This is a genomic window from Acinetobacter boissieri (genome assembly GCF_900096955.1).
GTDB lineage: Bacteria > Pseudomonadota > Gammaproteobacteria > Pseudomonadales > Moraxellaceae > Acinetobacter > Acinetobacter boissieri.
Window position 1 is genome coordinate 346,029 of record NZ_FMYL01000001.1, and the last position, 57,671, is coordinate 403,699.

Annotated in this window: 57 protein-coding genes (2 of these 57 cut by a window edge); 26 read left to right on the forward strand and 31 right to left on the reverse strand. The window is 38.6% G+C overall.

The annotated features are described in order from the left end of the window. A protein-coding gene (locus BLS38_RS01575) for a hypothetical protein (RefSeq protein WP_092746573.1) crosses the window boundary here: on the forward strand, window positions 1-905 show its 3' portion. The gene continues 319 nt to the left of window position 1, outside the view; only the last 905 of its 1,224 coding nucleotides appear in the window; the start codon falls outside the window, past its left edge; the stop codon is at window positions 903-905. 159 nt (window positions 906-1,064) lie between these two features. On the opposite strand, the gene BLS38_RS01580 is transcribed toward BLS38_RS01575, so the two are convergent. Next, entirely contained in the window at window positions 1,065-1,655 is a 591-nt protein-coding gene (locus tag BLS38_RS01580) for a glutathione S-transferase family protein (protein WP_092746574.1), read from the reverse strand. A gap of 402 nt (window positions 1,656-2,057) precedes the next feature. On the opposite strand from BLS38_RS01580, the gene ribBA reads away from it, so the two are divergent. The 8 genes from ribBA (at window position 2,058) to BLS38_RS01620 (ending at window position 9,520) form a co-directional block, all read left to right on the forward strand. Further along, window positions 2,058-3,179 (forward strand): bifunctional 3,4-dihydroxy-2-butanone-4-phosphate synthase/GTP cyclohydrolase II, encoded by a 1,122-nt coding sequence (gene ribBA, locus BLS38_RS01585; RefSeq protein WP_092746575.1) that lies wholly within the window; start codon window positions 2,058-2,060, stop codon window positions 3,177-3,179. Between the two features lie 9 nt (window positions 3,180-3,188). Further along, complete coding sequence (gene ribH, locus BLS38_RS01590; protein WP_092746576.1) at window positions 3,189-3,659, forward strand: 6,7-dimethyl-8-ribityllumazine synthase; 471 nt, start codon at window positions 3,189-3,191, stop codon at window positions 3,657-3,659. 3 nt (window positions 3,660-3,662) lie between these two features. After that, the gene (gene nusB, locus BLS38_RS01595) at window positions 3,663-4,106 is read left to right on the forward strand and encodes a transcription antitermination factor NusB (protein ID WP_092746577.1); all 444 of its coding nucleotides are present in this window, start codon (window positions 3,663-3,665) and stop codon (window positions 4,104-4,106) included. 18 nt (window positions 4,107-4,124) lie between these two features. Next, window positions 4,125-5,048, forward strand: a complete 924-nt coding sequence (thiL, locus tag BLS38_RS01600; RefSeq protein ID WP_092746578.1) for a thiamine-phosphate kinase — start codon at window positions 4,125-4,127, stop codon at window positions 5,046-5,048. Then, the gene (locus BLS38_RS01605; protein ID WP_092746579.1) at window positions 5,026-5,538 is read left to right on the forward strand and encodes a phosphatidylglycerophosphatase A family protein; all 513 of its coding nucleotides are present in this window, start codon (window positions 5,026-5,028) and stop codon (window positions 5,536-5,538) included. The genes thiL and BLS38_RS01605 overlap by 23 nt, the downstream gene beginning before the upstream one ends. A gap of 21 nt (window positions 5,539-5,559) precedes the next feature. Further along, window positions 5,560-6,921 carry a bifunctional UDP-N-acetylglucosamine diphosphorylase/glucosamine-1-phosphate N-acetyltransferase GlmU gene (gene glmU / locus BLS38_RS01610; RefSeq protein WP_092746580.1) on the forward strand — a complete coding sequence of 454 codons (1,362 nt, stop codon included), beginning with the start codon at window positions 5,560-5,562 and terminating at the stop codon, window positions 6,919-6,921. Window positions 6,922-6,948: 27 nt separating this feature from the next. After that, the gene (glmS, locus tag BLS38_RS01615) at window positions 6,949-8,790 is read left to right on the forward strand and encodes a glutamine--fructose-6-phosphate transaminase (isomerizing) (RefSeq protein ID WP_092746581.1); all 1,842 of its coding nucleotides are present in this window, start codon (window positions 6,949-6,951) and stop codon (window positions 8,788-8,790) included. 151 nt (window positions 8,791-8,941) lie between these two features. Then, entirely contained in the window at window positions 8,942-9,520 is a 579-nt protein-coding gene (locus tag BLS38_RS01620) for a hypothetical protein (protein ID WP_092746582.1), read from the forward strand. Between the two features lie 186 nt (window positions 9,521-9,706). Here BLS38_RS01620 and BLS38_RS01625 read toward each other — a convergent pair whose 3' ends face one another. The 8 genes from BLS38_RS01625 to BLS38_RS01655 all read right to left on the reverse strand — a co-directional run bounded on the left by BLS38_RS01625 (window position 9,707) and on the right by BLS38_RS01655 (window position 16,474). Further along, window positions 9,707-10,915 carry a glycoside hydrolase family 28 protein gene (locus tag BLS38_RS01625; protein WP_092746583.1) on the reverse strand — a complete coding sequence of 403 codons (1,209 nt, stop codon included), beginning with the start codon at window positions 10,913-10,915 and terminating at the stop codon, window positions 9,707-9,709. Between the two features lie 445 nt (window positions 10,916-11,360). Continuing rightward, on the reverse strand, window positions 11,361-12,296 hold the full coding sequence (locus tag BLS38_RS01630; protein ID WP_342027982.1) for an AIR synthase-related protein: 936 nt from the start codon (window positions 12,294-12,296) through the stop codon (window positions 11,361-11,363). A gap of 30 nt (window positions 12,297-12,326) precedes the next feature. Continuing rightward, the gene (locus tag BLS38_RS13050) at window positions 12,327-12,524 is read right to left on the reverse strand and encodes a hypothetical protein (RefSeq protein ID WP_213030491.1); all 198 of its coding nucleotides are present in this window, start codon (window positions 12,522-12,524) and stop codon (window positions 12,327-12,329) included. Window positions 12,525-12,830: 306 nt separating this feature from the next. Next, entirely contained in the window at window positions 12,831-13,151 is a 321-nt protein-coding gene (locus tag BLS38_RS01635; RefSeq protein ID WP_092746584.1) for a DUF6176 family protein, read from the reverse strand. Between the two features lie 89 nt (window positions 13,152-13,240). After that, a complete protein-coding gene (argE, locus tag BLS38_RS01640; protein WP_092746585.1) occupies window positions 13,241-14,377 on the reverse strand; it encodes an acetylornithine deacetylase in 1,137 nt (378 codons plus the stop codon). A gap of 2 nt (window positions 14,378-14,379) precedes the next feature. Then, window positions 14,380-15,348 carry a LysR family transcriptional regulator gene (locus tag BLS38_RS01645; RefSeq protein WP_092746698.1) on the reverse strand — a complete coding sequence of 323 codons (969 nt, stop codon included), beginning with the start codon at window positions 15,346-15,348 and terminating at the stop codon, window positions 14,380-14,382. A gap of 22 nt (window positions 15,349-15,370) precedes the next feature. Then, the gene (locus tag BLS38_RS01650) at window positions 15,371-16,045 is read right to left on the reverse strand and encodes a DUF1028 domain-containing protein (protein ID WP_092746586.1); all 675 of its coding nucleotides are present in this window, start codon (window positions 16,043-16,045) and stop codon (window positions 15,371-15,373) included. Window positions 16,046-16,060: 15 nt separating this feature from the next. Next, window positions 16,061-16,474, reverse strand: coding sequence for a RidA family protein (locus tag BLS38_RS01655; RefSeq protein WP_092746587.1), 414 nt, complete (start codon window positions 16,472-16,474; stop codon window positions 16,061-16,063). 239 nt (window positions 16,475-16,713) lie between these two features. On the opposite strand from BLS38_RS01655, the gene BLS38_RS01660 reads away from it, so the two are divergent. After that, complete coding sequence (locus BLS38_RS01660; protein WP_092746588.1) at window positions 16,714-17,970, forward strand: flavin-containing monooxygenase; 1,257 nt, start codon at window positions 16,714-16,716, stop codon at window positions 17,968-17,970. 52 nt (window positions 17,971-18,022) lie between these two features. Here BLS38_RS01660 and BLS38_RS01665 read toward each other — a convergent pair whose 3' ends face one another. Continuing rightward, a complete protein-coding gene (locus BLS38_RS01665; RefSeq protein WP_092746589.1) occupies window positions 18,023-18,226 on the reverse strand; it encodes a hypothetical protein in 204 nt (67 codons plus the stop codon). An 84-nt stretch (window positions 18,227-18,310) separates the two neighbouring features. After that, the gene (locus tag BLS38_RS01670) at window positions 18,311-19,261 is read right to left on the reverse strand and encodes a D-2-hydroxyacid dehydrogenase (protein ID WP_092746590.1); all 951 of its coding nucleotides are present in this window, start codon (window positions 19,259-19,261) and stop codon (window positions 18,311-18,313) included. 869 nt (window positions 19,262-20,130) lie between these two features. Here BLS38_RS01670 and BLS38_RS01675 point away from each other — a divergent pair. From BLS38_RS01675 to BLS38_RS13325, 4 genes are all read left to right on the forward strand, one after another. Then, on the forward strand, window positions 20,131-20,922 hold the full coding sequence (locus BLS38_RS01675) for an SDR family oxidoreductase (protein WP_092746591.1): 792 nt from the start codon (window positions 20,131-20,133) through the stop codon (window positions 20,920-20,922). Between the two features lie 67 nt (window positions 20,923-20,989). After that, window positions 20,990-21,379 (forward strand): GlcG/HbpS family heme-binding protein, encoded by a 390-nt coding sequence (locus BLS38_RS01680; RefSeq protein ID WP_171258506.1) that lies wholly within the window; start codon window positions 20,990-20,992, stop codon window positions 21,377-21,379. A gap of 22 nt (window positions 21,380-21,401) precedes the next feature. Then, the gene (locus BLS38_RS01685; RefSeq protein ID WP_092746700.1) at window positions 21,402-22,220 is read left to right on the forward strand and encodes a helix-turn-helix domain-containing protein; all 819 of its coding nucleotides are present in this window, start codon (window positions 21,402-21,404) and stop codon (window positions 22,218-22,220) included. 329 nt (window positions 22,221-22,549) lie between these two features. After that, window positions 22,550-22,651, forward strand: coding sequence for a transposase (locus BLS38_RS13325; protein ID WP_092746701.1), 102 nt, complete (start codon window positions 22,550-22,552; stop codon window positions 22,649-22,651). 406 nt (window positions 22,652-23,057) lie between these two features. Here BLS38_RS13325 and BLS38_RS01695 read toward each other — a convergent pair whose 3' ends face one another. Further along, window positions 23,058-23,921: an ABC transporter substrate-binding protein gene (locus BLS38_RS01695; protein ID WP_092746592.1), complete on the reverse strand. Its 864-nt coding sequence runs from the start codon at window positions 23,919-23,921 to the stop codon at window positions 23,058-23,060. A 146-nt stretch (window positions 23,922-24,067) separates the two neighbouring features. Here BLS38_RS01695 and BLS38_RS01700 point away from each other — a divergent pair, with 146 nt between their 5' ends. Together BLS38_RS01700 and BLS38_RS01705 are read left to right on the forward strand one after the other, a co-directional pair. Continuing rightward, window positions 24,068-24,817 carry a class II aldolase and adducin N-terminal domain-containing protein gene (locus BLS38_RS01700; RefSeq protein ID WP_280137743.1) on the forward strand — a complete coding sequence of 250 codons (750 nt, stop codon included), beginning with the start codon at window positions 24,068-24,070 and terminating at the stop codon, window positions 24,815-24,817. Window positions 24,818-25,114: 297 nt separating this feature from the next. Continuing rightward, complete coding sequence (locus BLS38_RS01705; RefSeq protein ID WP_092746594.1) at window positions 25,115-26,107, forward strand: tetratricopeptide repeat protein; 993 nt, start codon at window positions 25,115-25,117, stop codon at window positions 26,105-26,107. A gap of 19 nt (window positions 26,108-26,126) precedes the next feature. On the opposite strand, the gene urtE is transcribed toward BLS38_RS01705, so the two are convergent. The 7 genes from urtE to BLS38_RS01740 all read right to left on the reverse strand — a co-directional run bounded on the left by urtE (window position 26,127) and on the right by BLS38_RS01740 (window position 34,583). Next, on the reverse strand, window positions 26,127-26,825 hold the full coding sequence (gene urtE / locus BLS38_RS01710) for an urea ABC transporter ATP-binding subunit UrtE (RefSeq protein WP_092746595.1): 699 nt from the start codon (window positions 26,823-26,825) through the stop codon (window positions 26,127-26,129). 8 nt (window positions 26,826-26,833) lie between these two features. Then, window positions 26,834-27,658, reverse strand: coding sequence for an urea ABC transporter ATP-binding protein UrtD (gene urtD, locus BLS38_RS01715; protein ID WP_092746596.1), 825 nt, complete (start codon window positions 27,656-27,658; stop codon window positions 26,834-26,836). Continuing rightward, on the reverse strand, window positions 27,658-28,728 hold the full coding sequence (urtC, locus tag BLS38_RS01720; RefSeq protein ID WP_092746597.1) for an urea ABC transporter permease subunit UrtC: 1,071 nt from the start codon (window positions 28,726-28,728) through the stop codon (window positions 27,658-27,660). Before urtC ends, urtD begins: the two co-directional genes overlap by 1 nt. Window positions 28,729-28,731: 3 nt before the next feature. After that, window positions 28,732-30,366, reverse strand: a complete 1,635-nt coding sequence (gene urtB, locus BLS38_RS01725; RefSeq protein ID WP_092746598.1) for an urea ABC transporter permease subunit UrtB — start codon at window positions 30,364-30,366, stop codon at window positions 28,732-28,734. 91 nt (window positions 30,367-30,457) lie between these two features. After that, window positions 30,458-31,696 (reverse strand): urea ABC transporter substrate-binding protein, encoded by a 1,239-nt coding sequence (gene urtA, locus BLS38_RS01730; RefSeq protein ID WP_425283443.1) that lies wholly within the window; start codon window positions 31,694-31,696, stop codon window positions 30,458-30,460. A gap of 282 nt (window positions 31,697-31,978) precedes the next feature. Beyond that, entirely contained in the window at window positions 31,979-33,556 is a 1,578-nt protein-coding gene (locus BLS38_RS01735) for an aldehyde dehydrogenase (NADP(+)) (RefSeq protein WP_092746600.1), read from the reverse strand. 94 nt (window positions 33,557-33,650) lie between these two features. After that, window positions 33,651-34,583: a dihydrodipicolinate synthase family protein gene (locus tag BLS38_RS01740; protein ID WP_092746601.1), complete on the reverse strand. Its 933-nt coding sequence runs from the start codon at window positions 34,581-34,583 to the stop codon at window positions 33,651-33,653. Between the two features lie 566 nt (window positions 34,584-35,149). On the opposite strand from BLS38_RS01740, the gene BLS38_RS01745 reads away from it, so the two are divergent. Further along, entirely contained in the window at window positions 35,150-36,157 is a 1,008-nt protein-coding gene (locus BLS38_RS01745) for a YrzE family protein (RefSeq protein WP_092746602.1), read from the forward strand. 233 nt (window positions 36,158-36,390) lie between these two features. Here the strand turns inward: BLS38_RS01745 and BLS38_RS01750 are convergent, their stop codons facing one another. The 6 genes from BLS38_RS01750 to BLS38_RS01775 form a co-directional block, all read right to left on the reverse strand. Further along, entirely contained in the window at window positions 36,391-37,611 is a 1,221-nt protein-coding gene (locus BLS38_RS01750) for an MFS transporter (RefSeq protein ID WP_092746603.1), read from the reverse strand. Between the two features lie 148 nt (window positions 37,612-37,759). After that, window positions 37,760-38,491 (reverse strand): amino acid ABC transporter ATP-binding protein, encoded by a 732-nt coding sequence (locus BLS38_RS01755; protein WP_092746604.1) that lies wholly within the window; start codon window positions 38,489-38,491, stop codon window positions 37,760-37,762. After that, window positions 38,469-39,134: an amino acid ABC transporter permease gene (locus BLS38_RS01760; RefSeq protein ID WP_092746605.1), complete on the reverse strand. Its 666-nt coding sequence runs from the start codon at window positions 39,132-39,134 to the stop codon at window positions 38,469-38,471. The genes BLS38_RS01755 and BLS38_RS01760 overlap by 23 nt, the downstream gene beginning before the upstream one ends. Next, a complete protein-coding gene (locus BLS38_RS01765) occupies window positions 39,131-39,802 on the reverse strand; it encodes an amino acid ABC transporter permease (RefSeq protein WP_092746606.1) in 672 nt (223 codons plus the stop codon). The genes BLS38_RS01760 and BLS38_RS01765 overlap by 4 nt, the downstream gene beginning before the upstream one ends. Window positions 39,803-39,835: 33 nt before the next feature. Then, window positions 39,836-40,624: a transporter substrate-binding domain-containing protein gene (locus BLS38_RS01770; protein ID WP_092746607.1), complete on the reverse strand. Its 789-nt coding sequence runs from the start codon at window positions 40,622-40,624 to the stop codon at window positions 39,836-39,838. 343 nt (window positions 40,625-40,967) lie between these two features. After that, the gene (locus tag BLS38_RS01775) at window positions 40,968-41,333 is read right to left on the reverse strand and encodes a winged helix-turn-helix transcriptional regulator (protein ID WP_092746608.1); all 366 of its coding nucleotides are present in this window, start codon (window positions 41,331-41,333) and stop codon (window positions 40,968-40,970) included. Window positions 41,334-41,450: 117 nt separating this feature from the next. Between BLS38_RS01775 and BLS38_RS01780 the strand changes: the two genes are divergently transcribed. Then, window positions 41,451-42,308: an SDR family oxidoreductase gene (locus tag BLS38_RS01780; RefSeq protein WP_092746609.1), complete on the forward strand. Its 858-nt coding sequence runs from the start codon at window positions 41,451-41,453 to the stop codon at window positions 42,306-42,308. Between the two features lie 202 nt (window positions 42,309-42,510). On the opposite strand, the gene pgaB is transcribed toward BLS38_RS01780, so the two are convergent. Together pgaB and BLS38_RS01790 are read right to left on the reverse strand one after the other, a co-directional pair. After that, window positions 42,511-44,514 (reverse strand): poly-beta-1,6-N-acetyl-D-glucosamine N-deacetylase PgaB, encoded by a 2,004-nt coding sequence (gene pgaB, locus BLS38_RS01785; protein ID WP_425283437.1) that lies wholly within the window; start codon window positions 44,512-44,514, stop codon window positions 42,511-42,513. A 68-nt stretch (window positions 44,515-44,582) separates the two neighbouring features. Further along, window positions 44,583-46,046: a SulP family inorganic anion transporter gene (locus BLS38_RS01790; RefSeq protein ID WP_092746702.1), complete on the reverse strand. Its 1,464-nt coding sequence runs from the start codon at window positions 46,044-46,046 to the stop codon at window positions 44,583-44,585. 206 nt (window positions 46,047-46,252) lie between these two features. On the opposite strand from BLS38_RS01790, the gene rutD reads away from it, so the two are divergent. Together rutD and aroQ are read left to right on the forward strand one after the other, a co-directional pair. Then, window positions 46,253-47,032 (forward strand): pyrimidine utilization protein D, encoded by a 780-nt coding sequence (gene rutD, locus BLS38_RS01795; RefSeq protein WP_092746611.1) that lies wholly within the window; start codon window positions 46,253-46,255, stop codon window positions 47,030-47,032. A gap of 196 nt (window positions 47,033-47,228) precedes the next feature. Continuing rightward, a complete protein-coding gene (gene aroQ / locus BLS38_RS01800) occupies window positions 47,229-47,777 on the forward strand; it encodes a gamma subclass chorismate mutase AroQ (RefSeq protein WP_092746612.1) in 549 nt (182 codons plus the stop codon). A gap of 56 nt (window positions 47,778-47,833) precedes the next feature. Here aroQ and BLS38_RS01805 read toward each other — a convergent pair whose 3' ends face one another. After that, on the reverse strand, window positions 47,834-48,460 hold the full coding sequence (locus BLS38_RS01805; RefSeq protein ID WP_092746613.1) for a TetR family transcriptional regulator C-terminal domain-containing protein: 627 nt from the start codon (window positions 48,458-48,460) through the stop codon (window positions 47,834-47,836). 264 nt (window positions 48,461-48,724) lie between these two features. On the opposite strand from BLS38_RS01805, the gene rutA reads away from it, so the two are divergent. From rutA to aptA, 6 genes are all read left to right on the forward strand, one after another. After that, window positions 48,725-49,843, forward strand: a complete 1,119-nt coding sequence (rutA, locus tag BLS38_RS01810) for a pyrimidine utilization protein A (protein WP_092746614.1) — start codon at window positions 48,725-48,727, stop codon at window positions 49,841-49,843. Then, window positions 49,840-50,562, forward strand: a complete 723-nt coding sequence (gene rutB, locus BLS38_RS01815; protein ID WP_092746615.1) for a pyrimidine utilization protein B — start codon at window positions 49,840-49,842, stop codon at window positions 50,560-50,562. The genes rutA and rutB overlap by 4 nt, the downstream gene beginning before the upstream one ends. 38 nt (window positions 50,563-50,600) lie before the next feature. Continuing rightward, window positions 50,601-50,981 carry a pyrimidine utilization protein C gene (gene rutC / locus BLS38_RS01820; RefSeq protein ID WP_092746616.1) on the forward strand — a complete coding sequence of 127 codons (381 nt, stop codon included), beginning with the start codon at window positions 50,601-50,603 and terminating at the stop codon, window positions 50,979-50,981. A 160-nt stretch (window positions 50,982-51,141) separates the two neighbouring features. After that, window positions 51,142-51,642, forward strand: a complete 501-nt coding sequence (locus BLS38_RS01825; RefSeq protein ID WP_244518116.1) for a flavin reductase — start codon at window positions 51,142-51,144, stop codon at window positions 51,640-51,642. A 41-nt stretch (window positions 51,643-51,683) separates the two neighbouring features. Continuing rightward, window positions 51,684-52,979: a solute carrier family 23 protein gene (locus BLS38_RS01830; RefSeq protein WP_092746618.1), complete on the forward strand. Its 1,296-nt coding sequence runs from the start codon at window positions 51,684-51,686 to the stop codon at window positions 52,977-52,979. A 98-nt stretch (window positions 52,980-53,077) separates the two neighbouring features. Further along, window positions 53,078-54,394, forward strand: a complete 1,317-nt coding sequence (aptA, locus tag BLS38_RS01835; RefSeq protein WP_092746619.1) for an omega-aminotransferase AptA — start codon at window positions 53,078-53,080, stop codon at window positions 54,392-54,394. Window positions 54,395-54,495: 101 nt separating this feature from the next. On the opposite strand, the gene BLS38_RS01840 is transcribed toward aptA, so the two are convergent. The 3 genes in view from BLS38_RS01840 to BLS38_RS01850 are tightly spaced (at most 14 nt apart) and all read right to left on the reverse strand, a layout consistent with a single transcriptional unit that may run on beyond the window. Further along, the gene (locus BLS38_RS01840; protein ID WP_092746620.1) at window positions 54,496-55,710 is read right to left on the reverse strand and encodes an SGNH/GDSL hydrolase family protein; all 1,215 of its coding nucleotides are present in this window, start codon (window positions 55,708-55,710) and stop codon (window positions 54,496-54,498) included. A gap of 14 nt (window positions 55,711-55,724) precedes the next feature. After that, window positions 55,725-56,807 (reverse strand): SGNH/GDSL hydrolase family protein, encoded by a 1,083-nt coding sequence (locus BLS38_RS01845; RefSeq protein WP_092746621.1) that lies wholly within the window; start codon window positions 56,805-56,807, stop codon window positions 55,725-55,727. Then, window positions 56,794-57,671, reverse strand: partial view of an MBOAT family O-acyltransferase gene (locus BLS38_RS01850; RefSeq protein ID WP_280137741.1) — the 3' portion only. 538 nt of this gene lie beyond the right edge of the window; only the last 878 of its 1,416 coding nucleotides appear in the window; its start codon lies off the right edge, out of view — the gene reads right to left on this strand; its stop codon occupies window positions 56,794-56,796. Before BLS38_RS01850 ends, BLS38_RS01845 begins: the two co-directional genes overlap by 14 nt.

A 57,671-nucleotide genomic window follows, 5' to 3' on the forward strand; every position in this document is an offset into this window, starting at 1 on the left:
TTATGCAAGGCGAGCGTAAAATTGGGCAAGTGGAGCTCACGCTCATTGAGCCAAGTATAGGTGAAATTTTACGTAGCGAATGGTTAGCGATGACGTTATCTTTACTACTATATATTTTATTGTGGCTTGCTTACCGCCTCATTGCTCGCCCAACACGTAGTGAATACCTAAACCGTTTACAATATGAAAATGAGCTAAAACAACAAATTGATACGTTAAAAAATGCTTTAGAAAATACCAGCAACCCAATACCAGTCAACCAACCAACGGTTGAGCCCGAGCAAGTACAAGTACAAGACGTCAATGAGAGTGTGAATGAAAAAACCATCTGTTTAAATATTCAGTTTTATGACCCCAAACAATTGCTAGACAGTGTAAGCCAATCGGTTGCACAGTCTTATTTTCATTTGTGTCAACTCTTTTTAAATAAAGCCATTACCCAATGTGCACAACATTACAATATTGCTGTAGATGACTTCGTAATTCATGAAAGTTTTGATGCCAACGGCGCAACTGTACATATAGATGCTGAAAAGTACAAAGATGCAGAATGTTTAATGATGATTTGCGCAGTATTTCAAATGTTAGCAGATGTATTGTATAGACGTTATAGAGAAGAAAAGCGTTTTGTATTACATACACGCTGTGCGATTTCAAGCGCTGTAAAAGAGATGCAACTTGATGCCATACCGGCAGCTAAACGTTTGACGCAATCTTTAACCAGTAAAGAAAGTGCAGTATATGTAAACCATAAATTTTTACAAAGTATGACGCAGTGCTATCAATTGGTCACACTGCCCCACCCAACCAATGCATTAACTCGACATGCCTATTTAATTAATGGCATGAATCATGAGTGTGCAGACTTAGCTCAGCGTATGCGAACACAAATTTTAAAGGGCTAGACTATATCTTCATTTCATTTAATGAATAAGATCGTATATATATTGTTAATCAAACATTAATAAAGCGAGCAGTTTTTAAAATGATCAATTAGAGGTGATTTAATCTTGTTATATTCATAGGTTAAATCACTTTGTTCACTAAAGCGTCTTTTAGACAACTTACTTTTCGAAATAAATCATTTCTTTTTGAGCTTCTTTGAACAAAGACCAGTTTAGCAAATGGTTTTGGTAAATAGCTGCTTCATCAGAAAGTTTGATTCCATAACTAAATAATCGAAAGGCCAAAACGCTATAAAATGCATCTACAGCAGAAGGCTTATCAAACATGAAAGGATTTTTTGCTAACTCAAATATTTGATTGACTCTGTGTATTTCTAAATTTAACTCATCAAAAATATCAACCGTATTTTGCTTATCCAAGGTATATGGACATGAACTTCTTAAGTGAAAAAAACCTGCATGCATTTCTGAACAAAGACTACGAGCAATTGCTCGATCTTGTATAGAGATGGGCCATAAGCTTCCTGTTATTTCTTGAAGATATTCCAAAATAGATAAAGAATCATAAACAAAAACGTCATTATCTTTTAAAAATGGTACTCGCCCTGTATGGTGATTTTCATTTAAATACAATGATTTATTAGGACCATTTAAATCTATTAAATGTGATGTATATTTTATATTCGCCAATTTGAGACAAATTAAAGCTCTTATCGACCAACTAGATAATGTACCAACATAAATTTCCATATTTAACAAATGACCTATCATTAATATAATATTTATTATCTTTAAATAGATAACATTCAAACTAAAGTCAATGATTAATATTTTATAAGTTAATAGTGATAAATAACACACCTTGTACACGATACCAATAATATAAACACAGCGAATACTTTTGGGCCAATTCGCTAATGATTTTAAATAATTAGATGTACACCATTGAAGTTTGACTCTCAATAAAAGACAGCATGATTTCTTTTAGATCACATCAAAATACGGCTTATCTCTTTTCATCGCTTACAATTTACTTTATTGTAGCTTCATAAACCCATATGCTTGCCAACATACTGTAAGCACAAAAAACCACGACAGATTAACAATAAGCCAAGTGCATTTCCCCAAAATGTATGAGGTGCAGGTAAAACAATGCCACTCAATACCGTAGAAGAACTCATCGAAGATATCCGCATTGGAAAAATGGTTATTTTAATGGATGATGAAGACCGAGAAAACGAAGGTGACTTGGTCATGGCCGCAACACATGTGCGCCCAGAAGACATTAACTTTATGATTACCCATGCGCGTGGTTTAGTCTGCCTTACGTTAAGTAAAGAGCGTTGCCAACAATTAAAACTACCACTTATGGTTGACCAAAACGGCGCGCAACATGGGACTAACTTCACCATGTCGATTGAAGCACGTGAAGGCATCACAACAGGTATTTCTCCTGCTGAACGTGCGCACACCATTCGCACAGCGGTTTCACCACAAGCTAAACCTGCAGATATTGTACAACCCGGACATATCTTTCCACTTATGGCACAACCCGGTGGCGTATTACACCGTGCAGGACACACTGAAGCAGGCTCAGATTTGTCACGTCTTGCCGGTTTAGAACCTGCATCTGTGATCTGCGAAATCATTAATGAAGACGGTACAATGGCACGCCGTGCAGATTTAGAAAAATTTGCTGAGAAACATGGCTTAAAAATTGGTACAATTGCCGACCTGATTCATCACCGCATGACGAGTGAACAAACTGTTGAGCGTTTAAGTCAAGAAACCATTGATACAGAATACGGTTCTTTTGAGCTCTTTCGCTATAAAGAACATGGAAGTGCAGAAACGCATTTAGCCATTGTTAAAGGTGAGCCGAAAGAAGGCGTAACGACTGTACGTGTGCATGGGTTTAATCCTCTACGTGATTTACTTAAACTTAAAAAACCTTCTGGTGAAACGAGTTGGAGTCTAGACCGATCATTAAAATATATTGCCGACAGCGAGCGCGCAGTTTTAGTTTGGATTGGTCAAAATCATTTATTAGATTTAGGCACTGCACTCAATGCACTTGATTTACCTAAAGTGGCAAAGTCAAGCTCAGAGTTATCTAGGCAGTACCAAACCACGGGTGTAGGTGCACAAATTTTACGTGACTTGGGTGTTGAAAAAATGCGACTGCTCAGTTCACCGCTACATTTCAATGCACTATCTGGCTTTAATTTAGAAGTGGTAGAATATATTTCTTCCAATCAATTGACTGAAAAATAAGAGGTTATTATGGCTATTCGCCGTATTGAAGGTTTAATGCATCTCGCAGGTGAAGGTCATTATGCGATTGTTGTTGGCCGTTTTAACAGTTTTGTGGTTGAACACCTTTTAGAAGGTGCAATCGACACACTTAAACGTCATGGTGTTGCAGAAGAAAATATTACAGTTGTTCATGCACCTGGTGCATGGGAACTTCCTGTTGTCGCTAAGAAACTAGCAACAACATCAACTTACGATGCCATTATTGCGCTTGGTGCCGTGATTCGTGGAAGCACACCTCACTTTGATTTTGTTGCAGGTGAATGTGCTAAAGGTTTAGGTGTGGTTGGTTTAGATACAGGTTTACCTGTAATTAATGGTGTTCTCACCACTGACAGCATTGAACAAGCCATCGAACGCTCTGGTACTAAAGCGGGCAACAAAGGCAGCGAAGCTGCTTTGACAGCCATTGAAATGGTTAACTTGTTAAAGGCAATTTAATCGATGTCACAAACATTACAAGCAGTGTATGCTGCAAAACGAAAAGCTCGTCGCTTTGCTGTTCAAGGTATTTATGAATGGCAAATGAGTCAAAATCCATCGCATCAAATTGAAGCACGTACACGTGCCGACAATGCCATGCACAAAGTTGATTTAAACTATTACCATGAACTACTCACGCAAGTGATTGCAGAGCATGAAATTTTAGATCAACTTTTACTCAGTGTTTTAGACCGCGAGCTTTCGGCTTTAGATAGTGTGGAACTGTCAATTTTACGCTTGGGTGCGTATGAATTGCGTGATCATGCAGAGATTCCTTACCGTGTGGTTTTAGATGAATCTATTGAGCTTGCGAAGCACTTTGGCGGTGCAGACAGCCACAAGTACATTAACGGCGTACTTGACCGTTTGGCACAAACATTGCGCCAAGCAGAAAAACAAGCTTAATACAGAAAAAGATCACCTATGGCCGAATTTTCAATTATTGAACAGTACTTCAAACAAGCTCGCTTGTACCAAAATAACGTTGTACTTGGCATTTGCGATGATTCGGCAATTGTTTCTCCCCCCCCAGACCATGAATTAGTCATTTGTACCGATACATTGGTTGATGGACGGCACTTTCCGACCACCACAGCAGCACATGCTATTGGTTGGAAAAGTGTTGCGGTCAATTTATCAGATCTGGCCGCTATGGGCGCAATCCCACACAGTATTTTACTGGCCATTACCCTTCCTAACATAGATCATGCGTGGTTAAAAAATTTCTCACAAGGAATTTTTGACTGCTGTGCACCATATGGGGTCGATTTAATTGGTGGTGATACCACACAAGGTCCACATCTTACGATTTCAGTAACAGCTTTAGGTTGGGTTAAACGCGGACAAGCCATTACGAGAAAAGGGGCTTGCGTTGGTGATTATATTGTTGTGAGTGGACAACTTGGTGATGCTGCTTTTGGCTTACAACACCTCGGACACCCGCTACAACACAGGCTTGACTACCCTAGCCCACGTTGCTTACTTGGCCAGCAAATTCAAGGCTTTGCTTCAAGCATGATTGACCTTTCAGATGGTCTGATTCAAGACTTAAAGCATATTTTAAACGCCTCTCAGGTCGGTGCTAGACTTAACTTAGAAAAATTACCTATTGACACTGCATTACAACAACTCCCGAGTGCTCAACAATGGCAGTATGCATTAGCAGGCGGAGATGATTATGAGCTTTGCTTTACCATTTCTCAAAATAACTATCAGCAACTCATACAACAGAAACTTGCGACACCACTCCATATCATTGGATGTATTGAAGAACCGGTAGGGCTTCGACTGTATGATCAAGAAAAACAAAAATATTTAGATTTAAATGGATACCAACACTTTGCATAAGCCTGTACTTCGTTTTAGTCATCTGTCATGGCCACAACGTTTGGTTGTTTTTTTAGGTGTTGGGCTTGGCTCAGGGCTTGCACCTAAAGCACCGGGCACCTTTGGCTCTGCATTTGCTTTATTATTTATACCCATTTGGTTCAATATTGGCTTTAATATGTCTTTACTCGCCATTATTATAATGTCTGGATTAGGGATTGCCATTTGCGGCCAAACTGCCAAAATTATGCAAGTACATGACGATGGCCGTATTGTTTGGGATGAGTTTGCAGGTCAATCCATTACATTTTTGCCTTTAATCTATTTTAATATCATGAGTGTACAATGGTTAGTGGTTGGTTTTGCACTGTTTCGCTTATTTGATATTTGGAAACCGTGGCCAATTTGTGTAGCTGACCAAAAGCTGTCAGGGGGATTAGGCATTATGTTTGATGACCTACTGGCAGGAATATGGGCTGCACTGTGTATTGTGCTTTATTTATCAGTTTAACTACAACTTTGTAGGGTGATTATGTCAACAACCGTTATTATTTTAGCTGCGGGAAAAGGCACTCGCATGCGTTCTTTACTGCCCAAAGTGTTACAGCCACTTGCAGGAAGACCCTTGCTTGCTCATGTAATTGAAACAGCCAAACAATTACAAGCACAAGATATAATTACAATTTTTGGCCACGGCGGCACATTTGTTAAAGAAACTTTTGCAACCGAAAAAATGACTTGGGTTGAACAAACTGAACAGCTCGGTACAGGGCATGCAGTACAAATGGTATTGCCTGTATTAGCAACGTCAGGTACCTCTTTAATTTTGTACGGCGATGTGCCATTGGTCAGTGCAGCGACTTTACAACGTTTGCTTGATGCCTCTATACCAACAGGTATTGGCATGATTACCTTAAATGTTGCAGACCCTACAGGCTATGGCAGAATTGTACGTCATCACGATAAAATTCAAGCGATTGTTGAACACAAAGATGCATCTCTAGAACAACAGCGTATTCAAGAAATAAATACCGGTATTTATTGCGTCAGCAACCAAAAACTACATGAATGGCTACCACATCTGTCAAACAAAAATGCGCAAGGCGAATACTATTTAACTGACATTGTTGCAATGGCAGTGGCAGATGGCTTAGAAGTGGCGTCTATTCAACCGGAAATGGCTTTTGAAGTTGAAGGTGTCAATGACCGTGTGCAGTTGGCAGCACTCGAACGTGCGTATCAATCACAACAAGCACTGCATTTCATGCGTGAAGGCGTTACATTTGCAGACCCAAACCGTTTTGATTTACGTGGCTCACTCAAAGTTGGCCGTGATGTACGCATAGACACCAATGTCATTATTGAAGGTGACTGTGAACTCGGCGATGGCGTTGAAATTGGCACAGGTTGTATCTTAAAAAATACAAAAATTGCAGCCCATACCAAGGTGCAACCGTATAGCATATTCGATCAAGCCATCGTAGGAGAAAACAATCTTATTGGTCCATTTGCTCGACTTCGCCCAGGTAGCATATTGGCAGACCAAGTACATATTGGTAACTTTGTTGAAGTCAAAAATAGCATGTTAGCCCAAGGTGTAAAAGCCAATCACTTTACGTATTTAGGCGATGCAATCGTTGGTAAAGACACCAACATTGGCGCAGGAACCATTACTTGTAACTACGACGGTGTACATAAGCATAAAACTGAAATTGGTGAAGCTGCCTTTATTGGCTCGAATAGTGCATTAGTTGCACCCATTAAAGTTGGACATGGTGCAACTGTTGCTGCAGGCTCAGTCATCACGCGTGATGTAGCCGATCATGCTTTAGCCATTGGACGTGCAATTCAAGTTGAAAAGCCTAATTATCAACGTCCGCAAAAAAGCAAATAAAATAGATTAAAATTTGAGGTAAATAATATGTGTGGAATCGTTGGTGGCGTTGCTGAACGTAATATTAGTGACATTTTAATTGAAGGCTTAAAACGCCTTGAATACCGTGGCTATGACTCTGCTGGTTTAGCACTCATTAATCAACAACATGTTTTGCGTGAACGCCGTGTTGGTAAAGTAGTGAATTTAGAAGATGCGGTAAAAACGAGCCAAATTACAGGGACTTTAGGAATTGCACATACCCGTTGGGCAACCCATGGTAAACCAACTGAAGACAATGCTCACCCGCACCTTTCAGACCGAGTCGCTGTTGTTCATAATGGTATTATTGAAAACTTTGAAGAGCTCAAAAATACGCTTATCCAACAAGGCTATGTCTTTTCATCACAAACAGATACCGAAGTCGTTGCTCACTTAGTCACTGAAGCATTAAAAACACATGCAACACTGTTAAGCGCCGTGCAATCTGTTGTTCCAAAGCTCAAAGGCGCATTTGCTTTGGGTATTGTACATGCAGATTATCCAGATGAGCTGATTGCAGTTCGTGAAGGCTCACCTTTAGTGGTGGGTGTAGGTATTGGTGAGCACTTTATTGGCTCAGACCAATTGGCATTACTTCCAATTACCAACCGTTTTATCTACCTTGAAGAAGGCGATATTGCTTATATTACTCGCCAAGACGTACGTATTTTTGCACATAACGAACATGAGATCGAGCGTCCAACCAAAGAACTAGATGCTACTGTAAGCCATGCTTCAAAAGGTGAATACAAGCACTTCATGCTGAAAGAAATTTTTGAGCAACCTGAAGCATTACAGCAAACAATCTCTCAAGCACTCAACGGCAATGCACTACGTGAAGATTTTTTACAACATGCTGAACTTGACTTTAAACAAGTCAAACAAGTTCAAATTATTGCCTGTGGTACAAGTTATCATTCTGGGCTAATTGCTAAATATTGGTTTGAACAACTTATTGACTTACCTTGTCAAGTTGAAATTGCCAGTGAATTCCGCTATCGCTCCCCTGTTATTGTTGAGCATACATTATATGTGTGTATTTCTCAGTCTGGTGAAACTGCAGATACTTTAGCTGCACTTCGTGATACTCAAAAACGTGCTAAAGCGAAGGGCTTACATATCTCGAGTATGGCAATTTGTAATGTAGCAACGTCTTCAATGATACGTGAAACAGATCATCACTTGTTGACGTTGGCAGGTCCTGAAATTGGTGTAGCATCGACTAAAGCATTTACCACCCAACTTGCAGCCCTGATGTTATTTATTTTAAAAATAGGGCAAGTACAAGGCAAAATTGCTGAGCATGTTTTAACAAAAATGATTGAAGACTTATGGCATTGTCCAAAAGTCCTACTCAACACATTACAACACAATGCTGAAATTTTACGCTTGTCTGAGCTATTTGTTGAAAAGCAACACTGTTTATTTTTAGGGCGTGGAACAAATTATCCGATTGCTTTAGAAGGTGCTTTAAAACTGAAAGAGATTTCTTATATTCATGCTGAAGGTTACGCTGCAGGCGAATTGAAACATGGCCCATTGGCACTTGTTGATAATGATATGCCTGTAGTGATTTTAGCACCTAAAGATGACATGTTAGATAAACTCAAATCAAATATGGAAGAAGTTCAGGCCCGTGGCGGTGAGTTATTTGTATTTGCAGATGAACACAGTGGTATTGCTGAGAAAGACCGTCAACATGTGGTTAAAGTACCAAGCATTAGCCACTGGTTAAGCCCTATTATTTATAGTATACCAGTACAGTTATTGTCATACCATGTTGCAGTACTGCGTGGTACAGATGTAGACCAACCACGTAACTTAGCCAAGTCAGTTACGGTTGAATAAATAGTTAAACAACTATTTATTCTTCATGAGCCACTTGTTACTCAGTCATGCGAACAAGTGGCTTTTTTATATGAGATATTTACCTTTAATATAAAATGTGTAGTCTCAATACTCTACAATAAATGCCCTTTATCATATTTTGCATTTTAAAATGAAAAACTTGCTCACCATCACACTATTTACAACCCTTACACTTAGTGGCTGTGCTACGACGAATACCCCAAGTCAGACATCTCAAGCAGCCATCGCTTTTAAAAATATACATCCAAAACATTACAAACTTAACAACATAAATATTCACTTAGTCAGCCAAGTTAATAAAGAAGGGTTTTTAACCAAAGATAATATTCAAAAAACATATGTAGATAACCTAAATCAACAACTAAAACTTCAAAATAAGAGTACAGATAACTCAAATGAAGAGGTGGCTTTAGTTGATGTAGATGTAACGCATAAGCGTATCTTTATGGGAGAAGGTCTAAAATTTATTGCGGGAGATCATATTGTTGGAGGGTATGCAGATACTGTCTTCACTTATAAAATTAATGTTATATATCAAGGTGTAGTTATTGAAACACATACGACAGAAGATGTGATTTCTTACAAAGGTGGCATTATTGGTAATTTTAAGAAAATAGCTCGTGATTTATCTAGTCAAGGCAATGCTCAAGATGAGCTTAACGATGTTCAAAAAGCAACTGCTGATATTGTTAGCCACCTAAAAAGTTGATCTAATCGATTTTTAGTTAAACCAAATAAAAACAATCTCTAATAAATGTTCGATTGATTCAGCTTTTAAAATCAAATGACATCAGACTTAAAAGACCTATTTAAATAGGTCTTTTATTTGCCACTCATGGCCAGAGAAATTAAGAATAACTATGGAATTAATACTGTTAAATTTTGAAAAATAATATTATTTTTTAAGATTAGCGTTATTAATTTTCCAATTAATATTGGCAGGTAAATGCATATTCGTCAAAGTTGCTTGCAAAGGTTTAGTTGCATTTGCACCTTCAAAAATTATATTTGAGCTTCCCGTCACTGTAATTTCATTGTAAGTCACATCATGCCAATTTGCTTTTGTAGAACCAGATTTATTTTCATAAATCGTATCCATTACAATCGCATTTTTCACATTAGACATATTCACATTATTATATCTAATATTTGCAACTTCTCCAGATGACTTTTTATCACTTTTAATGCGTAATCCGTTATCTGTTCCTTTCATGACTAAACCATTGACATCAATGTTATATACCCCACTCACTGTCTCACTACCAATAGATAATCCATGGCCCGCACCAAAATTATTATTTAAGAAAGTCATATCACTTGCAGGGCCAGCATTGGCTTTAATTGCAATATTGTCATCACCCGTACTTATATTACTGTACGCTACCGTTACATTTTTAGAAGAGCTTGGGTTTATACCATCGGTATTTCTGGCAGATGCTGGTGTATTGATGGTGACGTTCCAAACAGTTAAACCATTACTTTTATAAAAAGCCACATGAACTCCTGATGAGTTAATTAATGTGACTTTGTGCAAGGTAATATTTTGACTGTTATTAATTTGAACTAAGCGCGATGCATTTTGCTGCCCATTTGAAGATCTGGCTTTTTGAGCAAGATCCCACCAAGTTGTCATTTTATCAGTGAGTACTTTCCCCCCTTGACCATCAATAACACCTTCTCCATAAATTCCAGCATTACTCGATCGGTCAAACGTAATCAGCGCTTTACACCCTTGACCATTACCTTTAAGTGTTCCACAGGTTTTACTGCCGTTATCAAAAACACTGGCATTATTGTCAGCACGTAAAACTGCACCTTTATCAATAAGTAAACTAACACCTGATGGCATATTGAGTGGCCCAGAAATAAATATACTCATCGATCTATTTGTTGATAATTGCACAGCACTTCCTGAGCCACAAGAATTGAGTGCCTTTTGAATATCTTGAGTAATCACATTATCTCTTGCATAAAGAGTAGTACATACCTTTGGAGGTATTGGCTCTACCACTTTTCGGGTATCTGCAGCATGTAATAAAGAGGTTGCAGAAGATAAAAACAAAACCGGTAAAGATTTATAAAAAAGTGACGTACGATTTAACATATTCAATCTCAAAATAGTGACAAATATCACAAATTAATTATAAAACATAATTTATTATACAAAAATTACTAGGTGTTAATTATTACAACTTACTGATCATTCATTACTTTGAATGATCAATAAACTACAAAATAAACATCGTATTTTATGGAAGTCAAAGACCTTATGATTTAGTGATACCAATTGAAATATTTATTTCAATCATGAAATTTAAAAATATCATTTACCGATCATACAAATAGATCTGTAAGCTCTGCACATGCATGCTGTTTAAGATGCATATTATTAGTATATATTTTTACAATAGCGTAAGGCGGGTTTTACCCACCCTACAATGTACTAAAAGTCTAGAACATACAGCGCCCAGTTCAGCTAAACAGAAATCGCTTAAAGTACGACCATTACCATAAAAACTTAATGTGTTGTACTTTTATGAATAACACACTCAATACTGTTTAGAGACTCCATATTGCTCAACCGTCAGTTCATTTTTACCCGTTACACTGGCTTTGGTTTCACCAATAATTTTTGCATCGACATTAAACGTTTTTGATATAGCAACAATATCGTCTGCAATTTTTTTATCACAGTAAATTTCCATTCGATGACCGCAGTTAAAAATCTTCCACATATCTCTATCAGAAATATGAGCCGACTCTTGGATTGCCTGAAAAACAGCAGGCTTTTCGAAAAGGTTATTTTTAATGTAATGAATATTTTCACCAAAATGAAGACATTTTGTTAAAGCCCCACCGGTGCAATGTATAATGCCACTGATGTTTTTTCTATGTTTTTCAAGAATTTCTTTGATAATTGGCGCATAAGAACGAGTTGGACTTAATAATGCTTCAGCAACTGTAAAATTAGAATTGGGTAAAGCATCTGAAAGATGATATGGCCCACGGTAGACTTGATCTAAAGTAAGTGTTTCAGAGAAAGTTTCTGGGTGTTTTTCTGCATAACTCGAATGAAGTAAAGCATGTCTAGCCACTGTAAAGCCATTAGATGCTATTCCAGAGTTTTCATGATCTTCATAAGTAGCTTTTCCAAATGAAGCTAGCCCTACAATCGCTTGCTCAGGCTGAATTGTATTGCAATCAATCATATGATCACGAGGGAATCTCGCATATACCGTAGAATCAACCATAATCGATTTTACAAGATCGCCGACATCTGCTGTTTCTCCACCGCATAATCGAATATTAACCCCCAAAGATGTCATTTTCTCTGCAAAGTTTCTGTACCCTCGAATAATAGATTTAAGTACATCGCCACTGACTCTTTGACCATTTCGGCCAATGGTATTACTTAATAAAAAACCATCTGTTACGCCAACGCATAACATGTCGTCAATATTCATTACAGCAGAATCAATTGCAATGCCTTCAAAATAAGACGCATCGCCTGTTTCTCAATATTTTATATAGGCAACTGTTGATTTTGTTCCTGCGCCATCGGCATGAATAATAGAAAGTGTGTGTTCATCATCAGCAACCACTTGACAAAATGCACCTGGGAATACACTCGGCTCAAGCTCTAATATTGCTGCATGAACATCTTCTTTTGAAGCAGAAACACCTAAAGCTTTATACGGATCGATGGTTGTCATTTATCATACTCTAAAGAGGAATTTAGACGAATTGAACTGATACGCAATACGTCTAAAACATCAATTTTGAGAAGAGATTAGAGTATGAGTAAAAGTTTTTCAATTCAATGAATATTTTTGCAAAACACAATCAAAATCGGCCATATTATAACCTAAAAAACAATTTCCCCATGCTGTTTTTTTGATTGATTTATCTTAGATAAAAAAATGAATTTGGCCCCTGCACCACTCTGTAATGTCATAAAAGAGAATGTATATAGGCTTATCTTTTGCTATATATATATTTTGCTTCGACATAAGAATGTATTAATTATTTTCTAAATCAATGAGTAGCGTTGCAGTATATTTTCTTTCCCAACAATCTTTAAATTTTTTATGCATTTGATCAATGTCAAAAGTACTGGTTTTCGCTACGTTTTGAGCTTGAGCAATATCATTTGCTCTCATATACGCCAGTAAATAATCTTGTCCATCTAGTTCAATATGAAACCAAGATTCTACACATACACCTTCGGCTTTAAGCGTTTGTACTGCTTCTTCTTTCCTTGCTTGAATGTTTTCTTTCCATTCATTTACGTTCGATAAAGTATTTGGTTTTAATTTGATTAAAACTGCGCCTACATCCATAAATCATATCTCCTACTATTTAAAAAGTCCTTTAAAATAAATAGCTTTACGAACAGTTAATCATATTTAATGTCACTCTACTTTTAAGATTATTGCAAAAAACTGACCAACCTTTCTAAAAATACATCACACTCATGTAATTGACTAAGTGCAATATATTCATTGGGTTTATGTGCAACATCAATTGAACCGGGGCCACATACCAGTACAGGGCAATCTAAAGCCTCAACAAACAAACCACCCTCCGTACCAAATGATATTTTTCCAATTGAAGTATCTTTCGGAAGTAAGTTTTGAATCTGTTGCACGATTGGAATTTTGAGTGCTGTATTCAGTCCTGGGTAGTGATTCATTTCATCAATATGAATAAAATTTTTAAATACACTATGTTCTAACAATGAAAATATTTTTTGCTGAATATCCTGACTACTGTCTTGTGCAATATGACGAATTTCATAATCGATAATACATTCATTCGGTACAATATTTAGTGCCTGCCCCCCCTGAATTTTACCCATGTGTAATGTAGTATAAGGAATGTCATAGTCCACATCTTGAGGATGTTGCTGTGTAATGTCGTGCTGAACTTGTATAATAGCATTCATTAATGCATTGGCTGCATGTATGGCATTACTAAAATGCGGTGCCAATGCAGAATGTCCTTCTTCTCCATGGCACATGGCCTTAAATACAGACTTACCTTTATGTCCTAAAGCGATTTGCATTAAAGTCGGCTCACCCACAATACACAATAACGGCGTAATTACGTATTCAGCAAGTTGCGGTAAAATATCACGCACCCCAATACAACCAATTTCTTCATCATAAGAAATACACAAATGCAGTGGTCTTTTAAGTTGCTCTTTTTGTGCCAATAACATGCTAGACATCGCACAGGCAATAAAGCCTTTCATATCTGCTGTACCACGACCATAAATATGGCCTTCTTTTTCTAAAGCAGTAAATGGTGGACTATGCCAATCTTGACCATCTACAGGTACAACATCACTGTGTGAAGATAACAACACACCTGCCACATCTTGTGGGCCTATACTGGCAAATAGGCAAGCTTTATTACCTTGCGCATTGAGCTTTATAGAAACAGGAATACCATGTTGCTCAAACTGCTGTTGCACAAAATAAATGAGTTCAAGATTACTTTTATAAGATGTCGTATCAAAGGCAATCAATTGTTTTAATAAAGCTTTAGATGCTGTATTTGACATGGCTAGCTGTCCTTTACACGAATATGTGGGTCATAAAAGTGGGGGGCACCCATACCCGGAATATATTGGTCAGAAATAAATGCCCGACATCTGCTAATAAAGGCCTGAGCGACCGTATTTAGTACTGCATTTTTTGCTGTGGCAAGGCCAATTTGCATAGGGCGTTGTTCACCAGAAATACGCATACGTACCAGTTGCTTACCATCTAAAGAATAATTAACCTTAGGTCTAACATTTAAAATACTGTAACCAATATTATTTGCTACCATGGCACGAATGACTTCTGAATTTTTAGATACCTTAACCACATTTGGGCTAAGTTTTTTCTGTTTAAATAAAGAGATAAAGTAGTCATTACTATACGGCATATCTAACAACACCATGGGATAGGTCGCCAACTCTTCCATGGTCACTGCCGATGCATCGGCTAAAGGATGCTCTTTACTAAACAACGCATAAGGTGGCAGACTGGCCAAAGGCTCAAAATGGATTAGGTCATGATCTATGTTTAAATCGTAAGTGAGTACGACATCTAACACATTACGCAGTAAGCCACTAAGTAAAACTTCTTGGTCACCTTCACACACATCTAAATGAACGCTTTTATATAAATGAGCAAACCCATGAATAATTTCGGCATAGAGCATGGGTGCAAAAGCAGAAAAACAGCCCAGTTTTAACGGCCCACGGATTGAACCTGAATAATTGGCTGCCAATGCATATAAATTACCTGCACGGGCTAAAATTTCTTGGCACTCTTTCATTAAGTGCTCACCGACATTGGTTAAAATGAGCCCTTTCGCATGTTGGCGTATAAAAAGCTGTACTTGTAATTCAGACTCAATATGTGCAATTGCTGCAGAAATAGACGGCGAAGATACATGGATCCGCTCAGAAGCAATAATAATACTGCCACTTTCTGCAGTCGCTACAAAATACTCAATTTGACGCAATGAAATACGATTTAGCACAGTAATATCCAAAAATTAGAGTTTATAGATTGCCGGGTACTCCAAAGCTAATTGCCGATGATGGGTCTAAAGCACGCACAATATAATCATCGACTTGTGGCTCATAGGCTTTCCAGATTTGGTAGAGTTCTGCAATCGGGTCTTTCTCACACCAATCTACCCTTAAATCTATAATTGGCCAATCCATTTTATCAACCACCAATAGACCCGCCGAATGCACAGGCCCTGCTTCACCACCTGCATTTATTCCTGCTTGCATGGCCAATAGCAGTCGTTCAGCCAAACACCCTTCACTGTGTTCAAAAGCTTGACACATCACTTCAGGAATTTGTGTGTGTTTTAACATATTACCTGCACAAGCCACTTGATTACCTGTGTGTGTGGCATAAACACCTAAAGTATGTTCACCACTGTAGGTGGCAACTTGTCCTTGCGTATCGAGAACCATCAATTGACGATAGATAATAAATTCAGTATTTGCGACCAACTCATGTATGGCATCTTGGGGAGCAACATCAAAACGGACTAAATTCAGTAGCACTTCGGATAAATTAGGGTCGGTAATATTTTGGCTGACAGCAACGCCAACCCCTGCTTTGGCTCGAATACATCTGGCTGCCACAGCAGGCGATGAGGAGCTTACAGCAGCGCCCATCTGGCCTGTCTTTTGGCAACGTGCAACAATTGAAAATGTCATATATTTATGTCCAAATTAGTCAGGAATTACGGCTGTAGCATCAATTTCAACGAGCCATTCAGGACGTGCTAAAGCAGATACCACAATGCCCGTAGATACAGGAAAAACCCCTTTTAACCATTTTCCAACCACGCCATACACAGCTTCACGGTAGCGTGGGTCAATAATATAAATGGTAATTTTACAAATATCTTCTAATTCTCCACCTGCCTCTTTAAGCAACATGTCTATGTTATACATCGCCTGCTCAGCTTGTCCTTCAACATCGCCAATGCAGACACTTTCGGAGGTATCTAAGTTTTGCCCGATTTGTCCTCTTAAAAACACCATGCTTCCTCTTGCAACCACGGCTTGGCACAGGTCATTGTCTAAATTTTGCTCTGGATAGGTTTTTTTTGTATTAAATGGGCGAATCCGTGTATGTTTCATAGAGTAATCCTTTTATTCGCAAGACAATTTTTCTTAGTATGCAATGCTGTCACCATAAGACAATTTATATTTTCCGTGCCTATACTTCGGTTAATCCGTATTAGCATTCTATTTCAGCCGCATGCTTTCGATTCGTTTTTTTTGATGCAACTGTTTTGGATATGTGATTTTCATTTTATGCCACAAATTTCTAATATCAGTATCAAAGAAAATAGAAATAAGTTATTGAGGATCGACGGATGCAACTACCCAAAAGTATAGACACGGTTGTGATTGGTGCTGGGCAAGCTGGTATTGCCATGAGCGAGCATCTCACTGCATCAGGTACAGCGCACATTGTGCTAGAAAAAGCACGTATTGCCGAAGCATGGCGCAGTCGCCGTTGGGACTCTTTAGTAGCCAATGGCCCATGTTGGCATGACCGATTTCCCAATTTAGACTTTCCCAATGCACCCGATGATTTTGTGCCTCACAACCAAGTTGCTGATTATTTTGAAGCCTATGCCAAACACATTGATGCGCCTGTTTTCACCAATATTGAAGTATTAAACGTTTCAAAAATAAACAATCAGCTAGAATACAACATAAAAACATCGCAAGGTTCACTCACTGCACAGCGTATTGTGATTGCCACTGGCCCATTTCAAAAAGCTAATATTCCACCAATCGCACCAAAAGATTCAGCGCTATACCAAATTCACTCTGACCAATACAAAAATTCCGAGCAATTGCCTGAAGGTGCAGTATTGGTAGTGGGTGCAGGGTCATCTGGGGTGCAAATTGCCGATGAGTTAAACCGCGCAGGTAAAAAAGTATTTTTATCTGTGGGAAAACATGAACGTCCCCCTCGCCGTTATCGTGGGCGTGACAATGTATGGTGGTTAGGTGTACTCGGTGGGTGGGACGTAGAAAAACCCAACAATGGGCCGTTAAAAGGCTTTGCTGTCAGTGGTGCACATGGTGGGCATACCATCGACTTTAAAAAATTAGTACAGCAAGGCATTACCCTTGTAGGAATGACTAAGGAATTTTCAAACAATAGCGTTACTTTCCAAAAAGACTTAGCAGATAACATTCATGAAGGTGAAAAGTGCTATTTAAAATTACTCGATCAGGCTGACCTATTTATTCAAAACAATGGCCTTTCTCTACCTGAAGACCCTGAAGCACGTGTGATTTTAGATGACCCTACATGTATCACAGACCCTATTTTGTCGCTCGACTTAGCTCATGAAAATATTGGAAGTATTATTTGGGCATCGGGATTTAGTTATGATTATCATTGGTTGGACTTAGAAATCTTAGATGAATCATCACGCCCAAAACATCGCAATGGCGTCACAGATATGGCAGGGGTGTACTTTCTAGGCTTACCTTACCTAACAGGTCGAGGCTCTAGCTTTATTTGGGGAGTCTGGCATGATGCCAAACGCATTGCAGACCATATTGCCATTCAAAAAAGCTACTTACAGTACCAACCTCAGCACATAGACTAAGCGTACAAACCTACATGCGCTTAGTTTGGTCTGATGATTGATCTTTATTTTTTTAATGCTTTTTAACTTTTTTATAGCCCAAATAGATTAAAAACAAGTATGGGAACAACAACCACACCATTCCCATACTGATAATAAAATAGATGCCATATACCGAACCCAAAAATAAGCCACTCAAAATACCATCAAGAACAGCCCCTAAAATACCTTCTGAGAGTAAACGTGTTTGCGGTTTATTTTCCTGCTGGTTTTCCATACATGACCTGATTGTAATCACTAATGAATCATTAACATAAAAAAGACGTGATAAGATCATCACGCCTTAAAAGTATAAATTACGCTACAGTAAATTTTTAGCAATGCCTGCAATATTTGAATTGATATTGTCTTGTAAAATGGCAAATAAACGCTGTTGTGCTTCATCTGTTGCCCATGCAATATGTGCTGTTACCATTACATTTGGGTGCGCTAATGTAAGCAATGGGTGATGCTCAGGTGGTGGCTCCACCTCTAATACATCTACCCCTAGACCACCGAGTGTATTGTTATTTAATGCGTCAATCACATCTTGGTTATTGATTAAACCACCACGCCCAACATTCACTAAAATACAGCCTTTTTTTAGCTGGCTGAGTACCTCACGATTGATTAAACCTATCGTTTGGGCATTTAACTCACAGTGCAGTGACAAAATATCTGCCTGAGTGATTGCCTGCTCAAAAGGCACATAGCCTTCACGGCATACTTCTGCCCCCTGACGCTCACTAAAAACCACCTGCATACCAAATGCTTGTGCTTTTTCGGCGAGAGCAAGGCCAATTTCACCCTTTCCTAAAATGACTAACGTTTTACCTTTGAGCTCACGAATGGGTGCTGCTAAATAAAATGACGTTTGACCTTTAGACCAATCTCCCGCACGTACGGCGTTGACTTGTGATGAAAAGTTTTTAATTAAATTCATCATCATTAAAAAAGCATGTTCGGCAACTGCATCGCCTGCATAACCACGAATATTACACACTTTTATATTTTTCGATTTGAGTAAAGATACATCAATATGATCAAAGCCTGTAGAACACAACGCCACCAATTTTAAATGTGGGTTGTTCTTTAAAACGTGAGCATCTACAGTTAAATCACTGACAATAATCACATCTTGGTCATGTACTTTGTCATAGAGTTCTTGCTGTGTTAAACAACCATACTCTGTATATTCAACAGGAAAATCAAAGCTAAAGTCTTGCTTTAATAAAACATCTTTTTCTACACAAGTAATTTTCAAACCATCCATAACAGCATCCGCTCATCTTTTTTTAATTCAACGTATTGCAGTATTTCATACAATAAGTTGAATAAATAGTTCATTTAAAATTAATCTAAATTTCGGATAAAAGTATCGGTTGAAAAATAAGTGATTAGAATCTGAAGTTGAATTACGGTACACGACTAACAATTCTAATCCTTAAGACCAATATTACCGCTTTATTTCTACAGTCGATGATTTTTATAACAGGTGGATTCAAGCAGTAAGTACAACAGTATAAAACTGCCATGACTTTACTTGGGTTCGCTACCCTAGACTCTTTCAAGACGACTGTTCAATTCGTTCTCAATATTTTAAATTTATGTTTTGGCCATCTGCTCGAATGATGATGATTTTAGGATTACTCAATGATGATATCTCGCTTGCACTACATCTATTGGGCATTTGACCACGTCGATTATTGTTCTTAAACCTTAGTTATCCATAGGTTTTTGATATCCAAATGACGTACACTGTTCTAATAATAAGTGATAAATCCATCATAGGAATACACATCTGCCCAACCATGCTCAATTAAAGCACTATGAATTTGTTCGGGTGACCAGTTTTGTAAAATGAGATAAGAAATATATGCATAAGCGAAGTCACACAAGGTGCTGTTTTACTGTAGCAACGTTGCTGTGACAATTCATGTGCTTGTTGAAGACTTCAGAATACAATAATACATTCTAATTTTTGTACTTCATGTTGTTAAGTTCATTAGCTCAAATATCTGTTACTTGAACTTTTCAGTAATAAACATTTGAACATTAGAAGAATATAAAAAAATATTTTTTATGAGATTATTATTAACGATATGTTCAATCATCTTAATATCATACTAGGAAGTCCAAAATATGAGTAAATCAATTCTAATTACAGGTGCTGCAAGTGGTTTTGGAAAGATTGTTGCATTTGATTTGGCAAAAAAAGGGCACAAAGTGATTGCAACTGCGGAAGTTTATCCTCAGGTAAGTGATCTCATTCGTGAAGCTAAAAAGTTGGGCATAAAATTAATTGTAGACAAATTAAATGTAACTGATAAGCGTGATATTGATTATATTGTAGATAAATATGATGTCGATATTCTGATTAGCAATGCAGGAATTATGGAGGGTGGGCCAATTGCTGAGCAACCTTTAGACTTAATTCGTTATATGTTTGACGTTAATGTGTTTGGTGGATTGCAACTCTCGCAGGGCTTTATCAAAAAGTGGGTCGAGCAAAAAAAAGCAGCTAAAATTGTATTTACAACATCAATGGGTGGACTTTGGACCGTACCTTATGTTGCAGCTTATTGCGCTTCTAAGCATGCCATGGAATCTATCGCAGAAGGCATGAAAACTGAACTCACTCCATTTAATATTAAAATCGCAACTTGTAATCCAGGTGTGTTTGAGACAGGATTTAATGACCGCGGCGTTGATACGATTTTTCGTTGGTATAATCCTGAGAAAAACTTTACTCCGCCTTCAGTTTTTGACGAAACAGCAGAATCACTGAGTAACCAATTAGACCCTCAAGCTATGGCGGATGCTATTGTCAATGTGGCTCTAGACGATAACTCCAACTTTAGAAATGTACATCCAAAGGAAACTGAAGACTACATTAAACAACTACAAGCCGATGCTTGGATTGCGAAAAGCTAAATTAATCCATTCAGAGCACAGATATTAGATCTGTGCTTGACAATTTATACAAATGGGAATAATAAACATGACCTATAATGAAGCTTTGAATGCATTAAATAGGGCAAAAGCAAAGGCAAACGAGCTCGAGATACCTGTCACTATTGCGGTAGTTGATCTTGGAGGGCATTTATTGGCATTAGCGCGCCTAGATAGTGTATACGGGGTTGTTGACTTTGCAATAAAAAAAGCAAAAACAGCAATCATGTTTGGTGTGGATAGTGAGACTATGGGCACTATTATTAGTCACGCAGAAGTACATGGTTATGGTATGCTTAACAGTAACGGTGGGCTCTTTACCGTTGCCGGTGGTGTAATAATTAAAGACGAAACAGGAAAGATTATCGGCGCAATTGCTTCATCTGGTGGCACTCCTGAACAAGACAAAGAAATTGCGCTTGCTGGTGCACATTTTTAAACTAACCAAAATGCTTATTAAGATGGAAACAAAAGTAGAGATTATATTTGATAAGCTTGTATACTCCTGTGCATTTCAACAGCATAGGGGGTTCGAAGAATTTATATCCGAACATTTCTTAGGGCTGCAGCTCTCAGGCGAGACACATGCTTTTGATGCTGATGGGAAACACACAGTCATTCAAGAAAATTCCATTGTCTTCGTGAAAAAAAATCAACTGATACGGACTATAAAGTATCCTTCTTTATCAGGTAAATATCAATTTGTTTCCATCATTTTAGATCAAGAGGCTCTTCGCCAATACGCAATTGAAAATAAAGTAGTACTAGAAAGTCAGCATGAAATACAACAAATATTCTTTTTAAAACAGAATGACTTCCTTCACTCGTACTTTCTTTCCTTAAGTCCATATATTAATAAGAGTAAAAAGGCCACTCCCAGATTAGCAGAATTAAAAATTAAAGAAGCTATTGAGATTCTCCTTCAAATTAACCCTAATCTAAAATACGCTTTATTTGACTTCTCGGAACCATTTAAAATTGATCTTGAAAAATTTATGAATCAAAACTATATGTTTAATGTGTCGGTGGAAGCTTTTGCCAAATTAACGGGTAGAAGCATTTCTGGATTTAAACGTGATTTTGCAAAAATTTTTAATACAACACCCAAAAGATGGTTAAAAGAAAGACGCTTAAAAGAAGCTTTTTATCGTATTAAATATAAAAAAGAGAAGCCTATAGACTTTTATCTCGACTTAGGTTTTGAAAACATATCTCATTTTTATTTTGTTTTTAAACGAAAGTTTGGGCTCACCACTTCAAAGCTATTAAATGAAAATTAAATCGCATTTTATTACATCAAATTTAAGGCTAATCCAAATTTACTTTAGGTTGGTTTGTTATTCTTTCATATCTATTGGATAGACAAAAAAACGATAGTTAATAAAAGTCTTTTACAATTTTATCTCAATCTACTATAAAACTACCACTTTAATAACTTTTCTCTGTACTAAAAAACCATCAAAGACAATGCTTTAAGGGTTTATCCTATCACCAGTGAATGATCTATTTGATGAGTATTCAGCAATTTGCATTAGTGCTTATGACAGACAATAAGCGCCAGTACTTATGAATAAATTCAGCCACGCTAGCTGTAGGTAAAAACTAACGTATTTCCAAGCATAAGTTTTTATTTGCAAATGCAACTTACGGTAAATGTTCTACGGGGTGGTTCTTTGGCTGTAAGTTACATGTGGTAATGAACACATCATGAGATATGGTGAGTACAGCATTATCGAATAGGCATATCGCTAATATTAAAAAATAGTAGAAGCACTAGTTGAGAGGTTTAAAGCAAGAATCTATACAAATCTTAGCTAGATTAGCCAAAGCCTCATAGAGAAAATGAAGTTGCAAGAAATTGATTTAGTCACCTACTATCAAAAAAATATGAAAACAATAACAATGCAATTATCTAAGACAGATCAACACTATTTGAGGCAATGAAATAAGATCGAAATACTATTCAGTTTACTAAAAGGTCAATACAACTGAATAGAGGTATTCAAGGATATTTGTCTGGAATCTATACCTCTTTATGTACATATCAGATCTTCTATAGAAATAAGCCGAAGCATTCAAAGAGTGAATGCTTCGGCTTAAACAAGATTCAGGTTTAATTAGGATTTTTTCTGAGCTTGCGCCATAAATGTTTTAATTTCATCAGCTGTGGGTGCAATCAAGTCATACTTTTTAATGAGCGCATCATACTCTCCAGAGGCTTTCATTTTTTCTAAGCCATCTTGAATACGGTTATATGTGGCGGTATCCCCTTTACGCACCACAATGCCACCAATAAATGGAAAGAATTGCTCGGTCGATGTAATTTCTACACGATTATTGAGTTTTTTAACTGCCGTTTTGGCCACACTGGTGTCGTCATATTGCGCATCTGCGGCTTTAGCAAGCACAGCTTGAATCGCTTGTGGCGACGTATCAAACTCTCGTACTGTAATCGCCGCTTTTCCTTTTGCAATACAACTTTCTTTAGAGATCTTATTCAACTGATCTGGAAACAGTGAGCCTTTTTGTGTTGCAATGGTTTTACCACATAAATCATCACGGACTTTCGGTTTATAGGCAGAGTCACTCAATACAACAACCGATTCTGTCGACTTAAAATAAGGGATCATATCTACTTTCATCAGTCGCTCGGGGGTAATGTACATACCTGAAATGACTGCATCAAATTTATTTCCCTCTAAACCAGGAATAAGATTAGAAAAACGTGTATCTACAAAATCTACAGTGGCATTTGATGTCTTAAAAATTTCACTCATCAAATCAATATCAAAGCCTGCAGGCTTATTATCTAACATATACTCAAATGGAGGAAACGTCATATCTGAGCCGACTTTAATGACTTGTGCTACGTCAGACTTCGTATCTTTTGGTGCCGAAACTTCTGTTTTCCCACATGCAGTCAACCCACTGACCAATAACATGGCCAACAACGGACTTAAACGTTTCGTTAAGACATGCATAAAGACTCTCCGAGTAATAATTTGATTTAATACCGCACTTCATGACTTAATTTATACGGAACTTAAACTAAAAAAGTAATTTTGAAATTCTTATGTAGGGTTACTAAAAATCCGATGCAAACTTTTATCAAAAAGCACATAAAATAATAAACAATACGAAACGGAATAAAAAAATGGACGAAAAACAAATACGAATTGATTTGGCTGCGTGCTTTCAATTATTTGCCAAACTCGGTATGCATGAAGCCGTTGCCAATCACTTTAGTGCTGCTGTATCAAAAGATGGTAAAAAATTTCTAATTAATCCAAAATGGAAGCATTTTTCAACCATTCAGCCGAATGATTTAATTTTAGTCAATGCTGATAATGAAACGCTTTTTGATCATCCACATATTGATACCACTGCATTGGCCATACATGGTCAAATTCATCAGTTACGCCCAGATATTCGCGTGGTGTTACATCTCCACCCTATTTACACCACGGCAATTGCTTGTCTTGAAAATCCTCAGATTTTACCTATTGACCAAAATACAGCCCGTTATTTTAATCGTGTTGCCTATGACGAACACTACGGTGGTATGGCAGATTCAAAAGCGGAAGGACATCGCCTCGCCCAATTACTCAAAGATAAAAAACGCTTAATGATGGGCAATCATGGTGTACTGATTGGCTCACACTCCATTGGTGTGGCTTTTGATGATATGTACACGATAGAACGTGCTTGCCAAATTTTATCTATTGCTTATGCAACACAACAACCCCTTAAAATACTCAGTGATGATGTGGCCGAAAAAACTGCCCTCGATTGGGAAAGTATTGAAGACTTTAGTGAAGCCCATTTTGAAGAGATGAAAAATATGCTGATACAAGAAAATGTGCTTAGATCAAACTAAAGCATTTTTATGCCAAGTTTTTTGCTTAAGAGAAGCCGATAACCCTCCTTAAGCAAAATTCAGGTTAAAAAACTAAAACCCTTTATTAGGTATCTTGTCTTTTAATCCTACAAAGTTATGTGGGTACTTTTTAAATACGCTACTTAAAAGTTGCTGTACTTATATATAATTAAAAAATTAAAAATATAAGACAATTTAAAAATGAGTGATGGCTTATCTAAAAAACGTCCACGCATAGTTAAAATCATTTATATTTAGGTACATATCTCTACTTAAATCATTTCAGTTACTTTTATTATGCAAAAAAAACAGCGTGTATTACTGTACTTCCTCATCATCAATATTTCTTATTTTTGGGCTATAGGCCATGCTCAAAACAGTATAAACAACTCAAAAAATAACCTTGCTTATTCAGATCAAGCATCATCTGCATATATATCCGGCTTAAACTATTTGGGTGGTCGTGGCGTTGCAGTAGATAAACAAAAAGCGATGATATTTCTCACTCAGGCAGCAGAGTACGGCATTGCAAAAGCACAATATATGGTAGGTACTGCATATCTTCACGGTGATGGTGTCGTTCAAAGCAACCAAACTGCTATCTATTGGATAGAAAAAGCAGCATTACAAAATGACTCAGAAGCACAGTATGCTATGGGAGTTGCATATGCTTTAGGGCATGGGGTAGAAAAGAATCAATCCAAAGCAGTGTATTGGTACGAAAAAGCTGCCGAGCAAAATGATGATTTAGCACAGTTCAACCTTGCCTTAATGTATCAACATGGTCAGGGTGTTACACAAAATGATGCTATTGCTGTGCAATGGTTAGAAAAATCTGCCGCGCAAGGTCTTGCAGATGCACAGTTTAATTTAGGAATCATATATTCAAATGGATCAGTGGTTACAAAAGATGAAGAAAAAGCCTCACAACTATTTGAAAAAGCAGCCGTGCAAGGTCTTGCAGAAGCCCAATTTAATCTATCAATAGCATATATGAAAGGTAGCGGCGTACCACAAAATTTAAGCCTTGCTATGCAATGGCTAAAACGTTCTGCTGAGCAAGGTTGTGTTAACGCTCAAATTCTATTAGCAGGTCAGTATTCAACAGGTACTCACATTAAACAAGACCCTAGTCTTGCTCGCCAATGGCTAGAAAAAGCAGCTGAAAAAGGCAATCCAGATGCTCAAGCTTATTTAGCACAGATGTATGAACAAGGTTATGGTGGCAGTAAAGACCCCATAAAAGCACAGTATTGGCGTAATCAATTCAACCAAAAACCATTCTCTTAAAGGGTTATACATACACCCGTTAAATCGCCACTAAATCTTTAATTCCCTTAGCTGGCATGTCTGCACCCAAACCTTCTGCAACCACTTGCCCACGTGACATGACGGTATAGTGGTCTGCAATTTCTTCAGCAAAATCATAAAATTGCTCTACCAATACAATTGCCATATCGCCATTGTCTGCCAGTTTACGAATTACTCGGCCAATGTCTTTAATAATGGATGGCTGAATCCCCTCGGTCGGTTCATCTAAAATCAGCACACTCGGTTCAGAAGCCAACGCTCGAGCAATGGCCAGTTGTTGCTGTTGCCCACCTGATAAATCTCCTCCACGGCGGTGCTTCATTTCATCTAATACAGGGAAAATTTCGTACAAATGGCTAGGTACTTTTTTAGTTTTCGCCCCTGAAAATTTAGCCATGCCAATTAAAATATTTTCTTCTACCGTAAGCGTTGAAAAAATATCACGCCCTTGTGGTACATATGCCATCCCTGCTCGTACACGCTGTTCAGGACTCATTTTAGAAATATCTTTACCATTGAGCAAAATCTCACCCGACTTAATGGGTAAAATACCCATCAAGCACTTCAAAAAAGTGGTTTTACCTACGCCATTTCGTCCCAAAACTACAGAACACGCACCAATCTGGGCAGTAAAAGAGACATCTCTTAAAATATGACTACCACCATAAAACTGGTTAATTTGTTTTACTTCTAGCATGATCTCTCCTAACGCCCTAAGTACTTTTCAATGACCTCTTCATTGGCTTGAACTTCAGCCAACGTGCCTTCGGCAAGGATTGCCCCTTGTGCAAGTACCGTCACTTTTTCACTAATGGTGTCAATAAAACTCATGTCATGTTCAACCACCACCAAGGTGTGATTCTTTTTCAGCTCTAAACACAACTCTGCAGTACGCTCTGTTTCGGCATCGGTCATACCTGCCACAGGCTCATCGAGCAAAATCAGTTTTGGGCGTTGCATTAACAACATGCCAATTTCTAACCATTGTTTTTGACCATGTGACAATAGTCCTGCCGGCTTATGAATAAACTCTTGCAAACGAATTTGCTGTAATGACTCATCTAAGGCCAATTGTGCATCTGCACTCAGTTTACGAAATAAGCTTTTTTTCACGCGCTTATCTTTAGGTGCGGCTAAGAGTAAATTTTCCATGACAGTAAAATTTTCAAAGACCGTTGGCTTTTGAAATTTACGCCCAATGCCAGACTCTGCAATTTGTTCTGTACTCATTTTAGCTAAGTTATAATTTTGTCCAAAAAAAGCAGTACCTTCAGTGGGACGTGTTTTTCCGGTAATCACGTCCATCAGTGTGGTTTTTCCTGCGCCATTGGGGCCAATAATACAGCGTAACTCACCTTCTTGAATGTATAGCGATAAGTCATTTAAAGCCCGGAAAGCATCAAACCACACGCTGACATTTTCTAAATATAACGCCACGCCATGAGTAAAATCAGGCCCTGTTTGTTTCGGGCGAGCGTACTGCTCACCTACTTGACCACCGTGTTCAATGTCTTTTTCTATATTTGACATTAGCGGTCTCCCTTTTTAAAACGCTCAAATACACCAATAATGCCTTTGGGTAAAAAGATCGTAACCACAATAAATAGTGCACCTAAAATGAGTAGCCATGCTTCGGGATATGCCACGGTAAAGTAGGTTTTCATACCGTTAATCATACCTGCACCTAAAATTGGCCCAATGAGTGTGCCACGACCACCCGACGCAACCCATACAGCAATTTCAATCGAGTTCACAGGGCTCATTTCACTCGGGTTAATAATGCCCACTTGTGGTACATACAATGCCCCTGCAACACCTGCAATGACTGCCGATAAAATCCAAGCAGACAACTTGTACCATAAGGTACGATAGCCCAAATACTGCAAGCGGTTTTCGCTATCACGAATCGCACCCAACACACGGCCATACGGTCGGTTCATCAAGCTACGTAGTCCAATAAAACACAGCAACAATACCAATGCGGTGAGTGAGCATAAGGTTGCACGCATAGGTGCAGAAGTAATATCAAAACCTAAGATGGTTTTAAAACCAGTAAAACCGTTGTTACCACCAAACCCTGTTTCATTACGAAAAAATAGTAACGCAGCGGCAAATGTCATGGCTTGGGTAATAATGGAAAAATACACGCCTTTAATTTTTGAGCGAAAAGCAAAAAAGCCAAAAATGAGTGCCACAAGTCCAGGAATTGCTACCACCAAAACCAGTGCCCATAAAAAATGATTTGTACCCACCCAATACCATGGTAGCTCTGTCCAACTCAAAAAACGCATAAAGTCAGGCAACTGATCGCCCGATGACTGGCGCATAAGATACATACCAAACGCATACCCACCCAAAGCAAAATATAAACCGTGCCCTAAGCTGAGTATGCCTGCATAACCCCACACCAAATCGAGTGCTAAAGCGACCAAGGCCAAACACATTATTTTGCCAAGTAACGTGACCCAATACGCAGACAGGTAAAAACCTGACGTTGGCGCCAATAAATGCAACCATGGCAAAAGTAGTAACACGGCAAAACATAGAGCAATGAGCATTGCACTGATTGGTCGGTCTGAAAGTAATGCTTGAATTTTCATAAACTACTCCACAAAACGGCCTTTGATGGCAAATAAACCTTGTGGACGTTTTTGGATAAACAACACAACAAGCACCAATAAAATAATTTTTGCCAATACTGCACCCAAGCCAATTTCAAGCACCGTACCACTTACACCTAAACCAAGTGCTGCCAACACGGCACCCCAGACTTGACCAACACCTCCCACAACGACCACTAAAAAGGCATCGATAATATAGTTTTGCCCCAAATCTGGGCCAACATTACCCACCTGTGCCAAAGCACAACCTGCAAGGCCTGCCAAGCCAGAGCCTAACCCAAAGGCCATCATGTCTATACGTGCTGACCGAATACCCACAGCACGTGCCATTTGGCGGTTTTGTGTTACAGCACGAATAAACAAACCAAAGCGGGTTTTATTCAGTACATATAAAAGCAACAGTAAAATAGCGACTGTAAAGCCAATAATAGCAATACGGTTATACGGTAAAATCAGTGATGGTGTGATAGACCAACCGCCAGACAACCACGAGATATTAGAAATTTCGACATTTTGTGCGCCAAAAACCATACGCACCAACTGCATTAAAATCAGGCTCACCCCAAAGGTGGCCAATAACGTTTCAAGCTGACGACCATACAGTGGACGAATCACCGTGCGTTCAATAAGCATCCCAATAAAGGCACTGACTAAAAATGCGGCAGGAATCGCAGCGATTAAGTACCAATCCATATAATGCGACAAATAGGTTTTAAACAAGCCCTGCACCACATAAGTGGTATATGCACCAATCATGATCAGCTCGCCATGTGCCATATTAATCACCCCAAGCAAACCATAGGTAATGGCAAGGCCTAACGCTGCAAGCAATAAAATACTGGCGGTACTGAACCCAGAGAACACATAGCCACTCCACTCACTCATTTTTAAACGCCATGCGATGTCTTTTTTCGCTTGCTCAAGAGATTGTTTTAATTGTGCATCTAACGGCGTTTGACTTAACTGTTGGTCAATATCTGCCAATACATCGGGGCGATTAGAAGCTTTAAGTGTGTCTGCAGCCTGTATTTTAGTTTTTACGTCTGTGCTCGATAAATCCATTCTGGCTTTCAGCAGCAACAAACGGTTTTTCACCTGATCACTTGACTCATGTGCATATAATTGATTAACCATATTGGGGTCAAGTTCACTCACATTAGACTCTAAAATATCAATGGCTTTTAAACGTTGTGATGTACTGTCCGATTTTAATTTTGCTTTGGCTAAACCAAAATTTAATGCTTTTTGTAAGGTATTAACCAAAGTCACTTGGTTTAAATCCGCGGGTATAGGTTTCACTTGCTGATCTTGCGGATAGCTAAACACGTCATCTGCAGACTTCATAATGTAGGTATGCCCTGCACTGTCTGTATACAACTGTTCTTTTTCTAAATAGTTGGCAAGTTTTTCGAGTTGTTCTGTACTTGCTGGCCATTGATTCAACATATTACGGCGTTCAGAAAAATTGGATTTAACAAATTTTTCAATCACATCGTCAGTGGTGGCAACCTGTTGCCCCGTGGTTGTATTGGCTGTCGCTTCAGCGTACACATACTGAAAACAACACAGTTGTGCGACCAGCAGTAACAGGGTTGCAATGCGCGTTCTCACCGACATCAGCGATACTCCTATTTTTATATTCATCAAACAATCAAATCACGATAAAAAAGCCCACGACACGGTGGGTCATGGGCTTTATTAGGCAAACTCACTTAGGAATGTAAGTGCTCCAAGGCTGAGCTTCGATGGTCGTTGGAGTCTTATACACCACATCAAACTGACCATCTGCACGAATCTGACCAATCATGACGGGTTTATATAAATGGTGGTTCTTTTCATCCATTTTTAATGTGTAGCCAGATGGTGCATTAAAGGTTTGACCTGCCATAGCATCACGCACTTTATCTACATCGGTTGTACCCGCTTTTTCAACCGCTTGCTTCCACATATTAATGCCCACATAAGTCGCTTCCATTGGGTCATTGGTCACCATTTTGTCTGCATTTGGCAATTTATACTGCACAGCATATTGCTTCATTTTGCCAATAAAGTCAGTATTGACTGGATTTTTCACCGACATGAAATAGTTCCAAGACGCCAAATGCCCAACCAATGGCTTGGTATCTATACCGCGTAATTCTTCTTCACCGACAGAAAATGCCATCACAGGAATATCTGACGCTTTAATGCCTTGGTTGCCTAATTCACGGTAGAACGGTACGTTTGAGTCACCATTAATGGTTGAAATGACTGCCGTCTTTTTACCTGCTGAGAATTTTTTAATGTTCCCTACAATGGTTTGATAATTGCTATGACCAAACGGCGTGTATTCTTCCATAATGTCTGCATCAGCCACACCTTTAGACTTTAAGAATGCACGTAAAATTTTGTTGGTGGTGCGTGGGTAAACATAATCTGTACCCAATAAAACAAAGCGCTGCGCTTTACCCCCTTCATCGCTCATAAGGTATTCCACCGCAGGAATGGCTTGTTGGTTTGGTGCAGCACCTGTATAGAAAATATTTTTTGACTGCTCTTGGCCTTCATACTGCACAGGGTAAAACAGTAAACCATTGAGCTCTTCAACCACAGGCAATACCGACTTACGAGATACCGATGTCCAACACCCAAAAATGACTGCGACTTTATCTTGAGTAATAAGCTGACGGGTTTTTTCAGCAAATAATGGCCAGTTCGATGCAGGGTCGACCACTACAGGCTCTAATTTCTTACCTAATACACCACCTTTGGCATTAATTTCATTAATTGCCATAAGGGCTGTATCTTTTAAAGACGTCTCAGAAATAGCCATCGTGCCTGAAAGTGAATGTAAAATACCCACTTTAATGGTATCGCTACTTGGTGCCGTGGTTTTAGTATCTGATGCAGGTGTAGGCTTCGTTTCTGCAGGTGCTTCAGCAGGTTTTGAACAGCCTGTTAATACCATGCCCCCAAGAATTGTTGCTGCAAATAAGCTTTTAGAAAAAATATTGTGCGTCAGGCGCATGTGGCTACTCCAGTACTTGTATATGTTCGATTTATACAGACAACTGAGCAAATTATGTGCCAATCATTTTTACTATAGACTTAAGTCTTAAAAAATACTTTTACCATTTGATCTATTTTTAGATTTTAAATAGTCACTCTTTAGATAAGTCATCTCAAATAAATAAAACATAAAAAAACACCTATGCCTCAAAAAGACATAGGTTCTATACACATGACTTTATTATGCTTTTTTACCATCAATCATGCGTAGAACGCCAAGCGGATTGTCTGACTGCATAGCCGTAGGTAACAAATCTTCTGGAAAGTTTTGATAGCACACAGGTCTTAAAAAGCGAGATATTGCCTCAGTACCGACTGACGTTGTTCGAGTATCTGAAGTTGATGGATATGGCCCACCATGCACCATGGCATCACATACCTCTACCCCTGTTGGCCAACCGTTGACCAAAATACGGCCGACTTTACGCTCTAAAATAGGTAATAATTCCTGTGCAAAAGCACGGTCTTGTGGTTGCATATGTAAGGTTGCTGTCAACTGCCCTTCTAAGTTCTCCGTCACCTGTTTCACTTGCTCCAGACTGTCACAACTCACCACAATTGAAGCCACGCCAAACATTTCAGTCTGTAGCACATCATTACTTAAAAACTCATCTGCATTGACTGCAAATAAATGTCCAACACACTGATTTTGGTTTTCACTTTGTGTTGCACCTGTTGCCAACAATTCTGCATTGCTTTGCGCTGTCACCAAGGCAATATTTTTCTCAAATGCTGTGCAAATACCTGCGGTCAGCATCGTTTGTGATGGTGTCTTTGCCAAACTTTGTTTTGCAGTTTCTTTAAACTGCGTTAATGCATCACTTTCTAGCGCAATCACTAACCCCGGATTGGTACAGAACTGACCTGCACCCATTGCCAATGATGCGACAAAGGCTTGAGCCATTTTTACAGGATCTGTATTTAATACGTTTGGCAATAAATAGACTGGGTTAATTGAACTCATTTCTGCATAGACAGGAATCGGCTCTTTACGTTGCTGAGCAAGTTTTACCAATGCCATACCGCCTTGGCGCGAGCCGGTAAAACCCACTGCTTTAATGGCAGGATGTTCAACCAAACTAGCGCCCACAGTCTTACCTGTACCAAACAATAGTGAAAATACGCCTTCAGGCAAAGCACAGATTTTTACAGCATTTTGAATGGCTTTTCCTACAAGCTCACTGGTACCAGGGTGGGCACTATGGGCTTTGACAACCACAGGGCAACCTGCCGCGAGTGCAGATGCAGTGTCACCCCCTGCCACAGAAAATGCTAAAGGAAAGTTACTTGCACCAAATACAGCAACAGGACCAAGCGCAATATGTTGTTGGCGTAAGTCTGCTCGAGGCAATGGCACACGCTCAGGTAATGCATGGTCAATACGTACATCTAACCAGTTGCCATCACGCACTGTTTTTGCAAACAAACGTAATTGCCCACAGGTACGCCCACGCTCGCCTTCTAATCTGGCACGAGGCAATCCCGACTCAAGCATTGCTCGTTCAATGAGTACATCACCAAGAGCTTCTATTTCTAAGGCAATGGTTTCTAAAAAAACAGCACGTTGCTCAAAGGGTCTGGTACGGTAATCATCAAACGCTTGCCATGCTAAAGTACATGCTTGGTGTACATGATCTTTATTCCCCCCCAAATAAATAGGCTCAAGTCTTTGATTATTTGCTGGATTAACTGCTTGAATTGCTTCACCTGTACCTGCAACACATTGCTGACCAATTTGCATTTCACCCGTTAAAGTCATGTCACACCTGTATTTTTAAATATTGAAGATAAAAGACGTTCACTTTAAAGATATGCGTGTATACATATACATACCTTTAAAGTATGAGATATGTTTATTGTTCTGCAATCCAATTTTTGTACCAAGCGCGGAATTGCTTATATTGTTGCTCAGCATATTTACGCTGTGACTCACTTAACCGATCTGTTTCATTAAAGTGTAATTCGTACTCTGTATCGCCATTGAGTACCAATAAATATTTATAATATAAAACCAAATCTGGGCCTTCATCAAAAGATGAAAGCACATTTAAAGCGACAGATAATTCTTGCCCTAATCTGTAGCTTAACGCATCACCTTCAGCAGCTTTTTTACTTAACTCAACCAAATGTAAAACTTCTTTTGGTAACGCGTTACCAATACCTGTAATTGCACCTGTCGCATTACAATTCACAAAGCCATGAAACACTTGCGTGTCTACACCTGCCATGAGTGTGACATCCTCTTGTGAGGTAATAAATTCTGAGGCATAACGCATGTCTGCCGCCCCACCAAACTCTTTAAATCCAATCAGGTTTGGAAAGCTTGCCCGTAAATCAAAAAATAAATCTGCACGTGTTGCAAAGCCATAATATGGGCTATTGTAAATCACCGCAGGAATCTTGGGAGCAGCTGCCAAAATGGATGAAAAGTGAGCTTTTTGTGCTGTAGGTGAACTACCACGTGACAACACACGAGGAATCACCATCAAGCCATGTGCTCCTACTTTTTGTGCATGGGCCGCATGTGAAACTGCTTCTTTACTATTAATTGCACCAGTCCCCACAATGGTCGGAATACCTGCTTCAACCAAACGAGCAACCCCTTCCTGGCGTTGTTGTTCTGTTAAAAGTGGCCAATCGCCCATCGAACCGCAATACACCACTGCGCTCATGCCTGCATCAATCAGTTGTTTGGCTTTTTTTACCAAAGCATCAAAATCTGGTTGGCGGTCTTTTGTACATGGCGTCATGAGTGCAGGAATGGTACCTGTAAAGATATTATTCATTGTTGTGTCCTTATTTGATCTTTATTTTAATATATCGTATACGAAATAAAAATAGAAGCCACAATATGTAAATTACTCTTTTTAGATGAAAGCATATTTTATTGTTCAGGTCATATACGCTTTTAAATAAGATAAGACGTATATCTATTGAATACTCAAAATAAGAGATAAACCGTTTAAGCCAAAGTAATGGTCTAATCTGATCACCAATGATAAAAATTTACTTTTCATCATTCAAATCATTCGCTTAAATATCAATACAAAAATAAAAACAGACTTATGTTTAATTTTTTCACCGTGATTTATGTATAAGTATTATTACTTTATAAATAACCACAATATTGATGCATTCCCCCTCATTTTTTATATAAACATCAGCAGCATAATCATAGAATTTTTAATATATACATGATTAATCGTTTGGTTCACTTTTATTAAAAATAGAAAATTTTTTATTTTTATTTACGTCAATCTGTTAATAAATGTTACATATTTAAAGTGATGGTTTTTTTGTTATATCATTCTTAGTGCTAAATATAACTTAAGTAAAATAATAGGAAAAAAATATGAGTATTACTGTAGAAAAATCACTTCAACAAAGAATTTCTTGGGCAAGTATTTTTGCTGGAACACTAATTGTTTTAGCAGTCTCTTTCTTGCTTTCAATCTTAGGTATTGCTCTTGGATTTTCAATGTTAGATCCATTATCTAATACAGACGTCACCAATGGTTCAGGAACCACGCTGGGTATCTGGACTGGTATTTCACTTTTATTAAGTTTAGGGATCGGAAGTTTCTTTGCTGGAAAAATTGCAGGTATTCATGGGAGCGTCCATGGATTTCTAGTATGGTGTTTAGCACTTATCTTTGGCCTTTTTATTAGTGTTTCCGCACTAAAAAGTACATTAAATATCACTGGAAATATCGTTGGTTCAGTGACATCAGCAACTGGAAATATTACCTCGTCATTGGGTAAAGGTGTCGTACAAGTATTTGAAAATAGCAATATCAATGAAGTCCTGCCAAACTCATCTGATGTATTAAATAATGGAAACAAAAATGTAATGGCCGCTTTAGAAAAAAGTGGAATACCTGAATTACAACCAAACTACTTAAATAGCCAATTAGATTGGGCGAAGAACAAAATAGAATCATCTATTAAAGATATTGCAGTGAACCCACAAAAAAGTGATGAAATTGTTAATGATTTAATCGGTTCTTTAAAAAACCGTGTTCAATCTATTAATAACTCGATTAGTAAAGATGAAATAAAAACAGCTATTACTAAAAACAGTAATATGACAAGCAAAGAAGCAGATCAAGCCGTAGAAAATTTCTTGAAAGAAAGAGAGCTTGCTGTTCAAAAGCTGAATCAAGCATTTGAAAAAGCTCAAACGAGCATTAATGATGCAAAAGTAAAATATCAAGCTCTTAAACAAGATGCTAAAGAGAAAGCAGCAATTGCGACTCAAGTTGCTGCCAAAACAGCATTATGGGCATTTATCGGGCTTTTCCTTGGTGCATTAGTCAGTATCTTTGCTGGTCGATTCGGTGCTAAAAAAGCAACGAATTAAACTGAGATTGTAGAACACCATCTATCTATGATTTTTAAAAGACCCACTTTAAAGTGGGTCTTTTTTACTGATTCTGACAGCTCATATAATCAAGTGCTTTACATAAAAAACAAATACAAAGCTGATTTAAAAACATATCAAACTTGTATTAAATCCGTGATTAAGTCAAAAAGTAATCTCATATTTATGCAAAAAATCATCTATTCAAAATGATCTCAATATATTAATTCTATTTAAATATTCATAGACTCTTTATTGCCAAAAAAATACCTGATCGCCCAAATAATTACGATGATCTGTATAGCAAAACACATATAAAAAGTCATACCGACACGCCAGTCTGAAGGAGAAAAATCAGTCACAAAACTAAAAGTTGTTGTTGCAATCAGTGGCGCAATAATCATTGCTAGACTATTGATTGAGGCAACTGTGCCCATAACGGTACCTTGACGGTCAGGATGTACCTTAGATGATAATGCACCCATTAAAACAGGCATTGAAACTGCCGAAAGACATGTAAATGTAGCAATAAAATATAATTCAATACCATTGTCAGACAGGCCATACATTAAAAAAGCAATTGCAGATGAAATGAGTCCAAGCATAGCGAGTGTCTTTATTCCAAAATAGTTTTGTAGTTTGGACATGAGAAAACCACTGATCACAAAACCGAATACTCCCATAAAAAGTAACATCATCCCATTTGCTTCAGGTTGCCAACCAAATTTGAATTGGGTATACGCTACCCAAATGCTCTGAAGCATCACTTGGGCCAGAACATTTAAGCCAATAATATAAACAAGGCCTGCAATATCTCCACTGATACGTACAAGATCACGGATCGCATGAAAAGGACTCACATTCGTCAATGATAATGTTGCTGTGGGATTGACTGGTTTCATACGAGGCAATACAAACCAACCATAAATAAAATTTAAAAATGATAAAATAGCAGCAATATAAAAAGGAAATCGAATATCAATACCACCAAGAATACCACCCAACATTGGTCCTAAAATAAAGCCTACCCCGGCTGCTGCACCAATTCTACCAAATGCAACTGATCGTTGACTTGGAATGGTCGAATCTGCAGTGTATGCATTGGCTACAGACATTGTTGCACCCGTCATACCACTTAAAATACGACAAAGTAGTAATAATAATACTGATGACGCAACTGCATGGAGGAGCTCAGTGATCGCTAAAATAAGTGTTGAAATAAGTAATATTGGTCTCCTTCCATATTTATCGCTCAGGATGCCAAGAAAAGGAGAAAACAAAAATTGCATCAACGCATAACTCGCAGCTAAAACACCAATCCATTGAACTTTTGATTCCACAGACGATGAAAGCATGCCGACTAGAGATGGCAGAACAGGGATCACGATACTGCCCCCAAATACATCTAGAAAAACTGTCACTAAAATAAAATATTGACCACGATCACGGCGCACTGTTTTTTCCTTTTATTTTACGAGTACTTTTATTGTGTTATACGACAATCTATCGTAAATATTTAATTTCTTTCACTTGAGTTTGAGCTAAGACCTAAACACAAAAAGCCCCATATCTGAAAATATGAGGCTTTTTCAAAATATTAAATTAAGCTTGAGTCATTCGAATAAATGAACGTAATTCTTCTGTTTGTGGTTCTGCAAATAACGTTTTCGCAGGACCATATTCATGCACTCGCCCTTCATGCATAAAGAGTAAATAGTCTCCAACATCTCGTGCAAAACGCATTTCATGTGTAACCATAATTAATGTCATGCCCTCATGCGCTAAATCACGTACAACAGCCAATACTTCATTCACCAATTCTGGATCAAGTGCTGAAGTAATTTCATCACAGAGTAAAATTTTAGGTGACATGGCAAGTGCCCGAGCAATAGCTACACGCTGTTGTTGCCCACCAGACAATTGGCTTGGCATCGCATCTGCTTTGGCTTTTAACCCGACTTTATCGAGCATATTGAGTGCCAAAGCATGTGTGGTGGCTTTGTCTACTTTTTTTACGACTTGTACTGCAAGCATGACATTTTGAACCACACTCAAGTGTGGAAATAAGTTAAATTGCTGAAAAATCATGCCGACTTTTAAGCGTAATGCACGTAAGTCGGTACGATCTACATCTAAAACAGTACCATCGACTTGAATATAGCCTTTATCAATCGTTTCTAAGCCATTAATTGAACGTAATAACGTACTTTTTCCAGAACCACTACGCCCAATAATTGACACGACAGACCCAGCTTCTACATCAAGGTCTATGCCTTTTAAAACATGGTTTTCACCAAAGTGTTTATGTAAATTATGTATGTGAAGTAGTGCCATGAAGTTTTTTCTCAAGATAAGATGCAAGTGCAGACAGTGGGAAACATAAAATAAAATAACCCACAGCCACTAAGCCAAAGACTAAAAAAGGTTCAAATGTTGCATTGGCTAAAATAGACCCTGTTTTTGTGAGTTCTGTAAAACCAATAATAGAGGTGACTGCTGTCGCTTTTACAATTTGTACTGAAAAGCCTACAGTCGGTGCAATTGCAATGCGTAATGCTTGTGGCAAGATCACGTAGCGAAATTGTTGAAAGCGACTCAGTGCTAAACTTCCTGCAGCTTCCCATTGGCCCACAGGTACAGACTGCACACAGCCCCGCCAAATTTCAGCAAAGTATGCAGCAGCGTATGCTGTTAAGGAAAACGAGGCAGCAACCCAAGCAGAAGTATCAAAGCCAAGTAAAGCCAAACCAAAAAAGGTCATAAATAGCTGTACAAGTAACGGCGTACCCTGAAAAAACTCAATATAAACAATCGCTATCTTTTGTAAAATTGGGTCTTTGCTAATGCGTAGCATCAATATGAGTAAGCCACATATTCCGCCAAGTACAAATACAATTAAAGATAAAAGTAATGACCATCCAAATCCATTGAGTAGGTTATGAATAATATCCCAAAGGGTAAATTCTTGCATCATCATACACGGTCACTCCCTTTAAAACAGATGCGACCTAAACGTAATAGTAAGGCACGAATCACCACAGACAGGATTAAGTACAGGACTGCAATCACAATGTAAATTTCAAAGCTACGGAAATTACGTGACTGAATAAAATTGGCAGCAAATGTTAAGTCTTCCATTGAAATCTGCGAACATACAGATGACCCAAGCATTACAATAATAATTTGACTGCATAAAGCAGGCCATACTCTACCTAAAGATGGTGGCAAAACCACATAACGTAAGACTTGGAAACGAGTCATCGCTAAAGATTCAGCAGCTTCAATTTGCCCTTTGGCTGTGGCTTGTATACCTGCACGTACAATTTCTGCACTGTATGCACCCAAGTTAATAATCATGGCTAAAATTGAAGCCGTCCATGCATTCATGGTTACACCAATGGCAGGTAAACCAAAAAAGATAAAAAATAGCTGGACTAAAAAGGGTGTATTACGAATTAGCTCAATATATACACGAAAAATAGTACTTAAAGGCTGTACTTTCCATGCACGGCATGCCCCTGCAAAAATGCCTAAAGCCAAACCAAATATTGTACCCACAATTGTGAGTACCAATGTTCGCCCTAAGCCTTCAGCAATCATACCGCTATAAGGCAATACACTGGAAAAATCAAACTGATACGACATCACACCCTCTTTTGCGCTATAGCACAGCAGTCATTAGAATTGTTTTGGTAGGGGTGCATTAAGCCATTGCACAGAAATACGGTTCATCTGACCATTACTTTTTGCTGTAGTAATAATTGCATTAATTTTACTATGTAACTGTGCCTCACCTTTATTTAAACCAATGTAGCATGGTGAGTTTTTAATAATAAACTTAGTATCGAGTGGTTTTTTAGTAAAGTTTTTGCTTAGCGTACCTGCAACCACATTACCTGTTGCAATTAGATTCACTTGACCTGAATAAAATGATGAAATTGTTGAATTATTGTCTTCAAAACGCTTTATGGTTGTTGAAGCAGGGGCAATTTTTGTTAGTTCAATGTCTTCAATTGCGCCACGTGTTACACCCACTGTTTTACCTGCAAGCTCTGCTACAGATTTTGCTTGTTCACTTTTTTGACCAAAAACACCTAAATAAAATGGTGCATACGGCCCAACAAAGTCAATAACTTGCTCACGTTCAGGGGTTTTTCCTAAGCTAGAAATCACAAGATCAACTTTTTTCGTTGTTAAAAAAGGAATACGGTTAGCACTGGTCACAGGTACTAAAACCAGTTTCACTCCCAAAGACTGAGCAATAAGTTTGGCAACATCTATATCATAGCCCTGAGCTTGTAAGTCTTTACTGACAGAGCCAAATGGAGGATAGTCCTGCGGAATAGCGACTTTAATGACTCCAGATTTTTTAATGTCTGCAAGTGCATCTGCATTGGCAAATGTTGGAATCACTGCCGCTGATGTGAAAACGGAAAGTGCTAACAGCAAAGAAGAAGGTTTAAGCATAATGACCCCGAGCGTACATGGCAGTGAAAAAAGATATATGCTCTTACGAGCAATAACTATGCCATGAACGAAAAGGTCTATCGTAATAAAAATAAGTAGCTGATATTTAAATAATAATAAACAGATTAAAGCAAATACTTTATCGTAATAATCATTGGTACGTTGAAAAGTATTTAAACGTAGAGGTTGTCGATCTCAAGAAATTTCTATTTATATTAAAAAGGTGCAATATATCTCAATTGCAGTGCACTAAAATTGAACTAAAAAAATTAAACCCGACAATGCGCATCTGAGAAAGTGCGATTTAGCAAAACACGGACATAACACTCACTGTAATAGTGCATTATTGTATGACATGGCGGTGCGCCAAAATTTCATCTAGATTGTCCTCAATCCAAAAAACCAAATAATCGATTTTTTCTGCTGCTTGCTTTCCAAGTGATGTTAAACGATATTCCACTTTAGGTGGGATTTCTGCATAGACTTTACGTGAAACAAAATCATCTTGTTCCAACATTTTAAGCGTTTGCGAAAGCATTTTTTCACTGACACCATCAATCTGTTGCTTTAATTCACTAAATCGCAACACACTGTGTTGACTTAAACAACGTAGAATCAGTACAGACCACTTACTGGTTAAATGCTCCAAAATTTGTCTAGATGGACATTTACTAGACAAAACATAACCTTTCAGTGGCATATCAGACATTGTTTTTCCTTTTTTCTTCATACTTACTTTTAGGTAAGTACTTACATTTAGTTAGTAATTAGCATAGCATAAATATCGTTCAGTACATAACACCCATCATCTTATAAGAGGTTTTACATGAAAATTGCAATTACAGGCGCAACAGGTCAACTCGGCCATTTGGTTATTCAAGCATTAATTCAACAGACTGCACCTGAAAATATTATTGCTTTAGTTCGTGATCCTAAAAAAGCACAACATTTTTTAGATCAAGGTATTGAAGTACGTTTTTTTGATTACAGCCAAGCAGAGAGTTTACAACCTGCATTGTCAGGCGTAGACCGTTTATTACTTATTTCTGGGAGTGAAGTTGGGCAACGTGTGCCACAGCATCAAGCCGTTATCGATGCTGCTGTGAAAACATCTGTACCTTTTATTGCCTATACCAGCATATTAAACGCAGACACAAATCCACTCAGTTTAGCTGCTGAACATAAAGAGACTGAATCACTGATTAAACACAGTGGCCTTTCTTATGCCTTGTTACGAAACAATTGGTACATAGAAAACTATTTAGGCAACCTTGCATATACTGTTTCTGAAGGCAAATTGTATGGTGCAGCCGAAACTGGGAAAATTAGTGCGGCATCTCGCCAAGACTATGCTCAAGCAGCAGCTAATGTATTGATCAGTGCACCGTCAAACAACCCTGTTTATGAACTTGCTGGCTCTGATGCATTCACACTCAGTGAATTGGCAAGCACCATTTCTACGGTCTATCACACCCAAGTAGAATATATCAATTTAACACCTGCAGATTATAGCCAAGCATTAAGTGCAGCAGGTCTACCACAAGGTTTGGTCGATGTGATTGTCGATGCAGATGCACAAACTACGCATGGCGCAATGTATAGCGAATCAACCGATTTAGAGACGCTGATCGGACGTAAAACAACATCTATTCAACAGTCAGTCGAACAACAAAAAAATGCTTAAGTTTTAAAAGCTTTAGAGCAGTATTTTAAATACTGCTCTAAAGCCTATACATATTTAATTTTTATTATTGTTGCGGAGTCAGCGTAATTTTTGCTTTCACGTAATCGGCTCATATCTACTTGAACAGCTGATGCACAACTAATACATATGTGAGACAAAACAAGCGAGGATCTCCTCGCTTGTTTAAATTTCAAAAATAAGACTATGGTTCAACACGGTTTGGTTTGAGATCAAATACCTTACGCAACACCGCAGGATCTGGATGACCCTTAATTGGATCATCTGGATAATATCCAACATGAACCACACCTTGATTATATAAAGATGTAATTGTATCTGCTAACTCTTGCGATGGAATTGGAGCATTGTCTTTACGCCAGTTCACTGCTTGTAGCTCAACTACTGCTTTACGCAACCCATTTGGATACTGTTTTAAACGGTTCACAATATCTGCATAAAACTGATCTTTATCTTTGGCTTGTTCCATATAAGGCATGGCCATAATCGCGGTAAAATCGTAACGATTCAGCGATTGTTCCAATGACTGTGAATACCAGTTTTCTGCATATGGATTTAAGACCACTTGTGCATACATATTACGTGCCGTTAATAATGCAGGCTGATACTGTCTAACATCTTGTGCCACTTGCATGGCCAAGTCATCAATGGTTTTGGTTTTAAATGCTGTCCACTTTTGGAGTTGTTGATCATTATTACGAACGACATCTAGGTTGGTCGACAAACCTGCTTTCGCATAGGCTTTTAATGCTGCAGGGCTTGCGTCTTCATAGTCAGACAATGTGGTATCGTCATGAAACAATACGCCATCAAACGTTGCAGATTTCCCTAAGTCTTCAAAAATACCCTCAATGACTTTACGTGCCGGTGCCGAATACGGCGACAAACGAATGTAACCCATATTTAAATGGTCACTGGCTTTGGGTTGCTCTGTTTTCACCAAATCTTTAGACACTGGATTTGATTTTGGTAACTCCCACGCCAATAATGGCATCCACGCATAAATGCGCTTCACTTGCGTACGTTTTTCAATTTGCCATGCCACACGGTTAAACAAATCTTGACGCATTGGAATATAACGGTTTGGGAAATACACCATGTCTGCTGAGCCATTGGCATCACTGTCAGAAAATGCTTGTAAATAGACTGTATTTACGTTCATTTGCTGAATACGGTCTAACAGTAAACCGAGGTTCTTTTCTTCTTGTTTTTCATCTTTGTCATAAATATAGTCGAGGTCTACATGCATAATTTTTTGTGCACGGTAGTTGTCGCCTAAGTCATGTTGACGGTTGTAGATCTCTTTTCCTAAATCATCTACCGTCATTTTGTTTTCAATTAAAATACGATTAATCGCACTTAAAGGCTGATTTACATATACAGGGCCATCATCCAAACTCACCGTAATTGGCATACCCAGTTTTTTTGCAACAGACACTGTTTGTGCATTGTAGCGACCATAAGGCCAAACCATAACACGAGGTGATGGTATGCCGTTGGCTTTCATACGCTCATTGTTTTTTTTCAGATCTTGAAAAATACGCTGTGCATACTGTTGGTCATTTTCATAACCTTTCGTTGTTGGGTTATATATACGTGTAGTAGCCGCAGGTTGTGAGTTCCCTTGCGGATTACCCAATACGCCATGATGTAAATCATAACTATGGCTTGCAATTTCCACATAGCCGCTGTCACTCATTTCTTTAATTTGAGCCCACGTCAAAATTTTATTACGTGCAACCTCACTGTCACCAAAGTGTACTTCTTGACTACTTGGCGTATCCACCCAAGAACCAACAATTGCGAGGACTACAGGAATTTTATTGGCTTTCACAAAAGGGTAAATACTACTATAAAACGACTCGTAGCCGTCATCTACGGTGAGTAATACAGGTTTAGCAGGCAAAGTGATTTGACCTGCATGTGCTTTGATTAACTGATCCGTAGAAACAAAATGGAATCCATTATTCTTCAAATAGTTAATTTGCGCTTCAAAGTTGGTCGTGGTGACTGCATATAATGGAATCACTGCCTCATTAGAAGCATCGGTCACTTCATGGTAACCAATAACCGTTAATGGATCTGCTGTATTTAACGGTGTTTGTGCATAAAGTGTGGTTGCAGTTGAGGCAAGTATTGCCATAGCAATACAACTGCGGCGCGTTTTTTTAAACATGTGGTTTAGCATATCTTTCCTATACAACCCATTGGCCCATGACAATTTTATCAATCTATTACCGCTTTAGTCACCTGTTATTAAGCAAGTGCACTATCACGACCGTAACGCTGCATCATCATTAAACTTCTTTCATTGAGTCCAATCACACTGCACTTAATTTGATGGTGCTGATATTGCTGAACTACCAAATCTAATGTATCTACCGCATTAATATCCCATACATCTGTTGCTGTTAAATCAATCACGACATGATGAACAGCTTCTATATTAAAATCAAAGGCTTTAAGAAATATGTCAGAAGAACTAAAAAACAGCTGTCCTCTGACTTTATAGGTTTGGGTATGCTCAGAGATTGGCAATGCCTCGACCTCAATACTTTGTTCAAGTTGCGCCACTAAACTTAGTGCAGACACCAATACACCTGCCAATACACCTAAGGCTAAATTGTGGCTATACAGTACAACAGCAACAGTCACAATCATCACTACATTATTGCTGACAGGTTGTTTTTTAAACTGTGTAATCGATTGCCAATTAAAGGTATGTATACACACAACAATCATCACTGCGACTAAAGCTGCCATAGGAATAACTTTTAACCACCCTGTTAAAAATAGTACCAGTGTCAGTAAAAAAGCACCTGCAATAAATGTAGATAATCTGCCTCTCGCTCCAGATTTCACATTAATCATTGACTGACCAATAATAGCGCAACCCGCCATACCTCCTAAAAAACCCGTCACAATATTGGCAATACCTTGCCCAATACATTCTTGATGCTTATTACTTTCAGTATGCGTAATTTGATCTATCAGCTTTGCCGTCATGACTGATTCAAGCAGTCCTACAAAAGCCATCGCCACTGCATACGGTAAAATAATCCAAAGCGTTTGCAAGGTAAGTGGAATATCTGGTAATAGAAATACGGGTAAACTATGTGGTAAATGCCCCATATCACCGACTGTTTTTACAGACACACCTAAGAAAAGAGTAATTACAGTCAGTACAATAATACAGACCAATGAGGGGGGTAACATCTGACCTATTTTTGGAATTTTGGGAAATAAATAAATAATCAAAAGTCCTAATGCAACCAATCCATAGACAGCATAAGGTACATGAATCAGTTGTGGTAACTGTGCCATAAAAGTCACAATTGCCAATGAGTTTACAAAACCAATCACAACAGGCTTAGGTACAAAACGCATCAACCGAGCCAAACGAATTTTACCAATCGTGATCTGTAGTAAACCCGTTAAAATAGTGGTAGCAAACAAGTATTGCAGCCCATGCTCTTTGACCAATGTCACCATGAGTAGCGCCATCGCTCCTGTTGCTGCAGAAATCATGGCAGGACGGCCACCCACAAAAGCAATCACAACTGCCATAGAAAAAGCAGCATATAAACCCACAGAGGGATCAACCCCTGCAATCACTGAAAAAGAAATGGCTTCTGGAATTAAAGCCAGCCCAACCACAAGACCCGCCAAAATATCTTTACGGATATGACCAAACCATTGTTTTTGATAATTGAGTAACATAAAAGACCATTTTGCCATCAAGGCAATACATTAAATTTAAAAATCAAATACTTATAAAATAATATTGCAATTAAGAATTGCATACTTACTACATTGCCATAAAGCCATTAAAATTCACTTAATCGATCATTGTTACGATACTTGGGTTGTTAATAGGTATAGTTTTTGCTTTGATCAAGAAAACTCTATTTATTTTTGGTTAAACCATGACATATACAATTTATCCAAGTCAACGCACACATGCAAAAACAATTGTACTTAGCTCCGGTCTAGGCGGTCATGCTCAATTTTGGAAACCACAAATTGATGCATTGACCACACATTTTCATGTACTAACCTACGACCATGTCGGTATTCACAAAGAAAGCGATGACTTACCTAATGGCTATACATTAACTGATATGGCGAATGAATTATATCAGATCATACAAAACGCACAGATTGATCAATGCTATTTTATTGGCCATGCGCTCGGTGCATTTATTGGGATGGAACTTATAAAGCTTGCGCCTCAGTGCGTTGAAAAAATCATTATGATTAACCCATGGGATCAATTAGACCCACATACATTACGTTGCTTTACAACACGTTTAGCACTACTTGAGCATGCAGGAACTGCAGCATATATTCAAGCACAAGCCCTTTTTCTCTACCCACCTGCGTGGATTTCAGCACACGACCAGCAACTCAAACAACAAGAACAGCACATGATTGAGCATGCGTGTACAGCAACAAACATTAAAACTCGGTTACATGCATTAAAATGCTATGAACCGCTGCATGCTGTAAGTGCGATAGATATGCCCTGTTTAATTATTAGCAATGAAGATGACTTCTTAGTGCCTTGGCAACGAGGTTTAGCGCTGTCTAAAGCGATTACTCATAGTCAATTTGAGCTATTTAAAACAGGCGCACATGCATCTACCGTCACAGAAACGGCACAGATCAACTCAACACTGCTTAATTTTTTGGTTAATACACCCTAGACAAGGGTAATAACAAATATTAACCAGACTCAATAAAAACGAAATACCACAACAAATACAGTGAGCCTAGCAATACTTCAGCTCTATGATGATGGGCTTAAAAAATTGCAGAGTATAGCCATAGGAATGAAGAGTACGTATGCGCTATATTTGAGAAACACTATTTTATTCAAATTTTATTTTTGGACTTTTTATCATGCCTAAACATTTAATTTTTTTCTGCTCTTTTTTATTTTCTATGAATATTTTTGCACATACCACACCATCTCCTGTATTTGAACGCATAAACCAACGTTTGGCATTGATGCCGGATGTTGCTGCCAATAAATATCTCAACCACCAACCTGTAGAGGTCCTAGAGCAAGAACAAAAAGTGCTTGAAAAAACACTCAATATTGCAGATGCAGAGGGTTTAGATCCCAACAGCGTAAAACCATTTATCGTTGCACAAATGAATGTTGCGAAAGCAATACAGTATCGTTATATTGCCGACTGGCTTTCTGAACCGAATGTTCAACTGCAACCAGACACGTTAAATAATGTACGAGATCATATTTCAAGTTTAACCGTAGAGATGATGAAAGAAATTGCAATCTCTCTAAAGATGCATACTCACCATACTTTTGATGAAAAAAGCTTTATGCATCAAGTTCAGTTCAAGCACTTTACTTTATCAGATCAACACTATTTGCTGTCGACTTTACAAAAAATAGAGTTAAAAAAAGCAACGCCCACTCAGCCTTAACTTAAACAGTCACGTCGTTTCAATTAAATATTCAATTGAAACGACAATAATATAATTTACACAGCGTCAAATAAAATACTGTCGAGTAATAGTTGCTTTGTGGTGGCAATCGCTTCTTGTTTAAATGCTTTGTTGCTGAGTGTTTTACCTGTCACTGCCTGTACTTGCGTGGCAAAATCTGCATAGTGCTGTGTTACCGCCCAAATATGAAAAATGAGATGAATCGGCGACACAGGTTTAATTTTCTTTTGTGTAATCCAATATTCAATAATCTGTACCTTTTTCATCACCAAGGGTTTTAAAGCCGTTTTTAATACGTGCATTAAATATGGCGAACCTTGAATCATCTCTAAAGCATATAAACGAGAAGCTTGTGGATTCTTCTTAGACATTTCATATTTCAACTCAATATAACTTTCTAAAACCTGCCGCGGGTCGCTTTGTTCAGAAAAATAATTGAGGGGCTCTAACCACTCAGTCAATACATAAGACAGGACTTCTATATATAAATGTTCTTTGTTTTTAAAATAATAAAATAAGTTAGATTTAGATACCCCTGCGACTTCTGCAATCTTTTCCATGCTTGCCCCTTGCAAGCCATATTGCGAAAATACAGACAATGCAGACACAACAATATGCTGCTCTTTAGATTCAATTAAATCTACTTTTTGACCACGACCCATTTCTACTCACATCACCAAATTGTCTTAACTACAAATATTTGAGCTGAGGATATTCAACCTCATCACACACTACCACTTTTTGCATAAAATCTGTGCAAAAAATAGTGCATGTTTTATTTAAGTGCAAATATTGGACTATTTAGTCCAACCATTTAAGCCATAAAAATTAATTAAGTTTATGTTTTTTATTTATAAAAAATATTGGCACATATTATGCATTTTAAAAATTATACATTATGAACCACATCATCAATGAGGTGTCACATGCAAGTAGGTGTTTTTTGTCCGATTGGAAACAATGGCTGGCTAATTTCAAAAAATTCGCCTCAGTATAAGCCCACATTTGAACTCAATAAAGAAGTTGTACTGAGTGCCGAAAAATACGGCTTCGACTTTGCGCTGTCTATGATCAAACTGCGTGGTTTCGGTGGTGAAACAGAGTTTTGGGACTATAATTTAGAAAGCTTTACGCTCATGTCGGGTTTGGCAGCAGTCACCTCTAAAATTAAGATTTTTGCCACATCTGCAACCTTAGTCATGCCTCCTGCCATTGTGGCACGTATGGCCGTGACACTTGACTCTATTTCAAATGGGCGTTTTGGTTTAAACGTCGTCACAGGTTGGCAACGCCCAGAATATAGCCAAATGGGTCTGTGGCCGGGCGATGAATTCTTTGGCAAACGCTATCAATACCTTTCCGAATACGTACACGTCCTCAAAGATTTGTGGCGCACTGGCACATCTGACTTTAAAGGTGATTTCTTTAAAATGGATGACTGCCAAGTCAAACCCACACCATCAAAAGAGTTAAGTATTATCTGTGCAGGTCAGTCAGATGCAGGCTTAGAATTCTCAGCAAAATATGCCACTTACAATTTTGTTTTTGGTAAAGGCTTTAACACCCCCACTGCATTTGCCCCAATTAATGACCGTCTGAAAGTATATACAGACCAAACAGGCCGAAATGTTGCGACATTGGCTTTATTTATGGTGATTGCTGCAGAAACAAATGAAGAAGCCATGGAAAAATGGACCAGTTACAACGAAGGTGCAGACCTAGATGCCATTGCATGGTTACAAGACCAAGGTTCAAAAGACAAAACCTCTGGTGCAGACACCAATATCAGAAGCATGACTTCAAGTGTTTCCCCTGTCAATATTAACATGGGCACACTGGTTGGTTCATTTGAAAAAGTGGCAGGTATGCTCGATGAAATTGCAGAAGTGAAAGGCACTGAAGGCATTTTGCTTACTTTTGATGATTTTATACAAGGCGTAAATGACTTTGGCGAAAAAATTCAACCCCTGATGAAAAGCCGTATTCATGTCGATAGCCCTGTCGCAAGCAAAGTAAAAGACGTTAAAGAGGATGCAACTGTATGAGCGAAAAAACCATCATTTCTGCCGACTTTACTGCAGAGACTAGCCCTGTATTGAATGCTGAACCCGAATCTATTCGCCTTGACCCAAAACAAACTGCACTCATTGTGGTTGATATGCAAAATGCCTATTCAACCATTGGCGGTTACTTAGATTTGGCAGGCTTTGATGTCTCGACCACAACACCTGTTATTGAAAAAATCCAACAGGCCATTGATGCTGCTCATAAAGCAGGTATTCAGGTCATTTTCTTTAAAAATGGCTGGGACAATCAGTACGTAGAAGCAGGAGGTGCAGGTTCACCGAATTTTCATAAATCAAATGCGCTTAAAACCATGCGTAAACGCCCAGAATTACAAGGCACATTACTTGCCAAAGGTGGTTGGGATTATGAATTGGTCGACCAATTAGTCCCTCAGCCACAAGATATTGTGATTCCAAAGCCACGCTATAGCGGTTTTTTCAATACGCAATTTGACAGCATTTTACGTGCTCAAGGGATTCGCAACCTCGTTTTTACAGGGATTGCCACCAATGTCTGCGTTGAATCTACTCTAAGAGATGGCTTCTTTTTAGAGTATTTTGGTGTACTTCTAGATGATGCATGCTACCAAGCTGGGCCTAAGTCTGCACATGACGCCACATTGTTTAATGTCAAAACCTTTTTTGGTTGGGTATCCAATACCCAAAACTTTGTCGAAACTTTTACCCCAAAAGCATAAGCTGATCACTCAACGCATATATAAAGGATAACAACACCATGCCAAAGAAAATTATTTTACCAGAAGGCACAGGAAAACCACTGGCACCCTATGTACCTGCAACACAAGCAGACAATATCGTCTATGTTTCAGGCACACTCCCACTAGATCAAAATGCGGAAGTCGTACATATCGGCGATGCAGCCGCACAAACCCACCACGTACTCAGCACCATTAAAACAGTCATTGAAACTGCAGGTGGCACAATGGATGACGTGACCTTTAACTCTATTTTTATTAAAGACTGGGCAGACTATGCAGCGGTTAATGCAGTCTATGCAGAATACTTCCCTGGAGATAAACCTGCACGTTACTGTATTCAATGTGGTTTAGTTAAACCCGATGCCTTGATTGAAATATCATCAATTGCCCACGTGTAAAACTAATCTTTTATAGACTGTTTCGCATACAGTAGTACCATATCGTCATGCATGATGACTGTATCTCTTCAAATGATTAGGCATTTTAGCCATAAAGGCCATACCTTAAATCTGTTCGGATCAGTCACAACACACTCTAGTCTTAACAATGGCCATCTTTATGAATAAACCCGTACTATCAGAAGCACAACAAAACTTCCGTAATGCCATGAGTCAACTGGCCGCTGCTGTAAACGTGATTACAACCGATGGCCCTGCAGGAAAAGCAGGCTTTACTGCTTCTGCGGTATGTAGTGTGACTGATCATCCACCAACTTTACTCGTCTGTTTAAATCGGAATGCATCTGTCTATGACACCTTTAAAACCAATAAAGTGTTATGCGTAAATACATTAGGGCAACACCACACCACGCTTTCAAATACCTTTGGTGGCAAAACACCCATGGTAGAACGCTTTGAAAAAGCAACTTGGCATTATTTATGCACATCATCTCCAGTATTAGATGATGCTGTTGTGGCTTTTGACTGTAAAATCACAGACATTTCAAGTGTGGGTACGCATGACGTTTTATTTTGTGAAGTACTCGAAACTAAACTGGGTACAGGACATGGCCTGATTTACTTTGACCGTGCTTATCATGGCCTTAATCGTCACCCTTAAATTCATCACCCACACCGTGTACTTCAAGGGGATTTAATAAAATGAGTGAACGTTGGTTTAATACATGGAAACCATTTCGTGGTGATTTAGAAAAAACACCTGTAGCAATGAATGAATATCTACCTGCAGGACAATCGATTGTCTTGGGCGCACAACATGCCTTTGCCATGTTTGGTGCAACCATCTTAGCACCGTTACTCATGGGTTTTAACCCAAGTTTAACCATGCTCATGACGGGCATTGGTACAATTTTATTTTTCCTCATTACCGGTGGGCGTGTTCCGAGCTATTTAGGCTCAAGCTTTGCTTTTATTGGTGCTGTCGCTGCTGCGACAGGTTATAACGGCGTAGGTGCAAACCCCAATATTGAGATTGCACTCGGTGGTATTGTACTGTGTGGCTTAGTCTATGCTGTTATTGGTCTACTGGTCATGAAAACAGGGACTCGGTGGATTGAAAACCTACTTCCTCCTGTTGTGACAGGTTCCATTGTCATGATCATTGGTTTAAACCTTGCACCTGTAACCATTAAAGGCGTATCTGGCAATGCTTTTGACAGTTGGTTAGCCTTTGTGACGGTATTATGTATTGGCTCGGTGGCTGTATTTACGACAGGTCTACTACGCCGTTTACTGCTACTTGTGGGCTTAGTGCTGTCTTATGTGATTTATTTTGTGCTATCTAACCTACTTGGTTTTGGTAAGCCCATTGATTTTGCACCCATTCAACAAGCCGCTTGGTTCGGTTTACCGACCTTTCACAGCCCTGTATTTACCATGAATGCAGCACTCCTGATCATTCCTGTCGTGATTATTTTAGTGGCAGAAAATCTAGGTCACTTTAAAGCTGTGAGTGCCATGACAGGTCAAAATATTTCACCTTACATGGGACGTGCTTTTTTGGCCGATGGTGTCTGTACAAGTATTTCAGGCATGATTGGTGGTACAGGTATGACCACGTATGCTGAAAATATTGGGGTAATGGCTGCGACTAAAATTTACTCTACAATTGTTTTTGTAATTGCAGGTGTCTTTGCCATTGCTTTAGGGTTATCACCTAAATTTGGTGCTTTAATTAGTACCATCCCAAGTGCAATTTTAGGCGGTGCATCGATTGTGGTGTTTGGTTTAATTACTATTTCAGGTATTCGTATTTGGATGAACAACAAGGTCGATTTTAGCCAAAATGGCAATATGTTTGTTGCAGCAGTTACTATTATTATGGGCGCAGGTAACTACGCTTTACATATTGGAAGCCTAGACTTAGGCGGTATTGGTACAGCAACATTTGCAGCGATTGTACTTAATTTAATTTTAAATCGTAAAACACACGCTTAACAACATACAAAAAATAAAGACGCAACTGTTTACAGTTGCGTTCACTTCAAATAAAACAATAAATTGACGCTAAAAATATCTTTATAATCGAGGAATACATGACCACTCAAACCTACTCAGATGCCCATTGGCTCGCATTTAGTGCGAACCGTAGTTTTCACAAAGACCCACGTATTGTTGTTTCTGCTCACCATCACCATTTAGTCGATGATCATGGTCGACAAATTTATGACTCCTTGTCTGGTTTATGGACATGTGGTGCAGGACATACCCGTAGTGCGATTGGTCAAGCCGTAACGAAACAGCTCGCTACCCTCGATTACTCACCTGCATTTCAATATGCACATACACTGTCTTTTGAATTGGCAGATAAAATTGTTGAGCTTATGCCAAAAGGACTCAATCATGTTTTATTTACAGGCTCTGGCTCTGAGTGTGCAGATACTGCTGTAAAGTTAGCCAAAGCCTATTGGCGTATTAAAGGTAAAGCCTCTAAAACCAAGTTTATTGGGCGCATGAAAGGTTATCACGGTGTAAACCTTGCAGGAACAAGCTTGGGTGGCATTGGAGGTAACCGAAAAACCTTCGGACAATTTCTAGATGTAGATCATTTGTCACATACTCTACAAGCAGGTCATACATTTACCAAAGGTATGGCAGAAGATGGCGGGATTGAACTTGCCAACGAGATGCTAAAACTCATTGAACTACATGATGCATCAAATATTGCTGCTGTCATTGTAGAACCACTGTCTGGTTCAGCAGGAGCAATTATTCCACCCAAAGGCTACTTACAACGCTTGCGTGAAATTTGCGACCAACACGACATCTTACTTATTTTTGATGAAGTGATTACAGGCTTTGGTCGCTTAGGTACATGGACAGGGGCTGAGTATTTTGGCGTGACACCAGACATTTTAAATTTTGCTAAACAGATTACCAATGGCAACATACCATTGGGTGGCGTGGTCGCAACCTCTGAAATTTATCAAACCTTTATGCAACAAGATCTGCCAGAGCATGCCATTGAATTTGCACATGGCTATACGTATTCAGCGCACCCTGTCGCTTGTGCTGCAGGTTTAGCCACGCTTGAACTACTCAAACAAGAGCAATTGATTGAACAATCTAAAGCACTCGCCCCACAGTTTGAACAACTCATTCACGGACTCAAAGACTGTCCTCATGTGGTAGATATTCGCAACTGTGGTCTAGTCGGTGCCATTCAATTACACGCAAGAGACGGCGACCCAACCATTCGTCCATTTGAAGCAGGCATTGCACTGTGGAAAGCAGGTTTTTACGTTCGCTTTGGTGGTGACACACTACAATTTGGCCCAATGTTTAACAGCAAAGTAAGTGACTTAGACCGAGTATTTCATGCTGTGGGTGAGCAATTATATAAAACGGATTAAGTCTATTTAAAATATGTGCTTGGCCTATTGTTAGGCACATAATCTCACCATATACATCTAGTACATTAAAGCATTTAATTAAACACCCATTCATTGCATTTTCATTGCTCACTAGACCATGAAATACTCATTTTACCTGCCGTGCTTGGTGTCGTTTTTACTGCAGTAGCCGCTGTAGTATTTATGGTAGAGATAGAAGCAAGATTTAAAATATCTTGTGCCAATGCCTGCCCTAACTGCTGATATCCTGTGGAAGTAAAATGTACACCATCACCGCGCCCTAGACCTTGTGCAATCCATTTTTTCATACTGCAATGACCGCCCATCGCCTGCTGCCAATCCCAAAATAAGGTGTGTTCAGTCATAGCAACTTGTTTTTGCATCTCTTGCACAGCCGTTAAATTGATTGGGCGAACACCACACGTACCAGCCGTGCTTTTTAAACTTTCAGGTGCAGAAATAATGATAATGGCTGTATTTGGACTGGCTTGACGAATTTTTTGAATACGTTCAACCAATACATTTTTTGCCTGAGCAACATCTAAACGATCGTTATAGGCTTCATTTGTGCCATAGGCTAAAATAATAAGATCAGGTGCAATTTCTTTCAACTCATGTTGCCATGCAAGGGTATTCCAACGATCCCACTGCGAAAGCTCAGAGCCATTAATTCCTAAAGCAGAAACCACTATACCTTGCCCATTGGCATTTTTTGCCCACCACCCTGCAATTGCAGTATCTGTGGTATTACGGGCTGTCACGGTAAAAGGTAACGTGGCATTAAAATAGGCAAACTGCCAAGTATTATTTTTAACTGGTGCTTCTAAGGTAAAAGTTTTTCCCATAGCATCAGTGACTGTCAGGGGTGAATCTGTTTCACTTTGACGTATGCTTACCATCAAACGCTGTTCGGGTTCAGGACGTTTTGCCTTAATGGTAAGTGTCACACCATTAGCCTTAGCGACAGCCAATAAACCACCTAAACTGTAATTTGCACCATGTTCAGTACGGCTAGACACCGCTTGCCAACCCGTATTTTCATACCCATATAAAGCCAGGCGTTGGCCTGAAAAATACATAGGCATGCCCCAACCCATACCACCATCAGCCAATTGCTGTTGTAAGCGTTCACGTAAACTGCCGGTCATTACATCGGCTGCAGTATGCGAATCACCTAATTGTATAATATTGGCAGTTTTGGCCTGTAAAGCATGTTGTAACTTAGCCACATTTGGCTCAGCAAAATTATTCAAAGCATCGGCATATGCCGTTGAAGTCACTGTTAAAGCCAATGCCATGTTTAAAAATGCTTTCATTATATATCGCTCAATTAGCTGACTTTTAAATAATGCAAAATGGTATTTGCAATACGTTTTTGACCATCTGGAGAAAAGTGAATACCATCTGCACTACGTGCTTTGACCGCTTGGCCATTTTCTTGAAAGTAGTCACTATAAATATTATTTATACTGCCAAGTATTTCCCGAGAATCGATAGAGAAAGCTTTGTTTTTTTGTACTTCATCTGCAACAACATGACTTAAATAAACCATTTGTTTGTTTAATGTTGGTTTTTTCATATTTGGCGGTGTAATCCACATCACACTCACATGATGCTGATTTGCCGTTTGAATAATGTCTGCAACACGTGAGCGATATAGTGCTTCCCATTCAGCAGATTCATATTTTAAATAATGACCGCCTTGAGGGTTCGGCATATCCCACGGATCATTCGGCCCTAAAAAAACCACTAAGATTTTAATACGTGGATTCGATACCAGCGTATCTTTAATGGTTTTTGGCCAGTCAAAAAACTTAGGATAAGCCAGCCCCGTACTTTGCTTACTCAAATTCACAGTTTTAATTTTAAACTGGTCAAGTAATGCTTTTTGTACATACGGCGCAACGCCCTGCATCATTGAATCACCCGCAAAAAACACCTGATCATCTGCATTTAAAGTAAATTTCTGGCTTAGACTTTCTTCTGCTTTGTGCTGTGCTTCTGCCAGCAACCACTGTTGTTTTTGCTGTTGCTCTAACGCCATTTTTTTCGTCAGCAGGGCTTTATATTCAGGTGTATAGGCATAATCTTGGTTGAATAACGCAGTAATGATTTGATTATGCTGTGTAATATTTTGCCCAATCACATCACGCTCACCATACAGTAGATCACCCCACTGTGCTCCTTGTGTCCACACACTGTACTGGTCTAACACATGCAATGGGCTTTCTTTATGGTACGTTTGTTCATAATACGCATTGACTGAATTTTGCAGCAACCATAACCCTGTAATTGCACAAGTCATTAAAAAAATGACGCTATACAGCACATTCATATAGTGTGTTTGATCGACAGAAAAGCAAACCGTACTAGGTTGAGTCACTTCAGGGAGTGTTGGCTTAAAAATTTGCATAAATAAATCCCGGAATTCCAGACGGTGCACAGACTAAAATCAAAACAAAAACAAGTAATAAGGGTACAAACAAACGATATTTAGGAAGTTGCTCACCATTGAACTGCGCACGTAAAACAAAAGCGCTTACAAAAGGGTAAGCAATCCAACTAAGTAATAATAAAGTGATTAAATACAGTGGATTAGTAGACCATTGTACATTATTGGTATTATAAAATAATGCTTGAAAAACATTGATGGCTTCATCGAATGTTTTTGCTCTAAAAAATACAAAGCAAAAACATACAAAATGAATGGTGATAAATGTACCCAATACTTTACCAAACCACCCCAAACGATACAGTGAATTTTGAGCATCTTTTGCAGTGACTTTAAATACTTTTGCATACAGTAAATCTGCAGTATTTAAAAATACTAAAGCAAAGCCATGAAAAAGCCCCCACAATAAAAAATTCCACCCCGAACCATGCCAAATACCAGACAATACCATGGCACTGAGCAAATTAATTTGAGTTTTTACAAACCCTCCGCGGCTTCCTCCCAATGGAATATAAATATAGTCACGTATCCATGTAGACAAGCTAATATGCCAGCGGTTCCAAAATTCTCGAATATTGTGTGCAATTAACGGGGCTCTAAAATTGACAGGCAAACGAAAACCAAACAATAAAGCAAAAGCAATCATCATTTCGCTATAGCTCGAAAAGTCTAAAAACAGCTGTACGGTATAGCCATAAATTGCAGCCAAAATTTCTAAGCTATGATACTGCATAGGGTTGGCAAAAACAGGGTTCACCCAGCTGTCGGCCAACCAACTGGCCAGCCACCATTTTTTGAGTAACGCGAGTGCTAACAATAAAAAAG

Coding starts and splice junctions, on each gene's coding strand:
- BLS38_RS01580 (WP_092746574.1), bottom strand. CDS start 1,655: ATGGAAATTTATGTTGGTACATTATCTAGTTGGTCGATAAGAGCTTTA.
- ribBA (WP_092746575.1), top strand. CDS start 2,058: ATGCCACTCAATACCGTAGAAGAACTCATCGAAGATATCCGCATTGGA.
- ribH (WP_092746576.1), top strand. CDS start 3,189: ATGGCTATTCGCCGTATTGAAGGTTTAATGCATCTCGCAGGTGAAGGT.
- nusB (WP_092746577.1), top strand. CDS start 3,663: ATGTCACAAACATTACAAGCAGTGTATGCTGCAAAACGAAAAGCTCGT.
- thiL (WP_092746578.1), top strand. CDS start 4,125: ATGGCCGAATTTTCAATTATTGAACAGTACTTCAAACAAGCTCGCTTG.
- BLS38_RS01605 (WP_092746579.1), top strand. CDS start 5,026: ATGGATACCAACACTTTGCATAAGCCTGTACTTCGTTTTAGTCATCTG.
- glmU (WP_092746580.1), top strand. CDS start 5,560: ATGTCAACAACCGTTATTATTTTAGCTGCGGGAAAAGGCACTCGCATG.
- glmS (WP_092746581.1), top strand. CDS start 6,949: ATGTGTGGAATCGTTGGTGGCGTTGCTGAACGTAATATTAGTGACATT.
- BLS38_RS01620 (WP_092746582.1), top strand. CDS start 8,942: ATGAAAAACTTGCTCACCATCACACTATTTACAACCCTTACACTTAGT.
- BLS38_RS01625 (WP_092746583.1), bottom strand. CDS start 10,915: ATGTTAAATCGTACGTCACTTTTTTATAAATCTTTACCGGTTTTGTTT.
- BLS38_RS13050 (WP_213030491.1), bottom strand. CDS start 12,524: ATGACAACCATCGATCCGTATAAAGCTTTAGGTGTTTCTGCTTCAAAA.
- BLS38_RS01635 (WP_092746584.1), bottom strand. CDS start 13,151: ATGGATGTAGGCGCAGTTTTAATCAAATTAAAACCAAATACTTTATCG.
- argE (WP_092746585.1), bottom strand. CDS start 14,377: ATGTCAAATACAGCATCTAAAGCTTTATTAAAACAATTGATTGCCTTT.
- BLS38_RS01650 (WP_092746586.1), bottom strand. CDS start 16,045: ATGACATTTTCAATTGTTGCACGTTGCCAAAAGACAGGCCAGATGGGC.
- BLS38_RS01655 (WP_092746587.1), bottom strand. CDS start 16,474: ATGAAACATACACGGATTCGCCCATTTAATACAAAAAAAACCTATCCA.
- BLS38_RS01660 (WP_092746588.1), top strand. CDS start 16,714: ATGCAACTACCCAAAAGTATAGACACGGTTGTGATTGGTGCTGGGCAA.
- BLS38_RS01665 (WP_092746589.1), bottom strand. CDS start 18,226: ATGGAAAACCAGCAGGAAAATAAACCGCAAACACGTTTACTCTCAGAA.
- BLS38_RS01670 (WP_092746590.1), bottom strand. CDS start 19,261: ATGGATGGTTTGAAAATTACTTGTGTAGAAAAAGATGTTTTATTAAAG.
- BLS38_RS01675 (WP_092746591.1), top strand. CDS start 20,131: ATGAGTAAATCAATTCTAATTACAGGTGCTGCAAGTGGTTTTGGAAAG.
- BLS38_RS01680 (WP_171258506.1), top strand. CDS start 20,990: ATGACCTATAATGAAGCTTTGAATGCATTAAATAGGGCAAAAGCAAAG.
- BLS38_RS01685 (WP_092746700.1), top strand. CDS start 21,402: ATGGAAACAAAAGTAGAGATTATATTTGATAAGCTTGTATACTCCTGT.
- BLS38_RS01695 (WP_092746592.1), bottom strand. CDS start 23,921: ATGCATGTCTTAACGAAACGTTTAAGTCCGTTGTTGGCCATGTTATTG.
- BLS38_RS01705 (WP_092746594.1), top strand. CDS start 25,115: ATGCAAAAAAAACAGCGTGTATTACTGTACTTCCTCATCATCAATATT.
- urtE (WP_092746595.1), bottom strand. CDS start 26,825: ATGCTAGAAGTAAAACAAATTAACCAGTTTTATGGTGGTAGTCATATT.
- urtD (WP_092746596.1), bottom strand. CDS start 27,658: ATGTCAAATATAGAAAAAGACATTGAACACGGTGGTCAAGTAGGTGAG.
- urtC (WP_092746597.1), bottom strand. CDS start 28,728: ATGAAAATTCAAGCATTACTTTCAGACCGACCAATCAGTGCAATGCTC.
- urtB (WP_092746598.1), bottom strand. CDS start 30,366: ATGTCGGTGAGAACGCGCATTGCAACCCTGTTACTGCTGGTCGCACAA.
- urtA (WP_425283443.1), bottom strand. CDS start 31,696: ATGGTATTAACAGGCTGTTCAAAACCTGCTGAAGCACCTGCAGAAACG.
- BLS38_RS01735 (WP_092746600.1), bottom strand. CDS start 33,556: ATGACTTTAACGGGTGAAATGCAAATTGGTCAGCAATGTGTTGCAGGT.
- BLS38_RS01740 (WP_092746601.1), bottom strand. CDS start 34,583: ATGAATAATATCTTTACAGGTACCATTCCTGCACTCATGACGCCATGT.
- BLS38_RS01745 (WP_092746602.1), top strand. CDS start 35,150: ATGAGTATTACTGTAGAAAAATCACTTCAACAAAGAATTTCTTGGGCA.
- BLS38_RS01755 (WP_092746604.1), bottom strand. CDS start 38,491: ATGGCACTACTTCACATACATAATTTACATAAACACTTTGGTGAAAAC.
- BLS38_RS01760 (WP_092746605.1), bottom strand. CDS start 39,134: ATGATGATGCAAGAATTTACCCTTTGGGATATTATTCATAACCTACTC.
- BLS38_RS01765 (WP_092746606.1), bottom strand. CDS start 39,802: ATGTCGTATCAGTTTGATTTTTCCAGTGTATTGCCTTATAGCGGTATG.
- BLS38_RS01770 (WP_092746607.1), bottom strand. CDS start 40,624: ATGCTTAAACCTTCTTCTTTGCTGTTAGCACTTTCCGTTTTCACATCA.
- BLS38_RS01775 (WP_092746608.1), bottom strand. CDS start 41,333: ATGTCTGATATGCCACTGAAAGGTTATGTTTTGTCTAGTAAATGTCCA.
- BLS38_RS01780 (WP_092746609.1), top strand. CDS start 41,451: ATGAAAATTGCAATTACAGGCGCAACAGGTCAACTCGGCCATTTGGTT.
- pgaB (WP_425283437.1), bottom strand. CDS start 44,514: ATGCTAAACCACATGTTTAAAAAAACGCGCCGCAGTTGTATTGCTATG.
- BLS38_RS01790 (WP_092746702.1), bottom strand. CDS start 46,046: ATGTTACTCAATTATCAAAAACAATGGTTTGGTCATATCCGTAAAGAT.
- rutD (WP_092746611.1), top strand. CDS start 46,253: ATGACATATACAATTTATCCAAGTCAACGCACACATGCAAAAACAATT.
- aroQ (WP_092746612.1), top strand. CDS start 47,229: ATGCCTAAACATTTAATTTTTTTCTGCTCTTTTTTATTTTCTATGAAT.
- BLS38_RS01805 (WP_092746613.1), bottom strand. CDS start 48,460: ATGGGTCGTGGTCAAAAAGTAGATTTAATTGAATCTAAAGAGCAGCAT.
- rutA (WP_092746614.1), top strand. CDS start 48,725: ATGCAAGTAGGTGTTTTTTGTCCGATTGGAAACAATGGCTGGCTAATT.
- rutB (WP_092746615.1), top strand. CDS start 49,840: ATGAGCGAAAAAACCATCATTTCTGCCGACTTTACTGCAGAGACTAGC.
- rutC (WP_092746616.1), top strand. CDS start 50,601: ATGCCAAAGAAAATTATTTTACCAGAAGGCACAGGAAAACCACTGGCA.
- BLS38_RS01825 (WP_244518116.1), top strand. CDS start 51,142: ATGAATAAACCCGTACTATCAGAAGCACAACAAAACTTCCGTAATGCC.
- BLS38_RS01830 (WP_092746618.1), top strand. CDS start 51,684: ATGAGTGAACGTTGGTTTAATACATGGAAACCATTTCGTGGTGATTTA.
- aptA (WP_092746619.1), top strand. CDS start 53,078: ATGACCACTCAAACCTACTCAGATGCCCATTGGCTCGCATTTAGTGCG.
- BLS38_RS01840 (WP_092746620.1), bottom strand. CDS start 55,710: ATGAAAGCATTTTTAAACATGGCATTGGCTTTAACAGTGACTTCAACG.
- BLS38_RS01845 (WP_092746621.1), bottom strand. CDS start 56,807: ATGCAAATTTTTAAGCCAACACTCCCTGAAGTGACTCAACCTAGTACG.